At 32.9% G+C, this 57671-nt stretch carries 45 protein-coding genes and 2 tRNA genes (2 of these 47 cut by a window edge); 28 read left to right on the top strand and 19 right to left on the bottom strand.

The features are described 5' to 3' along the window. The 5 genes from AC2D8I_RS01910 to AC2D8I_RS01890 all read left to right on the top strand — a co-directional run. Positions 1-1800 carry the 3' portion of an endonuclease gene (locus AC2D8I_RS01910; RefSeq protein ID WP_484704298.1) on the top strand. It extends 225 nt beyond the left edge of the window, so the window shows 1800 of its 2025 coding nt (coding positions 226-2025); its start codon lies beyond the left edge, outside the window; its stop codon occupies positions 1798-1800. A gap of 101 nt (positions 1801-1901) precedes the next feature. Further along, positions 1902-3122 (top strand): peroxiredoxin family protein, encoded by a 1221-nt coding sequence (locus tag AC2D8I_RS01905; protein WP_484704297.1) that lies wholly within the window; start codon positions 1902-1904, stop codon positions 3120-3122. Between the two features lie 293 nt (positions 3123-3415). After that, complete coding sequence (locus AC2D8I_RS01900; protein ID WP_484704296.1) at positions 3416-3808, top strand: hypothetical protein; 393 nt, start codon at positions 3416-3418, stop codon at positions 3806-3808. A 69-nt stretch (positions 3809-3877) separates the two neighbouring features. Beyond that, complete coding sequence (locus tag AC2D8I_RS01895; protein ID WP_484704295.1) at positions 3878-4528, top strand: hypothetical protein; 651 nt, start codon at positions 3878-3880, stop codon at positions 4526-4528. Further along, positions 4521-5339 carry a sensor histidine kinase gene (locus AC2D8I_RS01890; protein ID WP_484704294.1) on the top strand — a complete coding sequence of 273 codons (819 nt, stop codon included), beginning with the start codon at positions 4521-4523 and terminating at the stop codon, positions 5337-5339. Before AC2D8I_RS01895 ends, AC2D8I_RS01890 begins: the two co-directional genes overlap by 8 nt. Positions 5340-5355: 16 nt before the next feature. Here AC2D8I_RS01890 and AC2D8I_RS01885 read toward each other — a convergent pair whose 3' ends face one another. The 3 genes from AC2D8I_RS01885 to panB all read right to left on the bottom strand — a co-directional run bounded on the left by AC2D8I_RS01885 (position 5356) and on the right by panB (position 8593). Continuing rightward, positions 5356-6729, bottom strand: a complete 1374-nt coding sequence (locus AC2D8I_RS01885; RefSeq protein WP_484704293.1) for an aldehyde dehydrogenase — start codon at positions 6727-6729, stop codon at positions 5356-5358. Between the two features lie 192 nt (positions 6730-6921). Beyond that, the gene (locus AC2D8I_RS01880; protein WP_484704292.1) at positions 6922-7620 is read right to left on the bottom strand and encodes an RluA family pseudouridine synthase; all 699 of its coding nucleotides are present in this window, start codon (positions 7618-7620) and stop codon (positions 6922-6924) included. 154 nt (positions 7621-7774) lie between these two features. Further along, positions 7775-8593: a 3-methyl-2-oxobutanoate hydroxymethyltransferase gene (gene panB, locus AC2D8I_RS01875; protein ID WP_484704291.1), complete on the bottom strand. Its 819-nt coding sequence runs from the start codon at positions 8591-8593 to the stop codon at positions 7775-7777. Between the two features lie 116 nt (positions 8594-8709). Between panB and AC2D8I_RS01870 the strand changes: the two genes are divergently transcribed. Then, positions 8710-9177 carry a nuclear transport factor 2 family protein gene (locus AC2D8I_RS01870; RefSeq protein ID WP_484704290.1) on the top strand — a complete coding sequence of 156 codons (468 nt, stop codon included), beginning with the start codon at positions 8710-8712 and terminating at the stop codon, positions 9175-9177. 5 nt (positions 9178-9182) lie between these two features. On the opposite strand, the gene AC2D8I_RS01865 is transcribed toward AC2D8I_RS01870, so the two are convergent. Continuing rightward, positions 9183-10613 carry an L-serine ammonia-lyase gene (locus AC2D8I_RS01865; RefSeq protein WP_484704289.1) on the bottom strand — a complete coding sequence of 477 codons (1431 nt, stop codon included), beginning with the start codon at positions 10611-10613 and terminating at the stop codon, positions 9183-9185. A 218-nt stretch (positions 10614-10831) separates the two neighbouring features. Here AC2D8I_RS01865 and AC2D8I_RS01860 point away from each other — a divergent pair, with 218 nt between their 5' ends. From AC2D8I_RS01860 to AC2D8I_RS01835, 6 genes are all read left to right on the top strand, one after another. Then, on the top strand, positions 10832-12169 hold the full coding sequence (locus AC2D8I_RS01860; protein WP_484704288.1) for a hypothetical protein: 1338 nt from the start codon (positions 10832-10834) through the stop codon (positions 12167-12169). 173 nt (positions 12170-12342) lie between these two features. After that, on the top strand, positions 12343-14247 hold the full coding sequence (gene dnaK, locus AC2D8I_RS01855; RefSeq protein ID WP_484704287.1) for a molecular chaperone DnaK: 1905 nt from the start codon (positions 12343-12345) through the stop codon (positions 14245-14247). A gap of 190 nt (positions 14248-14437) precedes the next feature. Further along, positions 14438-15400: an NAD(P)H-dependent flavin oxidoreductase gene (locus AC2D8I_RS01850; RefSeq protein ID WP_484704406.1), complete on the top strand. Its 963-nt coding sequence runs from the start codon at positions 14438-14440 to the stop codon at positions 15398-15400. 420 nt (positions 15401-15820) lie between these two features. Further along, complete coding sequence (locus AC2D8I_RS01845) at positions 15821-18181, top strand: hypothetical protein (RefSeq protein WP_484704286.1); 2361 nt, start codon at positions 15821-15823, stop codon at positions 18179-18181. A gap of 73 nt (positions 18182-18254) precedes the next feature. Beyond that, positions 18255-18707, top strand: a complete 453-nt coding sequence (gene parS / locus AC2D8I_RS01840; protein WP_484704285.1) for a type II RES/Xre toxin-antitoxin system antitoxin — start codon at positions 18255-18257, stop codon at positions 18705-18707. Next, the gene (locus AC2D8I_RS01835; RefSeq protein ID WP_484704284.1) at positions 18708-19160 is read left to right on the top strand and encodes an RES family NAD+ phosphorylase; all 453 of its coding nucleotides are present in this window, start codon (positions 18708-18710) and stop codon (positions 19158-19160) included. A 22-nt stretch (positions 19161-19182) separates the two neighbouring features. Here the strand turns inward: AC2D8I_RS01835 and AC2D8I_RS01830 are convergent, their stop codons facing one another. The 7 genes from AC2D8I_RS01830 to AC2D8I_RS01800 form a co-directional block, all read right to left on the bottom strand. Beyond that, positions 19183-20886, bottom strand: coding sequence for a sodium:solute symporter family protein (locus AC2D8I_RS01830; protein ID WP_484704283.1), 1704 nt, complete (start codon positions 20884-20886; stop codon positions 19183-19185). A 149-nt stretch (positions 20887-21035) separates the two neighbouring features. Continuing rightward, positions 21036-23564: a PIG-L family deacetylase gene (locus AC2D8I_RS01825; RefSeq protein WP_484704282.1), complete on the bottom strand. Its 2529-nt coding sequence runs from the start codon at positions 23562-23564 to the stop codon at positions 21036-21038. A 185-nt stretch (positions 23565-23749) separates the two neighbouring features. Then, a complete protein-coding gene (locus AC2D8I_RS01820; protein WP_484704281.1) occupies positions 23750-24676 on the bottom strand; it encodes a septum formation inhibitor Maf in 927 nt (308 codons plus the stop codon). Positions 24677-24713: 37 nt separating this feature from the next. Then, complete coding sequence (locus AC2D8I_RS01815) at positions 24714-25307, bottom strand: Maf-like protein (protein ID WP_484704280.1); 594 nt, start codon at positions 25305-25307, stop codon at positions 24714-24716. Between the two features lie 2 nt (positions 25308-25309). Beyond that, the gene (locus AC2D8I_RS01810) at positions 25310-26221 is read right to left on the bottom strand and encodes a geranylgeranylglycerol-phosphate geranylgeranyltransferase (RefSeq protein ID WP_484704279.1); all 912 of its coding nucleotides are present in this window, start codon (positions 26219-26221) and stop codon (positions 25310-25312) included. Between the two features lie 118 nt (positions 26222-26339). Further along, positions 26340-26870 (bottom strand): KdsC family phosphatase, encoded by a 531-nt coding sequence (locus AC2D8I_RS01805; protein WP_484704278.1) that lies wholly within the window; start codon positions 26868-26870, stop codon positions 26340-26342. Continuing rightward, complete coding sequence (locus tag AC2D8I_RS01800; RefSeq protein ID WP_484704277.1) at positions 26860-27618, bottom strand: Rossmann-like and DUF2520 domain-containing protein; 759 nt, start codon at positions 27616-27618, stop codon at positions 26860-26862. The genes AC2D8I_RS01805 and AC2D8I_RS01800 overlap by 11 nt, the downstream gene beginning before the upstream one ends. A gap of 545 nt (positions 27619-28163) precedes the next feature. On the opposite strand from AC2D8I_RS01800, the gene AC2D8I_RS01795 reads away from it, so the two are divergent. The 8 genes from AC2D8I_RS01795 (at position 28164) to AC2D8I_RS01760 (ending at position 36739) form a co-directional block, all read left to right on the top strand. Continuing rightward, on the top strand, positions 28164-28574 hold the full coding sequence (locus AC2D8I_RS01795; protein ID WP_484704276.1) for a group III truncated hemoglobin: 411 nt from the start codon (positions 28164-28166) through the stop codon (positions 28572-28574). Positions 28575-28666: 92 nt separating this feature from the next. Next, positions 28667-31897 carry a cytochrome c biogenesis protein gene (locus AC2D8I_RS01790; protein WP_484704275.1) on the top strand — a complete coding sequence of 1077 codons (3231 nt, stop codon included), beginning with the start codon at positions 28667-28669 and terminating at the stop codon, positions 31895-31897. A 191-nt stretch (positions 31898-32088) separates the two neighbouring features. Next, positions 32089-33495: an MATE family efflux transporter gene (locus AC2D8I_RS01785; RefSeq protein ID WP_484704274.1), complete on the top strand. Its 1407-nt coding sequence runs from the start codon at positions 32089-32091 to the stop codon at positions 33493-33495. A gap of 60 nt (positions 33496-33555) precedes the next feature. Beyond that, complete coding sequence (locus AC2D8I_RS01780; RefSeq protein ID WP_484704273.1) at positions 33556-34740, top strand: trans-sulfuration enzyme family protein; 1185 nt, start codon at positions 33556-33558, stop codon at positions 34738-34740. A 17-nt stretch (positions 34741-34757) separates the two neighbouring features. Then, positions 34758-35654: a 23S rRNA (adenine(1618)-N(6))-methyltransferase RlmF gene (gene rlmF / locus AC2D8I_RS01775; protein ID WP_484704272.1), complete on the top strand. Its 897-nt coding sequence runs from the start codon at positions 34758-34760 to the stop codon at positions 35652-35654. A gap of 40 nt (positions 35655-35694) precedes the next feature. Beyond that, entirely contained in the window at positions 35695-36411 is a 717-nt protein-coding gene (bshB1, locus tag AC2D8I_RS01770) for a bacillithiol biosynthesis deacetylase BshB1 (RefSeq protein WP_484704271.1), read from the top strand. Between the two features lie 100 nt (positions 36412-36511). Beyond that, a tRNA-His gene (locus AC2D8I_RS01765) sits at positions 36512-36587 on the top strand. A gap of 78 nt (positions 36588-36665) precedes the next feature. Further along, positions 36666-36739, top strand: a tRNA-Asp gene (locus tag AC2D8I_RS01760). Between the two features lie 222 nt (positions 36740-36961). Here the strand turns inward: AC2D8I_RS01760 and AC2D8I_RS01755 are convergent. From AC2D8I_RS01755 to AC2D8I_RS01735, 5 genes are all read right to left on the bottom strand, one after another. Then, positions 36962-38263 carry a TolC family protein gene (locus AC2D8I_RS01755; protein ID WP_484704270.1) on the bottom strand — a complete coding sequence of 434 codons (1302 nt, stop codon included), beginning with the start codon at positions 38261-38263 and terminating at the stop codon, positions 36962-36964. Positions 38264-38267: 4 nt separating this feature from the next. Then, on the bottom strand, positions 38268-41450 hold the full coding sequence (locus AC2D8I_RS01750) for an efflux RND transporter permease subunit (protein WP_484704269.1): 3183 nt from the start codon (positions 41448-41450) through the stop codon (positions 38268-38270). 3 nt (positions 41451-41453) lie between these two features. Next, positions 41454-42569, bottom strand: coding sequence for an efflux RND transporter periplasmic adaptor subunit (locus AC2D8I_RS01745; protein WP_484704268.1), 1116 nt, complete (start codon positions 42567-42569; stop codon positions 41454-41456). An 8-nt stretch (positions 42570-42577) separates the two neighbouring features. After that, positions 42578-42709 (bottom strand): hypothetical protein, encoded by a 132-nt coding sequence (locus tag AC2D8I_RS01740; protein ID WP_484704267.1) that lies wholly within the window; start codon positions 42707-42709, stop codon positions 42578-42580. A gap of 70 nt (positions 42710-42779) precedes the next feature. Next, positions 42780-43037 carry a hypothetical protein gene (locus tag AC2D8I_RS01735; protein WP_484704266.1) on the bottom strand — a complete coding sequence of 86 codons (258 nt, stop codon included), beginning with the start codon at positions 43035-43037 and terminating at the stop codon, positions 42780-42782. Positions 43038-43566: 529 nt separating this feature from the next. Between AC2D8I_RS01735 and AC2D8I_RS01730 the strand changes: the two genes are divergently transcribed. Both AC2D8I_RS01730 and AC2D8I_RS01725 read left to right on the top strand, forming a co-directional pair. After that, positions 43567-44508, top strand: coding sequence for a T9SS type A sorting domain-containing protein (locus AC2D8I_RS01730; RefSeq protein ID WP_484704265.1), 942 nt, complete (start codon positions 43567-43569; stop codon positions 44506-44508). Between the two features lie 4 nt (positions 44509-44512). Further along, positions 44513-45118, top strand: a complete 606-nt coding sequence (locus AC2D8I_RS01725; RefSeq protein ID WP_484704264.1) for a hypothetical protein — start codon at positions 44513-44515, stop codon at positions 45116-45118. Positions 45119-46374: 1256 nt separating this feature from the next. On the opposite strand, the gene AC2D8I_RS01720 is transcribed toward AC2D8I_RS01725, so the two are convergent. After that, positions 46375-47070: a LytR/AlgR family response regulator transcription factor gene (locus AC2D8I_RS01720; RefSeq protein WP_484704263.1), complete on the bottom strand. Its 696-nt coding sequence runs from the start codon at positions 47068-47070 to the stop codon at positions 46375-46377. Positions 47071-47267: 197 nt separating this feature from the next. Here AC2D8I_RS01720 and rpsF point away from each other — a divergent pair, with 197 nt between their 5' ends. The 6 genes from rpsF (at position 47268) to hisS (ending at position 51494) form a co-directional block, all read left to right on the top strand. After that, on the top strand, positions 47268-47606 hold the full coding sequence (gene rpsF, locus AC2D8I_RS01715) for a 30S ribosomal protein S6 (protein WP_484704262.1): 339 nt from the start codon (positions 47268-47270) through the stop codon (positions 47604-47606). A 2-nt stretch (positions 47607-47608) separates the two neighbouring features. After that, complete coding sequence (gene rpsR, locus AC2D8I_RS01710) at positions 47609-47905, top strand: 30S ribosomal protein S18 (RefSeq protein ID WP_452600286.1); 297 nt, start codon at positions 47609-47611, stop codon at positions 47903-47905. Between the two features lie 13 nt (positions 47906-47918). Then, positions 47919-48368, top strand: coding sequence for a 50S ribosomal protein L9 (gene rplI / locus AC2D8I_RS01705; RefSeq protein ID WP_484704261.1), 450 nt, complete (start codon positions 47919-47921; stop codon positions 48366-48368). Between the two features lie 88 nt (positions 48369-48456). After that, on the top strand, positions 48457-49341 hold the full coding sequence (locus AC2D8I_RS01700) for a glycerophosphodiester phosphodiesterase family protein (protein ID WP_484704260.1): 885 nt from the start codon (positions 48457-48459) through the stop codon (positions 49339-49341). Between the two features lie 48 nt (positions 49342-49389). Next, positions 49390-49857, top strand: coding sequence for a DUF6495 family protein (locus AC2D8I_RS01695; RefSeq protein ID WP_484704259.1), 468 nt, complete (start codon positions 49390-49392; stop codon positions 49855-49857). 194 nt (positions 49858-50051) lie between these two features. Next, a complete protein-coding gene (hisS, locus tag AC2D8I_RS01690; RefSeq protein ID WP_484704258.1) occupies positions 50052-51494 on the top strand; it encodes a histidine--tRNA ligase in 1443 nt (480 codons plus the stop codon). A gap of 61 nt (positions 51495-51555) precedes the next feature. Here the strand turns inward: hisS and AC2D8I_RS01685 are convergent, their stop codons facing one another. Both AC2D8I_RS01685 and AC2D8I_RS01680 read right to left on the bottom strand, forming a co-directional pair. Beyond that, positions 51556-55761 carry a LamG-like jellyroll fold domain-containing protein gene (locus AC2D8I_RS01685; RefSeq protein ID WP_484704257.1) on the bottom strand — a complete coding sequence of 1402 codons (4206 nt, stop codon included), beginning with the start codon at positions 55759-55761 and terminating at the stop codon, positions 51556-51558. A 158-nt stretch (positions 55762-55919) separates the two neighbouring features. Continuing rightward, positions 55920-57671, bottom strand: the 3' portion of a protein-coding gene (locus tag AC2D8I_RS01680) for a tetratricopeptide repeat protein (protein ID WP_484704256.1). It continues 141 nt past the right edge of the window; only the last 1752 of its 1893 coding nucleotides appear in the window; its start codon lies beyond the right edge, outside the window; its stop codon occupies positions 55920-55922.

Here is a 57671-nt window from a genome sequence, read left to right as displayed (position 1 = left end):
TTACTTATTTATGGGAGTAATGATACCGATGGTATTGCTAAAACAGATAGAACAAGAGAAAAGTATGACTATGGCGGTAATGTGGGGCTTTGGAATAGGGAGCATGTTTATGCGCGTTCTCTTGGGATGCCTAATTTAGGAAGCTCAGGTCCAGGAAGTGATGCGCACCATATGCGCGCTGCAGACGGCCAAATGAATGGCACAAGAAGCAATCGGAAATTTGCCGATGGTAGTGGAGATTCTGGTATTACATCGCAAGGGTATTTTTATCCAGGAGATGAATGGAAAGGAGATGTTGCTCGTATGATGATGTTTATGTACTTACGTTACGGCGAACGTTGTTTACCGCGAAATGTGGGCGTAGGAAATACTATGGTTAGCGATGCTAATATGATAGATTTATTTTTACAATGGAATGTGGATGACCCTGTAAATGCATTTGAAGATCAAAGGAATGCTGTGATAGTCGAAATTCAAGGCAATAGAAATCCTTTTATTGATAACCCTGCCTTAGCTACCAATATTTGGGGTGGACCACAAGCCGAAGATCGCTTTGGAACAGAAACAGGAGGCAATACAGGAGTAAGCTCAGAGTTATTTATATCTGAGTATATTGAAGGAACGTCTAATAATAAAGCGATAGAAATAGCGAATTACACAGGCGCAGCAGTTAACCTTTCTGAATATGTGATTAAAAGACAAACTAATGGTGCTGGAAGTTGGAGTACAGGGTATGCATTAAGCGGTAGTTTAACAAATGGAAAGGTGTACGTAGTAGCGAATAGTAACGCAACGTCTGCAATAACCTCTAATGCCAATGCAACAACGAGTAACAGTGCCTTAGCTTTTAATGGAAATGATGCTGTTGGATTATTTAAAAATAATGTTTTGATTGATATTGTAGGGACTTATAATGGTGGGAGTTCGAATTTTGCCAAAGACAAAACATTAAGACGAAAAGCTAATATTAGTGTCCCAAATATAACATATATAGCTACCAATTGGGATGTTTTTAATGTTAATACCTTTAGTGGTTTGGGAACACATGTTGTTGAAAATTCCGAAAGTGATTCTACATCAGAATCAATACCTATAAGCTATTGTGAATCTGAAGGCGAAAATTCTAGCTTTGAATATATAGACTTTGTTGGAATAGGAGGCATTTCTAATGAAACAACAACGAACTCAGGCTATGGAAATTTTACTAACCAAATAGGCCATTTACCGTATGGGGCAAATACCATTGTGTTAAGCGTTGGTTTTTCGGGAACACCGTATACAGAGTTTTTAAAAGTATGGATAGATTTTAATAAAAATGGAATATTTGAAACTTTAGAAGAAGTGGTTACAACCAGTACAACAAATACGAGTAATTTATCTTATAATTTCAATGTGCCAAGTACAGCTTTGTCTGGCCATACAAGAATGCGCGTTTCTATGAAATGGGAGCGTGCGCAAACGGCTTGCGAAACTATTTCTTATGGAGAAGTAGAAGATTACACGGTGAATATTGGTGGAGCAGCAAGGCTAATGCTTAATGATTTTAAGTCTGCTGAAAATAGATTGAAGGCAACGCCTTTAGGTTTTGATGCTGCAGTATATACTAAGCGGTCTGATTTAGTTGTAGAAATGCAAGATGATAGAGTTGTAGATTATACGATCTATACTATTACAGGGCTATTTATAACAAATGGCACTTTTAACAAAGTAATGACTATTGATGGTTTGAAATCGGGAGTTTATATTATACATATTAATGATGGGCAACATACGATTCAAAAAAAGATTATTAAGGAATAAAAGAACAGATAATCTCATATTTAAAGCGCAACTTTATGGTTGCGCTTTTTTATTTGTAAGTAATTTGTTGTTTATTCGATTACTCTTAAAAATGTATTATTATGTATAAATTATTATTGTCATTTCTTTTACTAGCTTTAGTCTCTTGTAAAACAGAGACGAAGGCTGAAAATACAACTGAAAAGTTAACTAAAGGGCTTTATAGAGCTGAATTGAAGATCGGTGAAAAGGAACGAATGCCCTTTGTGTTTGAGGTAGAAAACGAAAATAAACTAAAAGTATATAATGCCGAGGAAATAATTGATGTAGATGAAATAACTTATAAAAAGGATTCTGTATTTATAAAAATGCCTGTTTTTGAAGGGTATTTAGTTGCCAAGATTGAAAATGAAGTTTTAAATGGAAATTTTGTAAAAGCAGGATTAAATAGAACAGTTCCTTTTTCTGCCGAAAAAAAAGAGAGTCGTTTTGATATTTCTGGAAAAGCAAAAGCAAATCTTACTGGGCAATGGGAAACTGTTTTTAGTCCAGAAACAGACGATAAATATATTGCTAAAGGTATTTTTACGCAGAAGGGAAATACAGTAACTGGGACATTTAGAACAGAAACAGGCGATTATCGTTTTCTTGAAGGTGTTGTTAATGGAGATAAAATGCAAATGTCTACTTTTGATGGAGCACATGCTTTTCTTTTTACAGCTACGGTTACCGATTCTACTATGAATGGTGTTTTTTATTCCGGAAATCATTGGAAAGAGCCCTTTGTAGCAAAACGAAACCCGACTTACGAATTACCAGATTCAAATGACTTAACATATTTAAAAGAAGGTTACGATAGTTTAGCTTTTACTTTTCCAGATGCCAATGGTAAAGATGTCTCTTTAACAGATGAGCGTTTTAAAAATAAAGTGGTTTTAGTTCAAATTATGGGAACATGGTGTCCTAACTGTTTAGATGAAAGCAAATACTATGCAGAATATTATAAAAATAATAAAGCGAAAGATATAGAAATAGTAGCTTTAGCTTTTGAATATGCAAAAACAGATGAGGCCGCGTTTTCTAAAATTAAACGCTTAGCAGATAGAGTCGGTATTGAATATCCAATATTACTTGCGCAAAAGGGGTCAACGAGTAAAGTTAAAGCGCAAGAGAAATTACCAATGTTAAATCACGTGTTGAGTTATCCTACAACAGTATTTGTGGATAAAACAGGAAAAGTACGTAAAATACATACCGGATTTAATGGTCCAGCAACGGGAGATAAATTTACGGTGTTTAAAACGGAATTCGAAAGTTTTGTTAATAAGCTATTGAATGAATAATACGAAGGGAGCTTCATTTTGTTGATAAAAGTGAATAATTTTTTTTAAACATAATAAAGATATAATATTGAATACTAACCCATAGAAGTGGTAGGATACTTCTTACTTTAAGTTTCGTAAGGTTAAAAATAGCATTTTAACATCTTTTTTCCTACATTTAGATTTTTAATATGCTATTATTAACAAAAAATACTAATCATTAAATTTTAAAAAGTTAAAATGAATGCGCTATATGGTAGATTCTAAATCTATTAATTTTTAATGTATTGATATTTTATAATCCCTAAATAAAAATGATGTCAAAAGAAATTATCAAACCAAGTGGAGTAATATCTTCAGAAGAAGCAAAACAATTAGATGCTGCTTTTGATGAAAGATATAAAGCCGTGTGCAATTGTGTAAAAAAAGAAGACAATCGTTCCTCTTGGTGGTCATTAGAAGATATGCGTAACTTTTTGAATTACGCAGAATATCAAGCTGATAAATTAGGTTACACTATGGATGGTGTGCGTGTATATCAAGGTGTACATGTAAAAGAAGGTTCTACGTCTTTATTTATAGCGCCTACAGGTTATTCTAATGAGGCTGGAGCAGCTAAAACTGCAGGGAAAGGAGATATTCCAAACGGAGATGTTTTAAATGCAGGTAGTGCAGGAAACCCGCCTAGTGCTAAATATCCACAGTAAATTTAGTTTTAATAATTGGAAGAATTTTTAAAACAGAATTATAGTTTTATAACATATAGTGTTGAGGTTATGGCAGCTGTCACGGGTTTGTTTCTTTATAAGAAGTATAAGCTTACAGCGGCCAAATTTTTTGTTTGGTTTCTTGTGTATCTTGTTTTTTGTGATGTATTTGGATTATATGCTAAATATACAACAGGAGATGGTTTTTTAGCTTTTTTAAATGGTACTTGTTTTGAAAAAAACCATTGGTGGTTTACATTGACTTGGTTTGTTGGAGCTATTCTTTTTTTTGTATTCTATTATTATAAGATTTTGAATAATAATAGAGATAAGTTTATTGTAAAATATAGTGGGATTGTTTTTTTAGTAACTTCTGTATTATACATTCTATTTCATTTTCAAGACTTCTTTATCAAGTTTTTTCCTATTATAAGTGTCTTAGGTGCTATTGTGATTTTTATTTGCACCGTCCTTTATTTTATTCAAATTTTACAAAGTGAAGAGATTCTAAGCTTTTATAAATCGTTGAATTTTTATATTAGTGCTGCAATATTAATATGGTGGTTAATAATTACCCCTTTGGTATTTTACGATATTTATTTTGGGAAGTGGGATTTGAATTTTGTGCTTTTAAAATGGCAAATCTATTTGTTTTCTAATGTATTTATGTATTCCGTATTCACTTTTGGTTTAATTTTTTCTACCCCTAATAATGACTAATCTTTTCTTTTTTTTACAACACTTAAAAAGGCCAGTATCCTCTGCCGCCGAACGGTATTTGTTAACTTATATGATTTGCGTATTGTTGATTGTTTGTACGTTAATTATTCTCTTTTTTATTGTGTTTCAAAAACGAAAAAATAAATTAATTCTAGAAAAGATAAGGCAACAGCAAATATTTGAAGAAGCGTTATCGCAAACACAGTTAGAAATACAAGAACAAACCCTTAAAAATATTGGTCAAGAATTACATGATAATGTCGGTCAAATTTTATCTGTAGCTAATATGAATTTGAGTATTCTTAGTATGCAGGTACCTGAGGATATTAAAGAATCTTTTGTAGAAACTAAAGCAGCTGTAAAGGAGGGCTTAAGTGAGTTAAGAGCGCTTTCAAAATCATTAAATAGCGATGTTATAGCTAATAAAGGGGTAAAAGAATCTATCGAAAATGAAGTTAAACGCTTAAATAAGTTGAAGTTATTACCAACAGAGTTTAGTGTTGAAGGGAATGAGCAAGCGTTCAATAAAAATAAAGACAGTATTATCTTATTTCGGATTATTCAAGAGTTTATTTCGAATACAGTAAAGTATGCCGAAGCAACACGATTAGTGATAAAACTAAGCTATCACGAAAAGGGATTAAAGATTATAGCGTCAGACAATGGCAAAGGCTTTGATATCGCGAGTGCTGAAAAAGGATCTGGCCTTATAAATATGCAAAATAGAGCCGCCTTAATAAATACTAGTTATAATTTAAGCTCTAAAAAAGACGAAGGAGTTACGCTAGAATTAAATTACTTATATAAATAAAGGGAGTGCAGTGTTTTTATTGCAACCATTTTAAAATAAGTTTAATGAGTTTTAGTTTGCCTTTGTATGGGGCATATCTAAATGGTAAATCTAGCCAATTTCCTTTTTTTACCACAGCTTTTCTATGTGAGAAGGTATCGAAAGAGAATTTACCATGGTAAGCACCTATACCACTGTTACCAACACCTCCAAATGGTAATTTATGATTAACAAAATGAATGACCGTGTCATTAATTGCACCTCCTCCAAAAGAAAATGTTTGCACTAATTTTTTAGATTTTGAAGCTTGTGTGCTAAATACATATAAAGACAATGGCTTATCGTAAGTTGTGATAATAGTTTCTATTTCAGAATCATTTTCATAAGAAATAACAGGAAGGATAGGACCAAAAATTTCATCTTTCATAACCTCGCTATCCAGTTTAGGCTCATCAATTACAGTAGGAGAGATGTATAAGGTGTTAACATCTGTTTCACCGCCTAGTACACAGTGTTCATCGTGTAACATTTTTTCTAGGCGTTCAAAGTTTTTGCGATTTATAATTCTTGCAAAGTCTTCAGATTGTTTAGGAGTATTGGAATATGCTAATTCAATTTCAGATTTAAAAGCATCGTAAAACTGTTGCTTTACACGCTTATGAATTAAGATATAATCTGGAGCAATACACGTTTGTCCTGCATTTAAAAATTTCCCCCATACAATACGTTTTGCACTTAATTTTATGTTGGCTGTTTCATCAATTATACAAGGGTTTTTACCTCCCAATTCTAAAGTAGTAGGCGTTAAGTGTTCTGCAGCTGCTTTAGCTACTATTTTACCAACAGAAACACTTCCAGTAAAAAAAATATAATCCCAGCGTAGAGAAAGTAATTCTGTAGCAGTAGACACTCCTCCCATGACTACACAGGCGTGTTCGGGTTTAAAAACCGTTTTTATAATTGCATCTATAACTTTAGACGTGTTTGGCGTTAATTCACTTGGTTTTATTACAACCGTGTTTCCCGCTGCAATTGCGGCAATTAAAGGGGTAAGTGCTAACTGGTATGGGTAATTCCATGGTGCAATAGAAAGAACCGTACCATAGGGTTCTGAATATATTTTATCTGAAGAAGGAAAATTTAAAAGCGAAGGCGTAACCCGCTTGGGCTTGGCCCATTTGCCTAATTTATTTATAGTTAAATCTAACTCCGCAATAACTGTTGTTGTTTCGCTAACCACAGATTCAAAAGCAGGCTTTTTGAAATCATTATACAATGCTGAAATAATCTCAGTTTCACGTTTTATTAACTCGGCTTTTAAACGTTTTAAGATCTGTTTTCTAAAGGAAATAGATTTAGTTTCTCCGGTTTTAAAATACGCTTTTTGTGATTTTATTAATTGGGGGATCATATGTCTTAATTGTATATAGCTAGGTGCCTAGTTAGTCTTAATTTATTTCTTTCCTGTAGAAAGATGGGGTATAAATTTAAGAATATATTTAAAATTAATAAGAAAATAAATAAATTGTTATAGCACGTTTTCCTTTGTTTAATTTTTTAGCCACCAAAACCCAATATTCCTAATAAATAAAGTGCTAGGATATTAACTTAAACATGCATCCCAAATGGCGTCACTTGGAAGAGGAGCCGTAATATGTAATTCTATTTTTGAAACAGGATGAATAAAAGTAATATGCCTTGCGTGTAAGTTAATACTGGCGTCTTTGTTACTTCTATTAAAACCGTATTTTAAATCACCTTTTATAGGACTTCCTATGCTGGAGAGTTGTGAGCGTATTTGATGGTGACGCCCCGTTTCTAGGTTTATCTCTAAAAGCGAATAATTGTCTAATGTTTTTAGTGTTTTATAATGAAGAATAGCTTTTTTACTATCAGAAACTTCTTTGATATAAGCTGTAGATTTATTGTTTTTTGGATTCTTTTTTAGCCAATGAATTAACGTGTTAGCCTTTTTAGAAGGTTTATTTTTAACAATTGCCCAATAGGTCTTTGAAATGGCTTTAGATGCAAATAGTTTATTTAAGCGTGGTAAAGCCTTACTCGTTTTTGCAAAAATAACTAAGCCTGTTGTGGGTCTGTCTAATCTATGTACAGTGCCTAAGTAAACATTTCCAGGTTTGTTGTATTTTTCTGCAATATATTCCTTTACAATATCACTAAGTGGTTTATCTCCCGTTTTATCACCTTGAACAATGTCTCCTGCACGTTTGTTAACGACTATAATATGATTGTCTTCATAGATAACCTGTAAATTTGATTTATTAGATAATATTTTTGGCATTTCTTCTATTAAATATATAAAGACAATCTTTTAATGTAAGCGGTATTATTATTCAAAGTAAAAACCTTAATTATAAGTGAATTGTAGTCTTAAAATAAAGAATAGAAATAACTTTTTTAAATGTTTATACTAAAGGTTTTGGCTTAAGTTAAAATCAATATTGTTCAGATTCATTAGGGAAATCACCGTTTTTTATGTCTGTAGAATATTGACTAAAGGCATTTGTCATATCTTCGTACAGGTTCATATATCGACGTAAAAAACGCGGATTGAATTCATGAGTCATTCCAAGCATATCATGAGTTACTAGTACTTGACCATCAACACCTGCACCTGCGCCAATACCAATTACAGGAATGGAAACACTGGCCGCTACTTCTTGTGCTAATTTTGCGGGAATTTTTTCTAGAACGATAGCAAAACACCCTGCTTTTTCTAACATTAAGGCATCTTCTTTAAGTTTAATAGCTTCTTGTTCTTCTTTCGCACGAACAGTATAAGTGCCAAATTTATATATAGATTGTGGAGTTAACCCTAGATGCCCCATTACAGGAATACCTGCATTGAGAATGCGTTTTATAGATTCTTTTACTTCTTTACCGCCTTCCATTTTTACGGCATGACCGCCAGATTCTTTCATAATTCTAATCGCAGAACGCAATGCTTCTTTAGGATCGCTTTGGTAACTTCCAAAAGGAAGATCAACAACAACTAAAGCGCGATCAATAGCTCTTATAACTGATGACGCGTGATATATCATCTGATCTAAAGTAATGGGTAAGGTTGTTTCATGACCAGCCATTACATTACTTGCCGAATCACCAACGAGAATAACATCGATTCCTGCGCCATCAACAATTTTGGCCATTGTATAATCATAAGCCGTTAACATCGATATTTTTTCCTTGTTGGCTTTCATATCAATTAATGACTTTACTGTAACTCTCTTATATTCCTTTTTTGCAACTGACATTTATTGTAATTTAATATAGATTGTAAAAATAGTAAATTAAGTAGATACTGTTAAACTTTTCTTTAAGGCTTAATGCTTGTCTATTTATATTTTAAATTAGTCTAAAAATTAAAGTTATGGTACGTATTGCAGTCTTATTAGTTTTATTGATAACAGGCACAGTTAAAGCTCAGGTTAATATAGATGAGCAAGCAGCTGTTAAAGAAAGAATAGAAACGTTTTTTGATGGTTTTCATAAAGGAGATACAACCCTAATAAAAACAGTGATGATGGGAGCGTTTACAACACAAACTGCTTTCAAAAATGAACAAGGAAAAGATGTTTTGATAACAGAAAACGTGTCAAAACTAATTAAAGCGATTGCAGAAAGGCCTAGCGATCAAAAATGGGATGAGCGTTTATTAGATTTTAAAATACAAGTAGATGGTAATATGGCGCATGTTTGGACGCCTTACGAATTTTGGTTTAATGGTAAATTTAGCCATTGTGGTGTAAATTCATTTCAATTGTTTAAAGACAATGGCTCTTGGAAAATTATTTATTTAATGGATACTAGAAGAAGGGCAGGATGCAATCCTAAATAAAGAGTTTAGCAATCGGCTAAATTTACGCGAATAGCTAAACCACCTTCACTGGTTTCTTTGTATTTTGTATTCATGTCTTTAGCTGTTTCCCACATGGTATCAACCACTTTATCTAAAGGAACTTTTACATTTTTAGGATCTGTTTCTAGTGCTAACTCAGCAGCGTTAATCGCTTTTATAGCTCCCATAGAATTGCGTTCTATGCAAGGAATTTGAACCAAACCTCCAATAGGATCGCAGGTTAAGCCTAAATGATGCTCCATCGCAATTTCAGCAGCAATCAAAACCTGTTCTGGAGAGCCTCCTAATAGTTCGCATAATGCTCCAGCGGCCATTGCCGATGAAACTCCAATTTCTGCTTGGCAGCCCCCCATAGCAGCACTAATAGTAGCTCCTTTTTTAAAGATACTTCCTATTTCTCCAGCGACTAATAAGAACTGTTTGATTTGATTAAAGTTTGCATTATGGTTTTCAATAACTAAATAATACATTAAAACAGAAGGTATAACGCCAGCACTCCCATTAGTAGGAGCAGTAACCACTCTTCCTAGTGAGGCATTTACTTCGTTTACACTAAGTGCAAAACAACTTACCCACTTAAGGATTTGTCGAAATTTAACCTCACTTTGTCTAATGGCTTGCATCCACTCTTGTGGAGTGTTGTAAGGCACTTCTATGGATAAAGAATTGTGCATCATATCATATGCTCTACGACGTACGTTTAACCCTCCAGGTAAGTTTCCTTCTGTATGGCAACCTATGTACATGCATTCAAGCATTGTATCCCAAACACGTTGTAATTCGGAATCGATATCTGTTTCAGGGCGTAGTGATTTTTCATTCTCAAAAACAATTTCTGATATTGATTTGTCTTCGGCCTTACAATAGGCTAATAACTCAGAAGCTTTGTCAATAGGAAAAGGAAAAGCTTGCTTTAACGTTGTTTTTTCTACATTAGTAGTACGGTCTTCTTTAACAACAAAACCACCTCCAATTGAATAAAAGGTTGCGCTGTGTATTTTTTTATTTTCAATATTAAAAGCGTTAAATGTGAGTCCATTGGCATGAAATGGAAGAAAAGAACGGTTGAATATAATATCTTCTTTAAAATTAAAGCTAATGTTTTTTTCTCCGTTTAAAAGCAGCGTATTATGTTCCTTTATATAAGTAATTGTACTGTCAATCGTATCTACAGGAACGGTTTCTGGATCAGCACCAGTTAATCCTAATAGTACAGCAAGGTCAGTTGCATGGCCTTTTCCTGTTAAAGATAGAGAACCATATAGGTCTATTTGTATACGAGAAATAGTATTAAAAACAGCACTAGCTTTTAATTCAAGTAACCAACGCTCGGCAGCTCGCCAAGGCCCTAATGTGTGTGAGCTAGATGGTCCAACACCTATTTTTAACATATCGAAAACTGAGATACATTCCATAAATACAAAACATTTTAGTGCGCCAAATATAGTTTATATTACTAATAGTTTAAATGCTTTTTAGACGAATTAACATCTAATAGTACGTAAAATCATTTTACTTTGCAATATATTTATTGAAATAAAAATAAGTGTTTAAAATGTTAATTTTTAATGATTTTAATGTGTTTTTATGTTAAAAAACGATAGATTTATGATAATAAAACTTATCGTATATAATGAAAACTAACCTATTATTTGTATTTATGGTTTTTCCAGCACTACTGTTAGCTCAAGTAGGAGTGGGAACCACAACACCAGACACCAGTGCGGCGCTAGATGTAACATCTACTTCGGCAGGAATTTTGATTCCCAGACTAACACAAGCTCAAAAAGAAGCTATAGGAACACCTGCAACGGGATTGTTGATTTATCAAACCGACAATATTGCGGGGTTCTATTATTATAATGGGAGTATATGGAAACCATTAAGCGGAGGCGTAGATAATGATTGGACCTTAAATGGGGACGATATGTATAATGCCAATTCTGGAAATATCGGGATTGGAACCATTAGTCCATCTGCCAAAATACACATTGAAAATACAAGTACCTCCGCAACGATACTAAACCAAGATTTTGAAGCAACTTTAAACCCGTTTAGTATGAGTGGAGATGCAGGATGGTTTATACAAGGGACCGCGGTTAATTCAGGAGGGGCTGCTGCAGAATCAGGGAATATAGGAAATAATCAGGAATCAGTTATGGAATATGTTGTAACGGTGCCTACAGGAGAAACAATGCTTAGCTTTTTCTATTCGGTAGATTCGGAATCAACTTTCGATTTTTTTGAGTTTTCTGTAAATGGTAGTGTAGAAGGACAATGGTCTGGTACTGTACCATGGACAAATTTTACATATGATTTTCCAGCAGCAGGAACCTATATGTTACGCTGGCGCTATTTTAAAGATATAACACAAGCTGTGGGAGATGATGCAGCTAGAGTAGATGATATTGTGATAAGGGCAGAAGGCGATGCTGTTATACGAATTGTAGATGGTAATCAAGCAGCAGGAAAGGTTTTAGTAAGTGATGCAAATGGTAACGGGAAATGGGAAACATTAACCACTAATGCGATTGCAGATATTCCTAGTATAGCAACAATAAGTGGAATGGAAATACCAGCATGTAATAGTGTTTCTGTTGGTTCTACAGGAGGCTTTAATGTCGATATAAAAGGAGTAGATACTACGGTGTTTTGGGAGGTAATCGATCTTCAAAACACCGCAGGGCAGATAGCGAATATAGGCGGCCAAAATGTTTTAAAGGCTCCTTTTAGTCCAGAGCGCTTGCAGGTTAGATACAATTTTAATCCGCAGTTACCTTTCGAACCAGAAGGAATGATTTTTTCTGCTAATAACAACAGTGCTTTTCCAGATACTTTTAGTTTAAATTACGCAAACAAATCTGTAAATTCTATAACAATGAATATTACCAGAACAGACAAATTAGGCGATATTTCTGCAAATTGTTGGCAAGGACAATTCTATTTTGATGTGTTTATGACAGTAAATTAAGATTTAAGTAAACCATAGCAATATATAAAGAAAAGGGGGCTGTTAAACAGAAACCCTTTTTTTTAGTTTATGACATCGTGTCAGTTGTTTTTCATTGGCATAATCATTGACTTTAACAAAGAGAGTTTAAAAATAATATTCAACACAAAATAAAAAATAAATTATATACAATTATGAGTAAGATTATTGGAATCGATTTAGGTACAACAAATTCTTGTGTTTCTGTAATGGAAGGTAACGAGCCAGTTGTGATCCCGAACGCAGAAGGTAAACGTACAACACCTTCGGTTATCGCTTTTGTAGAAGGCGGAGAAATTAAAGTTGGAGACCCAGCGAAGAGACAAGCGGTAACTAATCCAACTAAAACTGTGTACTCTATTAAACGTTTTATGGGGAATAAGTACTCTGAGTCTAAAAAAGAAGCAGAACGTGTACCTTATAAAGTAGTAAAAGGAGATAATGATACTCCTCGTGTAGATATCGATGGTCGTTTATATACACCACAAGAATTGTCTGCAATGATCCTTCAAAAAATGAAGAAAACCGCTGAAGATTATTTAGGAACTTCAGTAGCTGAAGCTGTAATTACAGTGCCAGCATATTTTAACGATGCACAACGTCAGGCTACTAAAGAGGCTGGAGAAATTGCAGGTTTAAAAGTACGTCGTATTATCAATGAGCCTACAGCAGCAGCTTTAGCTTATGGAATGGACAAAAAAGGAACAGACCAAAAAATAGTAGTATTCGATTTTGGTGGTGGTACGCATGATGTATCTATCTTAGAATTAGGAGATGGTGTATTTGAAGTATTGGCAACAGATGGAGATACGCATTTAGGAGGAGATGATGTTGATGAGAAAATCATTAACTGGTTAGCAGACGAGTTTAACGCTGAAGAAAGTATGGATTTACGTAAAGATCCAATGTCTTTACAACGTTTAAAAGAAGCTGCCGAAAAAGCTAAAATTGAATTATCAGCTTCAGAACAAACAGAAATTAACTTGCCGTATATTACAGCTACAGCAAGTGGACCAAAACACTTAGTGCGTACACTAACTAGAGCTAAATTTGAACAATTAATAGACGATTTAGTAAAAAGAACAATAGAGCCATGTATGTCTGCTTTAAAAGCAGCAGGTTTATCTAAAAGTGATATTGACGAAGTAATATTAGTTGGAGGATCTACACGTATTCCAGTAGTACAAAAAGCCGTTGAGCAATTTTTTGGAAAAACACCAAGTAAAGGGGTTAATCCAGATGAGGTTGTTTCTTTAGGAGCAGGGATTCAAGGAGGTGTTTTAACAGGAGATGTTAAAGATGTATTGTTATTAGATGTTACGCCTTTATCATTAGGAATCGAAACAATGGGTAACGTGATGACGAAACTTATTGAAGCAAATACAACTATTCCAACGAAAAAATCTCAAGTATTCTCTACAGCAGCTGATAATCAACCATCGGTAGAAATTCACGTGTTACAAGGTGAACGTACTATGGCTGGAGATAACAAAACGATTGGTCGTTTCCATTTAGATGGTATTCCACCAGCACAAAGAGGAACGCCTCAAATTGAAGTCACTTTTGATATTGATGCAAACGGAATAATTAAAGTATCGGCTACCGATAAAGCGACTAATAAAACACAAGATATTCGTATTGAAGCATCTTCTGGTTTAACTGAAGATGAAATTCAGAAAATGAAAGCAGATGCAGAAGCAAATGCAGAAGCAGATGCAAAAGCCGCAGAAAATGCTAAGAAGTTAAATGAAGCAGATTCAATGATTTTCCAAACGGAAAAACAATTGAAAGAATTTGGAGATAAATTATCAGACGATAAAAAACAACCAATAGAAGCAGCTTTAGAAGAGCTTAAAAAAGCATTTGAAGCAAAAGATTTAGCTTTAATCGATCCTGCTTTAGAGAAGATAAACGAAGCTTGGAAAGTGGCTAGTGAAGAAATGTACAAAGCACAACAAGAAGCGCAAGGCGGTGCTCCAGGACCAGATGCTAACGCAGGTGAGCCAGCACAAGCTGAAGGTGACAATGTTGAAGATGTAGATTTCGAAGAAGTGAAGTAAATAATTTGATGTTTTCATAATGAAAAACGCAATCATTAATTTGATTGCGTTTTTTTGTTTAAATTTATTTCAAACAGAATAAATAAATAAGACTTGATTATTATAGTATTTCTGTTATGCATGCATAGTAAATTATTAACTATATTTGTTGGAGAGCTTCTTAAGCGGTAAATCTTTGTTTAATTTATACATTACTAAAATAAATATGACGACTAAACTCACTAACCTTTTAGAGATAAAATATCCCATAATACAAGCACCAATGTTTCTAGTCTCTAATGTTGCGATGGTGACAGAGGCTATGAAAGGAGGTATTGCAGGCTGTATTCCTGCTTTGAATTATAGAACGTTAGACGAATTGCGAACTGCCATACAAGAATTAAAAAAAAATAAAATAGCAGGAGGTGCATTTGGGTTTAATCTAATAGTGAATAAATCTAATTTAAAATATAAAGGACAATTAGATGTGTTATGTGAAGAAGGCTGCGATTTTATAATTACTTCTTTAGGTAGCCCTGAAGAGACTATTAATAAAGCACATAAAGTAGGAATTAAAGTGTTTTGTGATGTTACAGATTTACGATTTGCTCAAAAAGTAGAGCTGTTAGGGGCAGATGCAGCCATTGCGGTAAATAATGAAGCAGGAGGTCATCGTGGCAATTTATCTCCAGAAGAATTAACAACCCTGTTAAAAAGGCATTTAGATATCCCTGTTATTACTGCAGGAGGCGTTGGACGTAAAGCCGATATTGATAGAATGTTAAGTTACGGAGCAGCAGGGGTTTCGGTAGGGAGTCCATTTATAGCATCAATTGAAGCAGGTGTAACAAATGAATATAAGCAAGCTTGCGTAGATTATGGCGCAAAAGATATAGTGATGACAGAGCGTATTTCTGGTACACCTTGTACCGTTATTAACACGCCCTATGTTCAAAAAATAGGGACAAAACAAACTTGGATTGAGCGTGTGTTAAATAAAAACCGAAAATTGAAGAAATGGGTGAAAATGATTCGTTTTTCAATGGGGATGAAAGCTACAGAGAAAGCTGCTAAAAAAGCAACCTACAAAACGGTTTGGGTCGCAGGCCCAAGCATTGAGCATACTAAAGCAATATTATCGGTTAAAGAGATTGTTGCCAAATTGGTGCATTAAACTTTTTTACCTTCATTATAAAAATAAATTACTTTTTGTTTGTAGAATGACCTTTTATTGCTCACTAATCCTTTATTTAAATTAATAAGGATTTTAGTGTAAGCAAATAATCTGCTCCATTTTTTTTGTATATATTGGGATTAGCAATGGTTAAGTGTGATGTATTAAGATGAAATTTGATATAAGTGAAGTGAAATAGGAACCAATAAATAAAGTCGGATTTTACAGCGTAAACTTAAAAAGAGTTATTCTAAATTTAATTATTTGCCAGTAAGTGTTTATTAGGGAATCTATTTACGGGATTGCTTTTTTTGTTATAATAAGATGTCGTAAGTCTTTAATATTTTATTAAAAGTTTAGAAATTTAACTTTAATAAAAGAATTTTAATACCCAAAAATTTAAATATAATACAAGAATAAATGAATGAAATAATGGCTTTTATTAGAGGATTTGGGATTTGGTTTAAGGTTTTAATTTCTGAGTTAGCTAATAATATCATTAGTGTGATATTGGTCACATTGCTCTATTTTATGTTGTGGCATTTTCCACAGACTTTAGATTTATTATTAGTATTAAATCAAAACAGCGCAGAGAGTTTTTGGCAAATATTTACTTTAGAAGTACCTTTGTATTTTTCGTTATTACTTATTATTTCGTTTTTTATATGGAATGCTCCAAAGTACTATTATAGAGATAATTATTCTAAAGTAAAATTTAAGAATGTAATAGGGTTTGTTCCAACGAAGCACTATTCAAAAATTGTAGAAAGTAATCGCTATGCATATAATTGTAAACACCATATACGAAAAGTGCTTCCTCGTATTTTAGGATGTTTAGTGCTTTTTATGTCGGCCTTTGCGATTTTAAATGCCATGGAACTCTTTGGTATTAAAAATAGTTTAGAGAAATCTTTGAATCCATTTAATTCTTTTGCTGTTATAGTTGTAGTTCTAGTTTTATTATTAGAATATAATATTTATCGTTTTGTAAGGAAATGGACTGCTAAAATACCTAATAGAGGTCATGTGTTAGGAGGAATTTTATTCTTGTTGTTTATCTTAATTTTGGGGTTAGGAGCGACAAATAATCAAGCAGAAGATGATTTGGCCTTATTGTTCGTGTCTAATTTATCGTTAGCATTTATTTTCTTTATTATTTCTTTTAATACAAAGGACTTATTTACCGATAATATGAAGCCTTTTTTTTATGGAGGTGTTATTGTATCTAGTTTACTGGTTTTATTGGTTTATATTGTTTTTAATTTTAATCCCAATATAGCAAGAGCTTTAAACCCCTTATCAGTTTTGTTAATTTGTTTAATTGCGTTATATACTATTTCTTTCATATTTGTATTTGGTGGAAAAAAAATGAGGTTTCCCTTGTTCACGTTTGTAACTTTTTTAGGAATTATTATGGCCGAATACAATGCTAAAAATGCTAATTTCGATCATTATTCATTAGATGATGAGGTCTATGGAGAGAATGATAGAATTGCACTAAAAAAATATATTTATAATTGGATTGTAAATCGTAAAAAGGAGATAGCGTTAGCTCAAGAAGGAAGTTATCCTGTTGTTTTCGTTTCTTCAGAAGGCGGAGGATCAAGAGCAGGGTTGTGGGCTTTTTTAATACATAGTTATTTGTCTGAAAAATCAAATAATGCCTATTATAAAAATCATTTATTTTCACTCACTGGAGCTTCAGGTGGAGGTGTTGGTAATGCTTTGTTTTTTGCTACAGCACAACACGCAGCAGCGAATGCTATAAATGTAAGTTACAAAAGTGATCATACTTTTAGTTATAAAGCCAGTAATATCTATTCACAAAACTACCTCTCTTCTTCTATTGTTGGGTTGTTAGGAAGAGATTTTTTTAAAAGCATATTAACATTATTTCCTTTTGATAATAGAGGAGAGCTTTTACAAAATGAATGGCAAATAGCACACCGGGAAGCCTTTCAATTGGAAGAGGGTGAATTGGAAAAAGAAATCTTATCTTATTATTCTAAGAGCGATACTTTAGGATTTGTACCGCCATTGTTATTTATGAACTCATCACATGCTCAAACAGGAAAATATAGTGTTATTAGTCCTGTTGATTTTGGTGATTCTAAGTTGTTTGCTGGGTATTACGATTTCATGAAAAACCTAAGAAAAGTAAAAGGAGAAAACCATTCTGTAAAATTAGTTGAAGCGATGCGTATTAATGCTGCATTTCCTTATTTAACACCAGCAGGAGAAGTGAAAGGTATGGGGTTATTTGGTGATGCAGGCTATTATGATAATATAGGAGGAACAGTAACTAATGGGGTCATTTATACCTTTAGAGAAGTTTTAAATGAAACTCCAGAGTTTAAATCTATTAAAGACAAAATAAATTTAAAAAGTGTCTTAATATATAGTGATTTAGATAGGGAAGAAGGCGACGAACATTTTGTGGCCCCGATTTCACAACTAGGGGCGCCTTTAAAAACGATGATGAATGTAAGGTCTGGACATACTATGGAGCAAATTGCCAAGTTAAATGATATCCCTTTGGCATTACAGCGCACCTATATCGTTCCAAGTACTAAAACGAGTACGATTATACAAAAAAAATTGAGGAGCTTTAAAACTGAACAAAACGATAGTATTAAACCTATTTTACCGTTAGGGCGGTATTTGTCGAGTACGGCAATACAAGCTATTGAAAAGAGTTTAGAATTGAAAGATGTTAAGTATCAATTAGATAATTTATTGTGTTATACAACAATCCCTATGGTTAAAGACAGTATAGAATAGTTAACGAATACGTTAAAGTTTAGACAGCTGTCGCTTTATTTTGTATATTTGTCTTAGTTTAAAAATTAAAGTTATGACTACAGCTGTTAAACATACATTACCTGAGGATAAATCGAAAGGGATATTACGTTATTTAAACTTAGACATTCCATTACATAATGTATATGATTTTATAGAATTATCTAGAAATGGTATTAATAAAAAGAATCTTCTGTTTTTGGCTAAAAAAATAGATTTTGATTTAAAAGAATTAGTTGCAGTGCTTCATATTTCCGAACGCACTTTACAGCGGTATCCTTTATCAAAAATATTAAGCCCCGATATAAGTGAGCGCACGATACAATTAGCACGGTTGTATTGTAGGGGAGAAGAGGTTTTTGGAGACCTGGAGCAATTTAAAAAGTGGATGCAATACCCTAGTTCTGCTTTAGGAATGAAGCAGCCTAAAGAGTTATTGGATACAACATTCGGTTTTCAATTATTAAATGAGGAATTAACAAAGATTGAATACGGTATTTTTTCATAGATGTTAGTATATAGAATAACTAAAGCCGCTTACATAGATGATTTAACCGGTATTGGAGCCAAAGCAGTTGGAGGTAGGTGGAATTTTAAAGGTGTTTCTGTACTTTATACAAGCGGTTCTATCGCATTAAGTATGTTAGAGTGTTTAGCGCATTTCCCTGTCGCTTTTGCACCAAAGGATATGGCTATGACGACAATTGATATTCCAAAACATTCGATAACTGAAATTTATCAAAAAGATCTCCCTGATAATTGGAGAAATGTGCCTTCTCCAAGGGAATTAAAACAATTATCATCAGATTGGATTAAAAAACAAGAAACTTTAGTTTTAAAAGTACCAAGTATAATCGTTCCTCAGGAATCTAACTATATTATAAATCCACTTCATAAGGACTTTAAAAAAGTAAAAATACAAGAAAAAGTCCCTTTTACTTTCGATAACAGAGTTCTATAAAAAGGACTTTTTCAAGTTTAGCTTATTTTACTATTATTTTATTATTAGAGTTTATACCTTGTATTAAGGAAGCTATAAATATTACAATAATGCAACCTACAAAGTTTAACCATAAAAAAGGTAAGTTAATATAGTCGTATTGGTTTAGAAAAAATAAAGCGATAACTACAGCTTGAGTAATTAAAGCTGCAACAAAAACCGCATTCGATTTTACAAATTTGAAGAAAAAGGCTAATAAAAAAATACCTAAAACATTTCCATAAAAAATAGAGCCTATTATATTTACTAACTGAATTAAGTTTTCTGCCAAATTGGCCACGCAGGCCACGCCTATAGCAATAATACCCCAAGCTAATGTAAACCATCTAGATACTTTTACCATTTCTAATTCTGTTTTTTCACCAGTATTACGTTTGTATAAATCTATTGTAGTTGTACTGGCTAAAGCATTTAGTTCGCTAGAAGTACTAGACATAGCAGCACTTAAAATAACGGCAAGTAATAAGCCTATTAAACCACGTGGTAAGTTGTTAAGAATAAAATGTATAAAAACATAGTCTTTATCATTAGATTCTACTTTTATATTTTGCTCCTTAGACGCTTTTTCTATTAATGCTTTAGCTTCTGTCCTTAAGGCATCACTATTCTTATTTGCTAACGCAACAGTGTTTGCTAATTTTGAATCTCCTGTTGTAATATAGTGGTCTATGGTTTTTTTCTTATCATTAAAAAGTTGAGTTTGCTCTTTTTTCAATGTCTTATAATCTTCTGCATAACTAGAATTTAAAACCAATTTTTCAGCAGTTGGATTAAAATTTACTGGTGCTTGGTTAAATTGATAGAATACAAATACCATAACGCCAACTAATAAGATGAAAAATTGCATAGGCACCTTTAATAGGCCATTAAAAATAAGCCCTAATTGCATTTCTTTAAGAGATTTCCCAGAGAGGTAACGTTGTACTTGACTTTGATCGGTTCCAAAATAAGAAAGCATTAAAAAAGTACCACCAATAATACCACTCCAAAACGTATAGCGATTGTTTAAATCAAAAGAAAAATCTAATATTTCCATTTTACCGCTAGCCCCAGCAATACTTAATGCTTTGGTGAAGGTAATGTCTTCAGGAAGTTTATTCATAATGAGAACAAATGCGATAACCATTCCTGTGAAAATAACAATCATTTGATGTTTTTGTGTCACATTTACAGCCCTTGTTCCTCCAGAAACTGTATATATAATCACTAAAATCCCAATAATTATATTAAGTAATAGTAAGTTCCATCCTAAGACAGCAGATAAAATTATGGCAGGAGCAAAAATGGTAATTCCTGCTGCTAATCCGCGTTGAATTAAAAATAAAATGGCGGCCAAAGTTCTCGTTTTTAAATCAAAACGACTTTCTAAATATTCATAGGCAGTATATACTTTTAAACGGTGGTATAAAGGGATAAAAACCATACAAATTACCACCATAGCTATAGGGAGCCCAAAATAAAATTGGACAAAGCCCATTCCCGAATGAAAAGCTTGGCCAGGAGTAGATAAAAAAGTAATGGCGCTAGCCTGAGTTGCCATAACAGACAAACCAATAGTCCACCATTTTGAAGTGTTACCACCTCTTAAGTAGTCGGTTACATTTTTACTTCCACGTGTTTGCCAAGTACCATAACCTACTATTGTAAAAAGCGTTCCTATAAGGACAATCCAATCTAATGTTTGCATAATTTAAAAAGCTTGCATTATTAGGTGAAAAATAATAAAGTATACTGCATTGGCTACTAAAACCAAAGTGTATAATTTGTTCCATTTGTATTTGGGTTGCTTCATAGGGGCGTTTTTCTATTGTATCGTGTATTTATTTTAAACGGGATTTATTTTTTTATATCCTTGGGTAATGAAATGTTTTCTTTTCCTATGGATAACATATTAGCAAATAGCCTGTAGGCTCCAGGGACTCCAGCAGGAAATTCTCTAAAAAAGCTTAAACCGGTATAAATATAATGTCCTTTTCCATATTTGGCCACGAGTAAACTTCCTGATTTTGGGGACTCTCCTTTATCATGCATCGATAGGAGTGGTGTAAATTCGGTTCCCCATTCGTTAGGAAAGTATAAGCCGCGTTCTTGTGTCCAGCCTTCAAAATCTTTTGAGGTTATTTTATTTGGTGTATTTAATAACTCGTGATTTGGGGCTAAGAAGGTGACTTTAGCTAGCTCATCGGTTACTCTGTCTCTCGATAATTTAAGTTCATAAGGCGCTAAAGCATCAACTTTTACTCTATGTTTGGTATTGTATTGTACTATCATATTTCCGCCTTCAGCAACATAATTAAATAGTATTTGTTGTTTAAAATTTAAGGCTTCAACAGTATTGTACGCACGAATACCAACAACGATGGCATCAAATCGGCTTAATACTTCTGGAGTTATATCTTCTGGTTTAATCGTTATAACGTTGTAGCCTATTTGTTTCAAGCTTTCGGGAACAACATCTCCTGCACCTTCTATATAACCAATATTGTCGCCTCTTTTTTGAATGTCTAAGCGCACAACTTTACTTTCACTTGGCAATAAAACGGTTTGAAGTGGAATATGATCATAATCGATTTCAATTAATTCTTTAGTATATGTTTTACTGCCAACAGTAATCATTGGACTTATTAGGCCTTCGCTTTGGTTTTTTGGAGGGATTACAGTAAAAATAAGCGTTTGCTCTTGGCCTTTATTTGTAATGGAAACCTTTTGTTGTTTTGGGTAAATGTTCCATGCTTTAGGGTGGTTTATTTCTACGTAACCTTCTAAATTATCTCGACCCGCTTTAATGATTACAGGAATTTCTTTTTGTTGGTCATTTTCAAAAATGATTACTTTTTCAGAAATTTTAACCGCAGCTTCTGGGATAATCTCAAAAGGTTTGTAGATTTCGCCTTTTACAGGATCATTGGTTTTATACACAACATCTTCATAGAAATTTAGTGTAACATTATTAATTTTAAACTGAAATTTCACTCTAGGTTTTCTGGTTTCTGGGTCTCCAATTAAATTTAAATCTTCTACTTTATACATCCCCAAAGTTCCTTTTTCATCTAGCCAGTACGGTGCCGTATAATCTGGATTAGGAGCTATTTTTATGTTTTTAGAGGTTGTGAATTTTTTGTTCTGATTTAAAGTGCCATCTTTAACTAAATGATTGGTGAATGCATTGATAAAATTTACCTCAAGAAGTTTTACAGGAATAGCACTTCTGTTAATCGCTTCAATATTTGCGGTGTAAGTTCCGTTTGGTGTGATTTGATTGGTGTTAGCAACAGCTTCAAAATACAAGCCTAAACAAGATTTAATAATTTGTTTAATCTCTTTCGATTTAATTTTTCTCCAATGTAGATCTTCAAGTGTACTTATTAATTGATAGGCCTCTAATAGCTCGGGCACAGAAGCAGCAGGGTTTGTAAAATTAAAATCAGACTGTACTTTGGTTAAAATTCTTTCAATTGCTTTACCACCTTTTACACGATGCCACGAAGTATCGATGCCGTCAAAAAGATCTGATTTATCTTTTGGTAATTGGCCTTTTATAATTTCTATATATTCGATTTGTTCGCCTCTTGTTCCTGTGCTACCAAAACCTTGTGATTTATGTTGACTACGACTTAACGCAGCAATCTCAGTATTACTTAATCCGCTAGAAGGGAAGTAAGTCCCAACATCAAAACTTAAGAGGTTACTTTTATCTGCCTCATTAAATTTTTTTTGACTTCCATAAAACCACCACGAAGTATTAAAAAATAAGCGTTTGGGTTGCCATAAGCTCGTTTCTTGTAATTGACTAGGATAAGCAGATTTGTTATTAGCCAGATCGAAAGCTTCAACACTTAACATTGCAGAACTGGTATGGTGGCCATGTGTAGTTCCTGGACTTCTATGGTCAAAACGGTTAATAATAACATCAGGTTTAAATTGACGAATGGCTAAAACAACATCACTTAATACGTCTTTCTTATTCCAAATAGTTAGTGTTTCGTCTGGATGCTTGGAGTAGCCAAAATCATTTGCTCTTGTAAAACGTTGTTCACCACCATCTGTTCGTCTAGCGGCCAATAATTCTTGTGTACGTATAACACCCAAAAGTTCTCTTATTTCTGGGCCAATAAGATTTTGTCCCCCATCACCACGTGTAAGCGATAGGTAGGCAGTACGAGCCTTAATATGGTTTGCCATATATGAAATAAGACGAGTGTTTTCATCGTCGGGGTGAGCTGCTACATATAAAACAGAGCCTAGGAAATTGAGCTTTTGGAGCGATTCATAGATTTCTGAAGCATTAGGTTTTTGTGGTTTTTGAGCACTTAATGTTGTTAGATTAACTAGTGCTACTATTAAAAAAGCAAGATATTTTTGCATTATATTTAAAAAGTTAGATCGGTCTCAAATATAAAAATAAAACAGCCACGACTTCTAGTTTTAGTGTTTCTTTAACGTATTCTTAAAAAGCGAACAAGATCCTTAAATATTTTAAGTTAAAGGACTAAAAGAATTTATATTCTAGGAATAATAAGGAGGTGTCTATAGATTGTGCGTATTCTATTTTAGTCTAATTGAAGGCTTTTGCGCAACACTTCATCTTTATTACTATTCTTATTCCAATAAGGTGATTTTATAGTGTTTAATAGAGTCGCTTTGGTTGTTAATGCGTTTATTGTTTCTTCCCAGCTTTCAATATTATGCGGGAATTCAGGATTAAAGTTTATACTTAAGGTTCGCTTTAATTCTGGAAATGAGATGGTGTAGTTTCCAGATGTTAATTTAGCGGAAGCACTATAAGCTTTTAGTGGCTTATGTTTTAATCGTACGAATTCTAAGGATGGAATGGCATCGAATGTTCCAACGGGTAACGTTTTTGGAGCGATACGCAATTGAGTCCAAATATCGTTCTCTAAATATGTTTTTTCTAGATTAAAATTTTGATCTCCTTCCTTTTCAAAATAGGAATGCGAGGTCACTTCAAATTGTGTTCTATTATTAAGCTGTGTATAAACATGGCCACACCATTCTTGTATAGAGCAGCTAAGTTTTAAAGCCTGTTGGTTATTAGATACCGGGTAGAAAACACTTTGCATTATTGAATAAGGGTAAATGCCTGTATTGAATCTTTTGGTACTATTTAGTTTTAAAACAGGAATGTTGCTTGTGTTGTTATGATCTGCCTTTACCTGTCTGTCTTTAAGAAAGGGTTCTGTAACATATATTAATACGGCATTTCCTTGTCTAATCTCTCCATAACGCACCTGTTCTAATTGGTAAGATGAAATTTCGGCCTCTCCAGCATACCAATACGATTTAAAGTTGTCGGTTATTGGGTGGGCTGGCTTTTGTATTGTTGTTTTACTCGCGGTTTCTACAGTAGCATATTCGAAATTTGAAGACGCTTTTTTACTGTCGCAAGCACTTGTGAAGGCTAGTAATCCCATAAGGCCCCAAGAGAAGCGTTTGGTGATGTGTAATAGGCGTTTCATTGTCTATATTTAAGATTTGAAATATAAAGTTACAAATCTAATGTGTTCCTGCAATATTATTTAACGTTTCGTAAACAAGATGTGTTGGTAAGCCCATTACATTGAAGTAAGAGCCTTCTAATTTAGTTACCCCAATAAGGCCTATCCATTCTTGAATACCGTAAGCACCAGCCTTGTCGAAAGGGGCGAAAGTATTTATGTAATACCAGATTTCAGCCTCAGTAAAGGATTTAAAGGAAACCTTAGTGACGTTACTTACTGTTTTTTGATAGCTTTTTGTGCGAATGCAAACAGAGGTAATTACCTCATGTGTTTTTCCACTCATTGCGGAAAGCATATTAAAGGCTTCTTCATTACTTCTAGGCTTGCCTAATGCTGTTTCATTATGCCAAACAATAGTGTCACTTGTAATTAAAATGTCTTTGTCTTGTAATTCATTTAGAAAAGGGATAGATTTTAGCTGCGCCAGGTAATCTGTAATTTCAAAATGACGTAATGTTTTAGGATATTCTTCTTTTATAGGTTTTAATCGTATTTCAAAATCAAGCCCTAAATCCTTAAAAAATTGTTGCCGTCTAGGGGAGCCAGAGGCCAGAATAATAGAGTAATCTTTAAGCGATTCTTTTAGCATAATTAAAAAATTAGTCTGTATAATATCATAACAAGCATGCCGGTAAGCATAATAATCTTCAATATAAGGCTTATATGTGAGAATTCATTGTTGTTTTTTGCTCCAAATAATTTGAGTGTTACATATATTAAAGGACCAATAACAGCTAATAGAAAATAGATAACGACCTCTGTATGCATATACAGATAGGAAGCTACATAATATATTATGATAAGTGTTGTAATTATACTTATTGAAAAAGCGATTTTCGAGGTTCTTTCTTTACCTAAAATGATAGGGAGTGTTTGCATTCCAGATTTATAATCCCCATCCACATCTTGGATGTCTTTTACTATTTCTCTAATAAGATTAATAAGAAAGGCAAAGATTCCAAAATCGGTTAAAACTTCAAACATTGTAGATTGAATTTCTTGATTTTGTTCATTAATGGCAGGTAATAATTCAAAAATACCTACAATTAAAATACTAGAGGCCACTAGAAGGGAAACAATAATATTACCTACTACGGCTATTTGCTTTAAGGACATTGCATAGACATAGAGTAGTGCTGCAATGATAACAAAAAAGCTAAAGAATTGAGGTCGTCCAATGGTATATGCTAGGTAGAATCCTATTACAACACCAATAAAAGTAAACCCCATATATAAAGTGTTGGCTGTATTTTCTGTAATAGATTTGCCTACAATAACTAAATTAGGTTTGTTTATATTGTCTGTGTCTATATCGTAAATATCATTTATAATGTACCCTCCAGCGGCGATACATAATGTAGATAAAACAAGTAATGCAAAAATACCTGTGCTTAAAGCGGTGTCTACTCCAAAAGCAGGAAATAGAGCATACTTTATTAATAATTGCACAAAGGCTATCATTAGTAGGTTTTTCCAACGAATAAGATTAAAGGTACTTTGCATTTATTTGTATTATAAGATTTTGGTTTAATAAAAGGAACCAGTTATATTAAAATGAGTTTAAAATAATTTATTAACCTTTTAATTTGTTTTATAGTTTCTTTTTTTTTGATATTTAAATTTAGTGTGCATTAGCATCAAAAACAAAATCCCATTTGTCTTGAGCTTTCATAACTTGTTCTATAACATCTCTAGCGCAACCTTTTCCGCCTTTTTTATGAGAAATGTATTTGGAGTTAGCCTTAACTTCAGCAACAGCATCTACTGGGCAAGTAGGTAAACCAACTTTTGTCATTACGGGGATATCAGGAATATCATCACCCATATATAAAACATGCTCTGGCTTAATATTCTTTTTGGATATGTATTCGGTAAACGCTCCTGTTTTATGGTGTGCCCCTAAATAAATATCTGTAACCCCGAGGTTACTTAATCTGTGTTTTACTCCTTCATTAGTTCCCCCAGAAATAATACAAAAATGAAATCCTTTGTTTAGGGCTTGTTTTATAGCATAACCGTCTTTAACATTCATTGTTCTTAGCATGTCCCCGTCGTTTGTAATGGCTAAAGAACCGTCTGTTAATACACCGTCAACATCAAAAATGAATGTTGTGATATCTGCTAGGTATTCTTTGTAATTTTTATCGTCCATGTGTTTTTTTTATAGATTCTGTTAGGAGACTGTAAATGTCTTTATGATGTTTGTTTTCTAGTTGCTTTAAGTGTCTTTTTAGCGTTTTTTTATCACGACGCAATGCTGGTCCTGTTTGTGCTAAATAGGGGGATAAGGTTTCAATTTTATTTGCCGTTTCTTTTATTAAGGGTTTTAAAATGTCAAACTCAGCACCTTGAGATTCTGTAATTTCATGGGCAACTCTATAGAGTTGATTCGTGAAGTTGTTAACAAATACAGCAGCCAAATGTAAGGCCTGACGTTGATCACTATTCACTTTGTGAGATTTACTACCTATAGCTTCTGCTAACTGTTTTAAAATAGGGAGGTCTTCTTTTTTTAAAGCCTCAATGCATATTGGAACGTTTTTAAAATTTATATCTGTAGCTTTCGAAAACGTTTGTAATGGATAGAAAACACCCCGTTTTTGTCTCTTGTCTACGGCGTACAAACTGGAGCTTCCAGAGGTGTGTACTACCAGCCGATTTTTAAAAGGAAGTTGCTCAGAAAGAGGTGTAATTGCATCATCACTTATCGCAAGTATATAGAGGTCTGCGTCCTTAAGTGAGGTTAAATCATCTGTAATATCAACACTGTTTTTGTAACGAGAAATAGTGTTTAAGCTTCTGTTGTACCATTGTATAACAGAAACGGTTTCTGAAGCGTTAAAAGCCTTAAATAAATGTGTAGCTACATTTCCAGCACCTAAAATGACGGTTTTTATCATAGGGCTAAAATACACATATATTGTTTTTTTTAATAATTAAAAAAACAAAAATGTTTACACGTCTGATAATGTATTTGTTAGTGCTGTGTTTTACAATAATAGCCGTTATCTAATGAATGTTATATGTTGTTTTTAGAACGCATTAGTTTAATCGTATTTACTAGGTAATGTATTGGTATTGCTTTGTGATTTGGATCATAAAATAATAAATGATAGACGTTTAAATTTGTAGTATTAATTTAAATACTTAATAAATTATGAATTATTATAATTATGCATTGTCAGATTTTAAGAAAAACTATATACTCTATATTCCATTAAGCATTATATTACAAAGTTGCATAGGTTCTATAGCGGCTATGTATATTTTGATGACTAGTACTTCAGATTACTTTCCTTTTTTTGAGTTAACAATTTGTGTTGTGTTATGTATGTTGTATAATGCGTCTGTATTAGCCCAATTAAATATTAAATTTGTGTTTAATCTATTAATATTGTCTATGTTTAGTAATATTGTGTTATTTGTTATAAATATTTGATGCTAAATGGAGTTACAAAAAAAAGATATAAAAAGCAGAGAAGATGTTTTTAAACTCGTTTCTGCTTTTTATAAAAAAGTAAGAGAAGAAGAAACATTAGGCCCTATTTTTAATGAAAGTATAAAGGATTGGGATAAGCATTTAGAGTTATTAACAACTTTTTGGGAAACCAGCTTGTTTTTTACCAAAACATTGAAAAAAAAGTACAAAGGCAACCCTTTAGAGGCGCATGTGAAAGTTGATAATGCTAATAATAATGAAATTACGGAGCATCATTTTGGAATTTGGCTAAACTTATGGTTGCAAACTATTGATGCTAATTTTGAAGGGGAATGTGCCGAAAATGCAAAACGACGAGCTCGTAAAATGGGATCTTTTATATATTTAAAAATATTCGAGGCAAGAAAACAAGTTTAAAAAAATAAATTTAACACAATATTACACGCCTTTCCTTCTTAGGAAACAAACTAAAAGGATTATATTTGCACGAGCTAAAAAAGGCTATTATTATGCAAAATAAACTCGCCAAAATCCTATTTTCTACAAGACTTACTGCTATTTTATTCCTTGCTTTTGCAGCTGCAATGGCAATCGGAACCTTTTTAGATAGTGACATGGGGGCCTCTCCAACACCGTATACAAGAACGCTTATTTATAATGCTTGGTGGTTTGAAGCAATAATGGTGTTTTTTGTTATAAATTTTATAGGCAACATCTTTAGATACCGCTTATATAAAAAAGAAAAATGGGCTACTTTTTTATTGCACTTTGCATTTATATTCATTCTTTTTGGAGCTTTTATTACAAGGTATCACAGTTTTGAAGGCATGATGCCTATTAGAGAAGGGGTTACGGAAAACTCTTTTTTATCTCAAAAAACCTATGTTATGGGGTTTGTTAACGGAGATTATAAGATTAATGGAGTCGCACAGCGTTTACGAATAGAAGAAGAGGTAGATTTTTCACCACGATTGGATAATGATTTTGAGATTAAAGGTAAATATGACGAGCAGCCATTCAGCATTAAATTAGAAAAATTTGTTACTGGTGCAGAAGAGGATATTGTGCCAGATGATTCTGGACAAGAATACCTTAAAATAGTAGAGGCAGGTAATGGGAGACCGCACAATCATTTTTTAAAAATAGGAGCTGTAGAAAATATTCATAACACTTTAATAAGTTTGAATAAACCTACAAAAGGAGCTATAAATATAACTTATAAAGCAGGGAACCTTACTATAGAATCACCATTTGAAGGAGAGTACTTACAGATGGCAACAATGAAGGAAGGATTGTTAATTAAAGATAGTGTTCAGCCATTAATGTTGCGATCGCGTTATTTGATAGGCGATATGCAAATGGTATTTCCAAAGCCAGTTATAAAAGGGGTGTTTGAGATTGTTAAAAAATCGAAAATGTTTAAAACAGACGAAGATGGTGTTGCTTTAAATGTAACCAGTAATGGCGAAACAAAAACAGTAAATCTTCTAGGCGGAAAAGGAAGTAGTAATCCATGGGCTCGTGTTGAAGTAGGAGGTCTTGAGTTTGATTTTAAATACGGCTCTAAAGTTTTAGAACTGCCTTTTAGTGTGAAGTTGAATGATTTTAATGCCGAACGACAGCCAGGAACAGAAAAGGTCTATTCTGCATTCTCAAGTAAGGTAACAGTCTTCGATGAAGCATCTGAAGATTTTGATTATAAAATATATATGAACAATATCTTAGATCATAGAGGATATCGCTTTTTTCAATCTGGGTTTGATCCAGACGAAAAAGGAACCATCTTATCTGTAAATCACGATTACTGGGGAACTTGGTTTACTTATTTGGGATATTTCCTGTTGTATATAGGTTTAATGGCTATATTCTTCGACAAGAATACACGTTTTACAGACTTGGGAAGACGGTTGAATAAACTAAAATCTAAGAAGTCTAAACTTTCTGCTATTTTAGTGTTATGTTTTGCGTTAAGTGGTTTTGCTCAAGAACATAAGCATACTGAAGGTGATGGGCATGATCATGAGCGACATGGAAGAGGACCTGTTGAAGAAAGGCAGCGACCTACAAAAACGCAAATTGATTCGGTATTGTTGGAAAACGTAACGCCTAAGGCTCATGCAGAAGTTTTTGGTCATATGGTTATTCAAGACATAGGAGGTAGGATGAAGCCTGTAAATACATATGCCTCTGAATTATTAAGAAAACTAAGTAAAAAAGATACCTATGAAGGTCTTGATGCTAATCAAGTATTCTTATCTATTCAAGAAAGCCCAATGCTTTGGTATAATGTGCCTATTATTTACTTAAAACCTAAAAAAGGCGATTCGATACGTAAAATAATAGGCGTTCCTAAAACTCAAGAATTCGCTACGCTTTTAGATTTCTTTACTGCAGATTTCCGTTATAAGTTAGATCCCTATTTAGAAGACGCTTCTAAGGCGCAAGTAAAAAGTGGTTTTGAAAAAGAATTCTTAGAAACAAACCAGCGAGTGACTCTGCTTTCTAATGCAATAGAAGGGCGTTCGCTTAAAATATTTCCTATTCCTAACGACGATAATAATAAATGGATCTCTCCATTTGAATACCGTAATGAAGGTTTTAATGAAAAAATTAAGGATTCTTCTTATGCTAGTTTTATAAACTTAGGATTCAATTGGTATTTACAAACACTAGATAAAGCTAAGAAAGAGAATGACTTTAAAGAAGCTGATAAGCTTTTAGAATCTTTTAAAAAAGTGCAAAACAACATTGGTAGTGCTGTTATGTTAAGTGATGATAAGATAAATGCCGAGATAACATACAATAAATACGATATTTTTAAAAAACTATTTAGTTGGTATATGTATGTAGGAACTTTACTTTTTATAGTGCTAATTGTGCAAATATTTAAAGATAAAAGTAAAGCTATAAGCAAAACGATAACGTTATTTAAGATTATCATTTTAGGATTATTTATTTTACACACTTTAGGTTTAATAACGCGTTGGTATGTTTCTGGCCACGCCCCGTGGAGTGATGCCTACGAATCTATGATTTATGTTGCTTGGGCAACAATGTTATTTGGGTTAATTTTTGGACGTAAGAGTGATTTAACGATTGCGGCAACTGCTTTTGTAACGTCAATGATTTTAATGATTGCACATTGGAATTGGATGGATCCGGCTATTGCCAATCTACAACCTGTACTAGATAGCTATTGGTTAATGATTCACGTGGCAGTAATAGTGGCTAGTTATGGTCCATTCACATTGGGAGCTATAATAGGGGTTGTTACTTTATTACTTATGATTTTGACTAATGAGAAGAATAAATCGAAAATGTTATTGAATATTAAGGAACTTACTATTATAAATGAAATGGCTTTAACTGTAGGTTTGGTTATGCTAACTATAGGGAACTTTCTAGGCGGACAATGGGCTAATGAAAGTTGGGGACGCTACTGGGGCTGGGACCCTAAAGAAACTTGGGCCTTAATAAGTATCATGATCTATGCCTTTGTAATACATATGCGTTTAGTCCCAGGTTTACGAGGACGATGGGGGTTTAACTTAGGTTCAATTATAGCATATGCTAGTATCTTAATGACCTATTTTGGAGTTAATTTTTACTTGTCAGGTTTACATTCTTATGCTAGCGGGGATCAAATATTAAGTTTTAAAATTATAGGGATTTCACTTACATTTGTTGCGCTTTTAGGTGTTTTATCATATATTAAATATGCAAAATATTACAAGAAATAGAACAGATGAAATTACTCATTTTAGTTATAAATCTGTGTAAATAAAAATTGTAATTTTAAGAGTAAGGAGTTATATTTGTTGCTTATGATTGTTTAATTTATGTTCTCGATTATGTCGAATCCTTTTCGACACTTTAAAGATTAGGTGTTTACAACTCTTGATCCTGTCTTCTAATATAACATAAATAACAGATGCAATCTAAGCAAAAAACCTTAAATCAATTTTTTAAACTTTTTAAAGAAGCCTTGAGTGGCAAAGATCAAGAATTTACCTCTGGGAGTATAAGGCGGGCTGTTTTTATGCTGGCAGTACCTATGATTTTAGAGATGTTAATGGAGTCTATTTTTGCTATTGTAGATATTCTTTATGTCTCACAAGTAAGCGTAAATGCGGTAGCAACAATAGGATTAACAGAATCCGTAATTACTTTAGTTTATGCAGTAGCCATAGGTTTGAGTATGGCCGCCACAGCAGTGGTTGCAAGACGAGTGGGTGAAAAAGACTTAATTGGAGCTTCCCAAGCTACAGTGCAAGTCTTGTTTTTAGGGGTATTAATCTCCTTAATAATAAGTTTTGTGGGGATCATCTATCCTAAGGAGATTCTAGCGCTAATGGGAGCTGAGCCAGACCTTATAGCAGAAGGTTATGGTTATACAAAAGTATTATTGGGAGGGAATATGACTATAATGTTATTATTTCTTATAAATGCCGTTTTTAGAGGAGCAGGAAATGCTTCAATGGCTATGTGGACTTTAATTCTTTCTAATGGTTTAAATATTATTTTAGATCCTATGTTTATTTTTGGGTTTGGTCCCATTCCCGCTTATGGAGTTGAAGGTGCAGCTATAGCAACAACTATAGGTAGAGGGGCAGCAGTAGTCTTTCAATTAACAGTTTTATTTTACGGCTATAGTAAGATAAAAATTAAACTCAGGGATTTAGTATTAAATTTTCAGGTGATGCTTAATCTAATTAAAGTCTCATTGGGTGGAATAGGACAGTTTTTAATAGGGACATCTAGTTGGGTGTTTCTTATGCGAATTATGAGTGAGTTTGGAAGTGAAGTTTTAGCGGGATATACCATAGCAATTAGAGTAATGATGTTTACAATAATGCCGGCCTGGGGCTTGAGTAATGCTGCAGCCACATTGGTTGGTCAAAATTTAGGCGCTAAGCAAGCAGATAGAGCAGAAGCTTCGGTCTGGAAAACAGGAAAGTATAACGCTTGGTTTATGGGAGGCGTTTCTGTTATTTATTTAGTATTTGCACCACAAATAATAAGTCTTTTTAATAAAACTCCAAACGTTGTTGAATATGGAAGTTTATGTTTGCGAATTATTGCTGTAGGCTATGTGTTTTATGGGTATGGAATGACAGTAATACAATCTTTTAATGGCGCAGGAGATACTAAAACACCAACGTATATTAATTTTATATGTTTTTGGCTTATTCAATTACCTTTTGCTTATGTGATGGCTGTACTGTTAGATTATGGCCCCATAGGTGTCTTTTGGGCGATAACTATAGCCGAAGTACTCATTGCGGTTATGGGGTTATGGTGGTTTAGGCAAGGAAAATGGAAAGCAGTTAAAGTTTAACAAATCTTTAAATTAATGAATTTAATCGTTTAATTAAGTTACTGTTTTTATCTTTACGATATGAGTAAAAAAAAATTAGGATTAAATACCATTTGTACCCATGTAGGGGAAATTAAGGACACGCAATTTAACGGGGCCATTTCACCAATCTATTTGGCTTCATCTTATGCCTTTTTAGATGTGGATGAAAAACGTTACCCAAGATATTTTAATACCCCAAATCAAGAACATTTGGTAAAAAAAATAGCTGCTTTAGAAGCTACTGAATCCGCTATGATCTTTAGTTCAGGAATGGCAGCCATAAGTCACATGTTCTTAGCTTTTTTGAAATCTGGCGATCACATCGTTTTACAGAATGCAATATATGGTGGTGTAAGCCATTTTATTCGCGAGGAATTTCCTAAGTTGAATATAGAATTTACATTTACTAATGGTTATGATATTAAGGCTTTTGAAGCGGCGTTAAGGCCTAATACCAAGTTAATACATATTGAGACACCATCCAATCCATTATTAACAATTACAGATATAAAAGCTGTTGCAGATTTAGCGCGGTCTAAAGCTATTTTAACAAGTATAGATAATACGTTTGCTAGTCCAGTAAACCAAAACCCCGTAAATTTTGGTATAGATCTTATTATGCATTCTGCAACTAAATATTTTGGAGGGCATAGTGATCTTTGCGCAGGAGTTGTGGCTGGATCTGAAGTGCATATAAAACGTATTCTGAAGGTTTCCAAAAACCTAGGCGGAAGCCTTAGTGACTTTACGGTTTGGATGCTAGAGCGTAGTATGAAAACAATGGGATTACGTGTTAAAGCGCAAACGCGATCTGCACGAAAAATGGCAAAATGGTTGGAAGGACACCGTGCTATAAAAAAAGTATACTATCCAGGGTTAAAGAGTCATCCACAATATGAATTGGCAAAATCACAGATGAAAGGTTATGGCGCAATGTTGTCTTTTGAGTTGGTAAATGGTTTGGATTCTGAAGCATTTCAAAAAGCATTACGACTTATAAAACCTTCAATGAGTTTAGCAGGAGTAGAAAGCACGATGCTAAACCCCGCAAAAACAACCCATGCTTTATTAAGTGTAGCGGAACGGGAAGTTATAGGTATAAAAGAAGGCTTAATTCGTTTTTCTGTAGGAATAGAAGCTGTTAGTGACTTAAAAGCAGATATTGAACAGGCGATAGAAAACATAGAATCTGTGATTGAAAAACAATTCGCAACTCATCATTAAAATTGATTATTTAAATTTTGCATAAAAACAATATTCATTCAACAGGTTATGATTTAGATCTATTAGCCCAGGTTATGCCAGAATTGAGGCCTTATGTGTTTGTAAATAAATATGAAAAAAAAACCATAGACTTTACAAAACCAAAGGCTGTGAAAATTTTAAATGCAGCCTTACTAAAACAATATTATAAGGTTGATTTTTGGGAATTCCCCGAAACAAACTTATGCCCAGCCGTACCCGGTCGTGTCGATTATATACATTGTCTCAATGATTTATTAAAAGAATCTAAGCTCACAAATAATATTAAAGTAATGGATATTGGTACAGGAGCTAATTGTATTTATCCTTTATTAGGAAATGCAGTATATAATTGGAAGTTTACGGGGGCCGATGTAAATGCAGAGGCATTGCAAATAGCGAAGCGTATTGTTGTTAAAAATAGATTAGAAAACGTTATAACATTTAGACAGCAAAATAACGAAGCTCATATTTTTAAAAATGTTTTTACTCAAAACGATATATTTTCATTAACGATGTGTAATCCTCCTTTCTATAAAAATGAAGCAGAAGCATTAGAAGCTACGACACGAAAACTGAAAGGATTAGGAAAAGCAACAGACAAAGTGGTGAGAAATTTTGCTGGACAATCCCAAGAATTATGGTATAAGGGCGGGGAAAAAGCTTTTTTGCACACTTATTTGTATGAGAGTTCTTTATTTAAAACTAATAGTTTTTGGTATACAAGTTTGGTTGCTAATAAGGAACATGTAAAAACAATGGAACGGTCACTCAAAAAATTAGGCGCCACTACAGTAAAAATTTTGAGAATAACATTAGGAAACAAAAAGAGTAGAATAGTCGCTTGGACGTTTTTAAACAAAACAGAACAAGCAGAATGGATAAATAAATATTAACAGAGTTTCCATTTCTAGGAAAACTAAAAAGTTATTTTTAATGAAATTAGATATATTAGCCTTTGGGGCACATCCCGATGACATAGAATTGGGAGCAGGAGGCACGTTAGCCAAGGCCGTTTGCGAAGGAAAAAGAGTAGGAATGGTAGATTTAACACGAGGAGAATTAGGAACTCGTGGGACAATACAAACTCGTGATGAAGAAGCCACAAATGCAGCGAAGATCTTGGGAGTCTCAGTAAGAGAGAATTTAGGGTTTGCAGATGGGTTTTTTACAAATGATAGCAAGCACCAATTAGAAGTTATAAAAATGATACGTAAGTATCAACCAGAGATTGTGATATGTAATGCTATAGATGATAGACATATCGATCATGGGAAAGGAAGTAAATTGGTTAGTGATGCTTGTTTTTTAAGTGGATTGGTGAAAATAGAAACAGTGTTAGATGGTAAAACCCAAGAAAAATGGAGGCCTAAGCATGTATATCATTACATACAATGGAAAAATTTAGAACCGGATTTTGTTGTAGATATTTCTGGATATATGGATTTAAAGATGAAATCTGTACTAGCCTATAAAACTCAATTCTTCGATCCTGATAGTAAAGAACCAGAAACCCCTATTTCGAGTCAAAATTTTACAGATAGTATTGCGTATAGAGGGAGAGATTTAGGCCGATTAATAGGAGTTGAACACGCAGAAGGCTATACTGTAGAACGTTACGTTGCAGTAGACAGTTTGTTTGATTTGAAATAACAAAATATTTTAAAAAAATATTTAAAATTTTAGAAAAAGGCTTTGCAGAAACCATTAAACGCTTTATATTTGCACTCGCATTAGCAATAGTGCTGAAAATGGTGGTTGTAGCTCAGTTGGTTAGAGCATCGGTTTGTGGTACCGAGGGTCGCCGGTTCGAATCCGGTCTTCCACCCAAAAAAAAAGCTTTTCTTCTTTAGAAGAGCTTTTTTTGTGAAAATCCTGATAATGTATTTTACATTAGGATACACAACGGTCTGGTAGTTCAGTTGGTTAGAATATCTGCCTGTCACGCAGGGGGTCGCGGGTTCGAGTCCCGTCCAGACCGCATAAGCTCATCGAAAGATGGGCTTTTTTTATGCCTTTTTATTAGAGATCAAGAGATCATGCTTAAAAAGGATCCATCTCAAAAGTTGTGTGTGAATAGAAATAAAATTAGAATCTTTGAGTCAAAAAATAAGCTTGGATCCATCTCAAAATTAAAAAAACCTTAAAACAATAGGGGTATTAAGGCTTTTTTATAGGTGAATGGTTTATAAAAAGATAACTGTTAAAAAGCAACATTTAATAAATCTCCTGTTAATTGTAGCAGTTCTAGCTCGACTAACTTCGCATCGTATTTCGCATTGTTTAGCGCTGTTTGTGTGTTTAGTAAGTTAATTTGCGCCTGTCTAAACTCTATAGACGTAACCTGCCCTAGCTTATACCGTTCCATTGTACGATCAAAATTGTTTTGACTGGTGATTACATTTTGGTTTTGCGCTTCAAGAACAAATAATAAATTTTTATACAATTCGAAGGTGTTTTTTGTCGTGTTTACAATAATATCTTCTTGTTGTTGTTTTAGTATTTTCTGATTTTCTAAATCAATTTTAGCATTGGCAATGCGTGTTTTAGTGCTACCACCATCAAACAGGTTCCAGGTTAAATTAATACCTGCGTTTAAGCCTACAGCATTTGTACCGGCCGAAAATGAGGTGGCAGGGTTAACATTTTTGTTCCATCCATAGGAGCTAGAAACACCAATTGTTGGCAAATAGCCTGCTTTGCTTGTTTTAATATTAAATTCGCTAATAACAATGTTTTTGTCGTTTTGTAATAGGTTTATATTATTTTCTTTAGCCTTTTGTAATAACTCTTCAAAGGACATTAGCGTAATAAAATTAACTTCAGTTTTCACATCATAATTACTGTCTTTAGCAATTCCCATTACAATATTAAGATTCCGTTTGGAATTGGAAAATAGCTGCCTTACATTAATTAAGTTAATACTGTCGTTATTAACATCGACCTGTGCGTTTAATAGTTCTAATTGTGTTGTTTGCCCATATTCGTATTGGTATTGAGCACGTTTTAAACGTTGTTTGGAAACGTCTAGGGTTTTTTGGGAATTTTTAGTGTTTTCAAATAGTCTTGCGATTTGAAAATATTCATTAAACAGTCGTAAATACATATCTTCAATGGTTGCTCTAACTTGTAATTCGGATACATTATAAACTTCCTTAAGTTGTTTATAATTATATTTTCTTCCTAGGCCATCAAAAAGAACATAATTTAAATTTAGGGACGCATTATACGTTTTAGTTTCTGCCCCATTTATTTTAGTAATTTGACCGTCTTGAGTTTCTAATTCTTGATCGTTTATACTATAATTAGCTCCAGCATTGGTGGTTAATGTTGGCAAAAAACCAGAATTATAAATACTAGCATTATTTTTAGCAACCTCTAGATTATTGGTTGCTATTTTAACACCGTAATTATTTTCAAGAGCCACTGCTAAGGCTTCTTTTTTTGTTAAGACTTCTTGAGCATTAACTAGCATAACCATTAAGGTAGCTATTAGTATTCCCATTTTTTTAATGTAGATCATCGTCTTCATATTTTGATTCAATAATAGCTCTTTCAACTTCTTCGTTTGTTACCTTTTTACCTGTTATCATCCATTTAATAAAGACTTTAATAGTATTTGAAGCCGATAGTAGTAATGGCAATAAGACTAATGTTAGTATGGTAGCCACGCTAATACCGTAAGAAATTGCAATAGCCATTGGTTTTAAAAACTGAGCTTGTCTACTGGTTTCTAGTAGTAAAGGTGCTAAACCTGCTACAGTCGTTAGCGAGGTTAAAAAGATGGCTCTAAAACGAGATTTTCCAGCTTGTATTAAGGCTTCGTTGTACGGAAGCCCTTCTTTTAGATAACTATTAAATTTACCAATAAGTACCAGTCCGTCGTTAACCATAATTCCTATAAGAGCAATAATACCTAACCAGGATAAAATATTAATTGGAAAACCATGTAAATAGTGCCCTAATGCAACACCGATTAGACTAAAAGGAATCATTATCATTAATAATAACGGTTGACTATAGGTTCTAAAAGTGAAGGCAATAACCATATAAATAAGCATTAATATGATTGGGGCAATAAGTTCCACCGAATTAATAGTTTTATTAGCTTCTCTATTTTGTCCTTCATATAAAGCAGAAACTGTTGGGTATTTTGAAGATATTTCTGGCATAATTCTAGTTTTAATATCGGCCAAAACTTCTGTAGGAGTGTCATCTACAGATTTTAAATCGGCAGTGACTTGAATTTCTCTCTTACCTTCTAAATGATTAATAAGTACATCTCCACGTTCTATTTTATAGTTTGCAATTTCAGAAAAAGGGACTCTACTACCAGATGGAGTGGTAATCCACATGTCGTCAAGATCTTTTATAGACGAGCGATCTTCTTTTTTATACCGTACCCAAACTTTAATTTCGTCCTGTCCGCGTTGAAAACGTTGCGCTTGAAAACCAAAGAACCCTGAGCGTACTTGACTCATTATGGATTGAAGGTTTAAGCCTAATATATTCGCTTTATCCTTTAATTGAATTTGTATTTCCTTTATTCCAGCAGGATCATTATCGGAGACATCTTTTAAAATAGGGTTAATGCTTAATTCTGCTTTAAGCTCTGCTTTGGCAGCTTTTAATTCAGCTATATTATTGCCTAATAAGGAAACAGCAACAGGGCTTCCTCCAAAGTTACCTCCAGAACCAAAAATTAAACTTTCTATACCATAGATTTTTCCCGAAAGGTCACGGATTTTATTTGTAACTTCTTGAGAGCTTAATTCGCCTCTTAATTCTCCTGGTAACAAATTAACGGTTAAACTGGCATTAGATGCTCCAGGTCCAATACGTTTAATTACATTTTGAACTACAGACTCATTATTAAATAAGGATTTATCGTATTGCTTATTTATTTCCCAAACCTTTTTTTCGATACTCGTTATAATGGAATCGGTAATCATTTCATTAGTCCCCTGTGGCATTTTTAAAGTAATAGAAACTTTATCGCTAGCAATTCTAGGGAAAAATGATGTTCCGACAATGCCGCCTCCAATAGCGCCAATGCTAAAAATAAGTAATGCTATAGGAATGGCAAAACCTAAAAATTTATGTTTTAAAAAGAAGCGTAAATAAGGGACATAAAAAAGGTCTCTAATTTTTATAAGCATCTTGTCTGCGCCTTGGTTTAACTTTCTAAAAAAGGCATCAATTTTACTTATTTTTCGTCCCTTGCGTTGTAATGCCTTAGAATGCGCTACGTGTGCGGGGAGAATGATTAATGCTTCAATCATAGAAACCAATAAGGTTAAAGTCACAATTGTAGAGACTTCACTAAAAAACTCACCTATTCTTCCATCTAAAAAGAAAAAGGTAGCAAAAGCAATCATTGTTGTTAATAGTGCAGAAACAACAGGAGGAAGAACTTCTATAGTTCCATCTATAGCGGCTCTAATAGGGGATTTTCCTTTTTCATAGTGATGATAAATGTTTTCACCAATAACAATACCATCATCTACAAGAATACCAATAACTATAATCATTCCGAAGAGGGATAATACATTTATGGTAACTCCCATTTGTGCAGCAAAGATAAACATGCCAAAAAAGGATACAGGAATACCCATAGCAACCCAAAAGGCTAAGCGAGCATTTAAAAAAACAGCTAAAAACAGTAAGACGAGAAGTATGCCTACAACTACATTTTCTATGAGTAAGTCTGTTCGTTGATTTAAGGTTATAGAGGAATCTCGAGAGACTGCTAATTGTACATTGTCATATAATTGATTAAATTTATGGATGTAGGCTTTAACTTCTTCAGCAGAAACAATTAAATCTTCATTATTAGTATTGCTCACAGAAATCGTTATGGCTTTTTTACCATTAAAATAAATCCTATCTGGTGTTTCCGACCAAGTATCTTGTACATCTGCAACGTCTTTTAATCTAATAATGTTACCGTTAGGTTCTGCTCTTACAATAAGATTATAAAGCTCGTCTCCATAGTAAGACCTGTTTTTTGCTCTAATTAAATAATCTTCTTCGGTTGTTTTTATATTTCCTCCTGTAATTAGAATATTATTTCTACTTACAGCATTTGCAACATCTTGAAAGGATAGGTTATACGCTCTTAAATCGTTTTCACGAATAGAAATTGCAATTTCTTCAGCAGGAAATCCAGAAAGTGAAACCTGAGAAATCCCTTCAATACCACGTAAATCATTTTCAATTTCTCTAGCGTATTGTTTTAAGGTGGCTAATGGAACATTATCTCCACTTAAGGCAAAATTAATGGTAGACCTTATACTTTCAACTTTAGAGATTATAGGCGGTTCCATTCCGCTAGGGAAGGAGGGCACACGATCTACAGCATTTTTTACATCGGCTAAAATAACATCTATATTTTTGCCTTTTATTGTTTCTATATTAATAGAAGCCGCATTTTCTTGTGAAATAGAAGTCACGCGATCGACTCCAAGAATACCTTTAAGATTGTCTTCAATTTTAAGTACAATACCTTCTTCCATTTCAGCAGGAGATGCTCCAGGATAGGTTAGGGTAATAGTAATTAATTTTGAGTCTGATAAAGGGAAATAAGAGGATTTTATGGTTTTTACTCCAAGGAATCCAAAAAGTACAAATCCTAAAATTAAAACATTAACGGCAACAGGGAATTTTATAAAATAACTTATTATTTTTTTCATAACCTAGTTCTTGTTTTCATAAATTTTAACCTGCATTCCTTGGTAGGCACCAGGTGTAGGTTTTGAAAGTATGAGTGTCCCGTTTTCTATATTTTTTATAACAGCTGTTTCTGCTGAAAAATACACGGGAGCGACATCAATTAGATCTAAAACAGAGTCTTTTACAATAAACAATTGCTTATTATCTATTAATAATTTTCTAGAGATTTCGATAGCATTAGTTTCATTTTTAGCCGATAGATTTGCTTCTAAATAAGTGCCTTCACGCAAATCGTTATGTGCTACTTGTATGTATGCTTTTATTGTTTGAGATGTGGCATCTACTTTTCCGTTTATTCTAATAACTTGTCCAGAATATGTTTTTGTTTTTTCAAGGTTGTGAAGCTGTACAGTACTTCCTGTTTTTAATAAATTAGCATATTCTGCATTAACAGAAACTTCCATTTCATATACACTAGGGTCTATAAATTCACCTAATTTTTGCCCTGCTCTAACTAATGATCCTGGAGTGACAAGAGCTTCTGTTAAAATGCCTTTGTAGGGTGCGTTTAAGTGGTATTTCCCTAATTTAACTTCTAAATTTTTAATAGTATAATACAAGGTGTTTATGTCTCGCCCAGAGATAAAATACCGCTCTTTATCGGTAGTCATTTCTGGTAATTTAGGCGTAGTTTTGTTGATGTCAAAATGTGAAATATAGTGTTCCCATTTTTGAAATTCGTTAGGGTAATCTAAACGTATATCAGGCATTATTGCAGTAATACTATTATAGAAATTACTTTTTTGAGACTGTAAGTTTGCATAAAATTCGTCACTATTAATTCTAATAATGCTTTCTCCTTTAGTGTAATGGGTTCCTGCTTTAAAATCTTTTGAAGCGGGTTTTAAAACCCCTTGTACTTCAGCATATAAGTCTATTTTATTTTTAGCGGTTAGATTCCCACTGGCGGTTATAATTATGGGAATATTTTTATTGACTACTTCTTCAACAAAAACAGTTTTCACAATCTTATCAAATTTTGGTTTTGCTTTCTTTTTATTATTAATTAGCATAAGGGCGATGTACCCAGCTCCTGCTAATAATATAATACCTAATATAATAGATAGTCCTTTTCTCATTTTGCTCGTTATATGAATTCTGTTTTAGAATTAAAATTATGTTGAATTTTTTTTAAAGTGCTAATCATTTGTCGTTTTTCCTCTTCAGTAACATCTTGTTCAATGGTGGCTAATATTTTTTTTAAAGCAGGTTTAATCATTTTAAAAACCTCTTTACCAGCCTGGGCCAAATACACATGTTTAATGCGTTTATCTGTTTTAGATTGTTTTCTATAGATTATTTTTCTCCATGTTGGACAATAACCGAGCTAAAGATGATTTATTACGAAGTGTTATAAATGCTAATTCATTTTGATTCATTCCATCTTGATCGCTTAGTCTTTTTAAAACAATCATTTGTTCTTTTGTAAATCCAAAATAGAGGTTGTTTAAAGATTCTTGCATAAAGTAATCTATTAGTTTAGATGTTCTGCCTAGCCAAGGGCCTATGGCATTTTCAAAATCTATATCTTTTTTTTCGGATGTCATATGACGAAAATAATTATAATTTAAGTAGTTGCATATGCAACTACTTAAATTAAAGAAAAGTTTAACATTATAGAACCATAGCCTATTGGACATACAACAAAAGGTTGGATTTTAAGTTGAGGGACTAAGTTGCTAGTTCCTGATTAAACATATATGTCTCAAGAATTTTAATTTTTCCGAAGCGATAATTAAACAAATAAATATAATTGCGCGCCATTTTTACTCATCGATAGATTAATTTAGTATTCGCTTTAATAAGCCCCTTGGTTATATTTTAAATGTTATTATTGTTTAGAAAGTTATTAGACAAAAAATGTGACCTAATTTCTTGTGACATAGAATATTTGATATAAAAGGAGTTTTTTTTATATAATGATATGTTATTAGTTCGTGTTGTTATTGTGTTGCGTATTCTATTTTAAATCGTGTGATATACTATGAACTCTGATTTTTTTTAACAGTATTAATTAAAAAAAGAGGATTCTTAACTGAGAAATAAAAGTATATTTGCCGGACTAAATAAACTTACATGAAAAAAAAATACACATTTTTATTATTAGGACTGCTTTTATTCAGTCTATCTAACGCTCAAAATGAAGAGATTATTTGGAGCGAAAATTTTAATAATTATCCCCACCTTTTTGGGATCGAGGGAAGCGGAGCTGGAGTCGTTAATATTGGGGGGTATGATCCCGCTACTTTTACTAAATGGCAGCTTCTAGATAACGGTGCAGATCTGGTTAATTTTTCGGATTATGTAGCCGTATTCAGCTCTTCGGCCTACCTAGATAAGCACTTAAGAGCGCAAGATACAGATGCAGGGGTCGATTGGGTAACAGAAAATATAGATATTTCTAATTACAGAGATGTATCTGTTAGTTTGTATGTTGAAGAAATAGGAAATCATGAAGATTCTGAAATATCTGGAGGTGATTGGTTTGATGTCTATTATAGTTTTGATAATGGGGCTAGTTACACATTATTATCTAGTTGGAATAATTTAGGAAATGCAACGCACACTATTACAGGAGATACTGCACATGGGGCATCATGTACAGCCGATAGTGACTTTGGAAGTACAAAAATATTTTTTAATATTCCAGATATTCAAGACAGTTTACGATTAAAGGTTACATTAAAAAACGACTCTACAACTGAAAATTTTATTCTTGATGATGTAAATGTTATTGGAGTTGATAAATCAAATCTTTCTACACCTGATAATTCGTTAACACAAGGAGTGTTAATTTATCCTAACCCGTCTAAAGGAAACGTAAACGTAGTATTGCAAGGCGAGAAAATGGAATTTATACAGATATACGATATTAATCAACGTTTAATTAAGACATATAATTTAGCCTCTTCAGAACGATTTAATATAGAAACAACGCATTTTAGTAAAGGGATATATTTTATAAAAATACAGGATAATAAAAAGAACATAAGCAATCATAAACTAATTATTAAATAATCTTATGAGAACAGTATTAATACTTATTATATGTTGCGTAACCTTTAGTAGTTATGCGCAATTAACAACAATATGGGAAGAGAATTTTATTGGTTATGCTAATAATACAGGCATTGAAGTTAGTAATGGAGCTCTTGTAGATACAGGGGATTATAATACTTCTCCTACAAGATGGACCATAGATGCTAATAATATAAATTTAAATAACGAAGGTGCAGGAGGAACTATTGTTAATTCAACAAACAATGTGTTTAACCCTAGGTTTGTAGCAAATAATACAGGAGGAGAATTAATATGGGAATCAGAACCAATTGATGTCAGTAATTTTGCAACGTCTTATTTATCTGTAACTTTATCTCGTATTGGGGATTTGGCTGAAGACGATTATATTGATGTATATTGGAAACTAGGCGATTTTGCTTTTATTTTAATAGATACTAATGGAGAGCATACTTTTCAAGGAAGTGCTGATAATGAATGCTGGGAAACTGAAAAAATCATGAAGGATTTAACAACTAGTCTGCCAACAATAACAATACGAGTGGTTATGAACACAAGTTCTACAGTAGGGGCTGTGGCTTTAGATGCAGTGCATCTTTTTGGGGAGTAATTTTAATTACTATCATCTCTATAAAAAAAATGCTTTGATAATTTTTTTATCAAAGCATTTTTTTATATAAATACTTGTTTTAGTGTGGTCTAAGTTCATGAAATAGATATAATACGACTCTTTAATAGTTTTTTATTTAATATGGAGGCATTTCGAAATTAATAGGAGTAAGAGTAATAACTTTGGTTAAAGCGTCTATGAATTCTGTGAATACATAGTAAAAAAATAAGCTTTAATGGCGTAAAAATGCTATATAAGGTCTGTAAGATATAAAATAAAAAAGCCATAAGAGTTCTCTTACGGCTAATTTTAACTAATAATAATTTTGGGAGAATTATTAATCTTATTATAATAGACGAAAACAAAAAATCACCTTACATAATTAAATGAAATGTTATGAAAAAAAAACACCCTACTATTGTTCGGGTGTTTTCTTTCAAGTATTAGAATAAATTCCCTAAAATTTATTCACTACAATTATTTAGAATTAAATCTTTACAAAGAAATAGATTTATAATATAAAAAGAATAAGGAGTTTCATTACTCTTTATAAGGCGAAAAATAAAATAGTTTGTAAAAAATAACAGGTATTAAAAAAGGGTGCTATCTTATCATGAAAAAGAGGAATTAATGCATTATACTAGAGGCAAAATAGTGAAATTTAAAGTTGTATAAATTAATTTTAAATTCTGAAAAAACAGAATAGAAATTACAGTTAGGTTGTTTCATTGTGAGAGTTTGAATTTAAAGTTAGTAAATTCGATTTTGTAACGGTCCTACTTTTTAGGGAAGCCTACAATTGACTCTCTAATAATTGAACTCAAGTTTAAAGGTTAAACAGGTAATGCCATTAACTTTGTCATGGCTGCAGCAGGGGTTAACTTTAGCAAACTAATAAATAAACTAAAACAAACTATTTATTGGATTCTATTTAGAGTAATAGAAATAAGGTGTTGGAAAATAAACATCGTTTCTAAAAATTAATAGGTACTAAATTGAATTGATTTAGACTTTTTCAAGGCGACTAAATAAATTGTTTAAACGGTATGGTCGCGGTTGTAAACTCTATAATAAAACAACTTAAATTTTATTCCATTAAATGATAGGAAGGATGGAAAAATAGAGTCTTAAAAATATTTTTTAGTTAACGGTGAGACCACGTTTTAGAGTAAGTAAATGTTTCAAAGAGGTTTAAAAAATACCAATAATTTAGATGTGATTAAAAAAACCTGCCAATAGACAGGTTTTTCAAAATATTATATATTATTTAAGGCGTCAACCAGTAAAGTCTTTTTGTTCCTACTTAACGGGATTTCATAAGATCCTACTTCAACATTTTTACTATTAAAGCGGTCAACTTTATCTAGATTTACAATATACGATTTATGTATCCTTAAAAATTTTCCTTCAGGGAGTTCGTGCTCAAAAGCTTTCATTGTAGATAATACAACAAGACTTGTTTCTTCGGTAACCAGTTTTACATAGTCTCCTAAAGCTTCAATCCACTTAATATCTTTAATATAAACCTTACGTTTTTTTAGATTACTTTTTACAAAAATGTGCTCCCCTTCGGTTTCGTTAAAATCTAACTTTAATTTATGCTGCTCTAAAGCTTTATCAACAGCTTGATTAAAACGTTCTTTTGTTATAGGCTTTTGCAAATAATCTGTGGCATCATAATTAAATGCTTTAAATGCATATTCTGTTTTCCCTGTAACAAAAATAATTTGAGGCTTGTTGTTGAGTACATCCAATAGCTCGAAGCCATTTAAAACAGGCATTTCAATATCTAAAAATATAAGATCTACCTTTTGGGTATTTAATCCATTTTTAGTTTCAAGTGCACTGCTGTACTCTGCAATAAGATTAAGCGCTGGGTGATTTTCTATAAGCTTTACAATAGATAATCTCTGTATTGCCGAATCATCTACTACTACACAATTTAGAGTCATTTGGGATTTTTATTTGGGTTTACACATCGACAATGTTACAAAAAATTCGGTTAAAAACCAAAAAACATCGGCAAGGTGTTTTTTTTTGACCTATCTTGAACCCTAAATTTACACACTTAAATAAGTGGAAATAATGTTGTGTTGTATTATATAAATGACTATTTTTGCAGCCATTTTTAACAATAAAATAGATTTTTATGAATCATTATGAAACTGTTTTCATCTTAAATCCCGTTTTATCTGAGACACAGATAAAGGAAACAGTAAAGAAATACGAAGACTTTCTTGTTTCTAAAGGAGCTAAGATGATATCCAAAGAAGATTGGGGACTTAAAAAATTAGCATACCCAATTCAAAACAAAAAAAGTGGGTTCTACCATTTGTTCGAATACCAAGTGGATGGCGATGTAATTAATCCTTTAGAAGTAGAGTTTAGACGTGATGAGCGTTTTATGCGTTACTTAACAGTTACTTTAGACAAACATGCCATTTCTTGGGCTGAAAGAAGAAGAGCTAAACTAAAACAAAAAGCGTAACTATGTCAAGTATAGAACAACAATCAAAAGGAAAAAAAGAAGGAGAAATTAGATATTTAACTCCTTTGAATATTGAAACTAACAAGACAAAAAAGTATTGTCGTTTCAAAAAATCAGGTATCAAGTATGTAGATTACAAAGATGCAGATTGGTTATTGAGATTTGTTAACGAACAAGGTAAAATTTTACCAAGACGTTTAACAGGAACTTCATTAAAATATCAAAGAAAAGTATCTGTAGCTGTAAAAAGAGCACGTCACTTGGCTTTATTGCCATACGTAACAGATTTATTAAAATAAAATACCAGTAACTATGGAACTTATATTAAAACAAGACGTTGACAATTTAGGATTTAAAGACGATATTGTAACAGTAAAGAACGGTTATGGTAGAAACTTTTTAATTCCTACAGGACACGCTATTTTGGCAACAACTTCAGCAAAGAAGGTGTTAGCTGAAAACTTAAAGCAACGTGCTTTTAAAGAGCAAAAAATGGTTGATGATGCTAATAAAATTGCAGAAGCAATGAAAGCATTAGAAATAAAAATAGCATCTAAAGTTGGATCAGGAGACAAATTATTTGGTTCTGTAAATAACATAGATATCGCTGAAGCTTTAGAAAAAGCAGGACAAACAATCGATAAGAAATTCATCACAGTAGCTGGTGGAAGTATTAAACGTTTGGGTAAATATACAGCTGTTGTACGTTTACACAGATTAGTATCTGTTGATTTAGCATTTGAAATTATTGCACAAGCATAATTTTAAATTAAACTATAATAAAAAAACCGTTTAGATACTATCTAAACGGTTTTTTTTGATTTATCTATTAATAATTTAGATTTGTAAAATGAATAAATATCTATTAATTTTCTTATTTGTATTTAGTTTTTCCTGCAAAAAAGAAAGTGCAGTACCTGTTTCTGCAAACGAAACTAAAGATAGCATAAAGCCATCTGCTTTAATTAATACTTTTAAATATACACCAGGAGCAAAGCCTATAGTTAGTGTACATCGTGGAGGAAAGGCAATTAAAGACTATCCCGAAAATTGTTTAGAAACCTTAATGTATATTAATGATAGTATAAAAGCTATTTACGAAATAGATATCGCAAAAACCAAAGATGATGTTCTGGTATTAATGCACGACAATACACTAAATAGAACCACTACAGGTGAAGGGAAAATAGAAAATTTCACGTATGATGAATTAAAAGCCTTTAATTTGGTCGATGACTTTGGTAATGAAACCAAGTTTAAAATCCCACTATTTAAAGAGGTGCTAAAATGGGCAAAAGAGAATGATGTTGTTTTAACTATAGATATAAAAAGAGGTGTCGCGGTTAAAAATATTATTAGTTTAATTAGAGAAACTAAAGCAGAAGATGTGTCCATTATTATTACATACGATATGCAACAAGCAAAAGCAGCTTATGCAGTAGCGCCAGATTTATTACTGTCTGTATCTGCAAGAAATGATAAGGAATTAGATCGGTTGCTAAAATCAGAAATACCAACAGAAAATATGTTGGCTTTTACAGGAACTCGTTTTTCACCAGATGCTTTTTATAAACGAGTACATTCTTATGGGATAAGTACAATGTTGGGAACTCTTGGGAATTTAGATAAACAAGCTAAAGCTAAGGGAGAGGCTTTATATAAAAGATGGATAGATAAGGGAATAGACGTGTTAGCAACAGATCGTCCTTTTGAAGCCGCAAATGCAATTAAATAAAAATAAATACAAGATTCCCAGAAAAAAGGGAATGAAATAATATTTCCGATGAAGTACGCAAGATTAACAAAAGAACAATTTGAAGAACTACACCAAGAGTTTATCAATTTTTTAGCAACACAATCTATAACAGCAGAGGAGTGGACAAATTTGAAAGCTAATAAACCAGAAATGGCAGAAATGGAGTTAGATGTGTTCAGTGATTTAATATGGGAAGGTGTTTTAGGGCAAGCAAAATTCTTGGAACATATATCACCACAAAGCATTCACTTGTTTGCTTTAAATGAAGATTATATGCATCTTATTGGGATTAAAATAAATAACGATATCGATGTCACAACAAAAGATGGATTTAATTGGTTGCGAGAGAATTTAATGAATGATGCTGTAGAATTTGTTAAAGCCAAAAAAAATTATACTGAAGATAAACTCTTAGATAAATTCACCTTAATACAACAAGGAGCCGTTATTACTAAAGGAGAATTGTATAATTATATGTACAAATTGGTAAATTAAATTTATAGAATTTTTACATTTACCCTTGATCCATTGATGCATAATGAATAACTATTTGCACTTTTTTTAATGAAAAGCTTTTAATCAAGAATTCATTAATTATTTTTGTTTCTAGCAATGATTTGAAAGGCTTACTTCCAAATAATGTTAAAGAAAATTATTAATAAAAGGGCCTGTTTTTACAGGAAACAAATATGGCACAAAAACCAAGTACACCAAAAGGAACTAGAGATTTTAATCCAAAAGAAGTCGCAAAGCGTAATTATATTTTTAATACCATAAAATCACAATTTCAAAGTTTTGGTTTCCAACCTATAGAAACACCTAGTTTTGAGAATTCTGAAACATTATTAGGGAAATATGGAGAAGAAGGCGATCGTTTGATTTTTAAAATTTTGAATTCTGGTAACTTTTTTTACAATAAGAGTAATACAATCGAATTGCCTAAGGCTATTGAAGATTTAAAGGTATTGTCTGCTGAAAATATAACTACAGAACAAAGAATAGCATTAAATAAATTTACAAATCGTATTTCGGAAAAAGCACTGCGTTACGATTTAACGGTGCCGTTTGCTAGATATGTTGTACAACACCAAAATGATATAGCTTTTCCTTTTAAGCGTTATCAAATACAACCTGTTTGGAGAGCAGATAGACCGCAAAAAGGAAGATTTAGAGAGTTTTTTCAATGTGATGCAGATGTTGTGGGATCAAAATCTTTATGGCAAGAAGTAGAATTTATACAGCTATACGATAATGTGTTTTCTGCTTTAAAATTATCGGGAACAACAATTAAAATTAATAATCGTAAAATACTGTCTGGTATTGCAGAAGTTATTGGTGCAAGCGATAAGCTTATTGATTTTACTGTAGCCTTAGATAAATTAGATAAAATAGGAGAGGAGAAGGTCAAAGAAGAAATGATTAATAAAGGTATTTCACAAACTGGTATAGATAAACTACAACCTTTATTTAGTATTTCAGGGACATTTCAATCACAAATAGAAAGTCTAAAGACCATTTTAAGTGCTTCTGAAGAAGGAAAAAAAGGGATTGAAGAATTGACTTTTATTAATGATGCGATATCTACATTAGGATTAAAAACAGCGGTTTTAAAATTAGATGTTACTTTAGCTCGTGGATTAAACTATTACACAGGGGCCATTTTTGAAGTTGCAGCTCCAGAAGGTGTAAAAATGGGATCTATAGGTGGCGGTGGACGCTATGATGATCTTACAGGAATCTTTGGACTTAAAGATGTTAGTGGAATAGGTATTAGCTTTGGGTTAGATCGCATCTGTTTAGTATTGGAAGAATTAGAGTTATTTCCAGAAACCATTACTAAAAGTACAGAGGTATTATTTCTTAATTATGGAAATAATGAAGCTTTATTTAGTTTAAAAGCTATAAAAACGCTGCGTGAATCAGGAATTAATGCAGAATTATATCCAGATGCAGGATTGTCTGGAAAGCAAAAGAAAAAACAAATGAATTATGCTAGCAAACGAAAGATTCCTTTTGTTGTTATAGTTGGAGAAGAAGAAATGGAACGTAATACTTATACTCTAAAGGATATGACATCTCGCGATCAAACAAAAGTATCGCTTAATGATTTGATAGCCTCTGTTAAAGGATAAAAACTTAAATAAGCAATAGAATAAAAAATCCCATAATATCTTATGGGATTTTTTTATGCATTTAATTAACTCTTACTTTTTTAGCAAGTTTACCTTTGCGAGTTATAATTTCTAAGACATAGTTGCCCTGGCTAATATTGCCCGTATTATATTGGAATCGTTTATGGTTTTTAAACACTTCAGCCATAAATATATTTTGTCCAAGAATAGTATAGAGTGCTATAGATTCAATAGCAATAGCGTTTGGGTTTTTCACAATTATGGTTTCATTATTGTTTGCAAAATGAAACTGTATGTTATCATTAGTATTAAAATCATCATTACTTAAAACACTAGGGATTTCAAATCTTAATTGAAAGCGCTCGAGATATTCTCCAGCCGGAAGTGTTATTGAAAATTGATGGTCTCTAATATCATGGTACAATTGCGTAACCGTATCGTAGAGGTATATTTCTAAATCTGAAGGCACATTAATAAGCTCATCAATGCTAAAAGTATTAATACCACTAGTGCTAGTGTGTAGCCCTAAAGGGAGTACCGACTGCGCTAGAATATTATCTATACCTTGACTAGAATATTTCTTGTTTTCAATAATCCAATACATATCATCTATTTGATTTTCGGTGAGTTCTCCATCATAACCGTAATCAAAACCTGCACTAGCATTTTCATCTACCGTAGCTAATAATTGTCTATGTATAGATCCAACCGAATAAAACCCTAATCTAATTTTCATTCTGCTATCTTGGGATTCCAATGTATTTTCGGTTAGCGTATTGCTTGTTGTTTGATTTCTAATAAAGACAGAATTTTGATTTTCTTTATAAAAAACACGTTGTCTGTTGCTAAAGCGAATATTACCATTCGTTTCACCGGTAACAAAAAATCCTTGAGCTACAGGGATGTAACGTCCAGGGCGTTTTGTAGGCACTCCACCATTAGCAAGGACGTTATTTCCGTAAGAAGCTGCGGGCACAGCCCCTGAAAGATTGTAAGTTGCATAGCCTCCTTGATATTGTGTTGTAATGTGTGAGCCTCCGCCCCAATGTTCCCAAAAATATAAAGTTCCAGTAGTCGATCCAGAGCCACCAATAACAGGGGCATTGTCTATAATAAACTGGTGGGCATCTAAAGCAGAAGGATAGGGATTTCCAACTAAGTAATCATTACCACTAATTAAAGGGAGTGTAATGTCTCCATTGTTAGGCTTGCCTTCGAAGGTATAATTTTGTTGTAACGAAACATTCCCCGCAGTATCATTTATGCCTTTCATAGAAAAGCCTTCTCCAGAGTTTAAGAGTCCTGTACTGCGTATTTGCTGCCAATTGTAATAATTGTTAGCATCGTTACTAAATTTCCATATCCAATAATCGGCAATACTAATAGGAGTTCCCAAAGCACCATCATACGTATTGTTTATAAAATTGATATTTGTAGGTGCGTTAGGATTTGTACCATCTCTAAGTACGTCGCTAACGGAATAAGTGTTGTTATTTGTTGTTGTATTTTGTTTTCCAACAGGAGAAGCCCAATAATTATAAGTGTAGCGGTCTCTTGTGCCTTGTTGATCGCGTTGCAAGGAACCAGCACTGTTTGCGGCTAAGCGACTACTACTTGTTTGTATTAGCTGAGACTCACCTTGCAGGTCTAAAGTCCCATCAAGTTTTAGGTAACCCGTATTGTATATACCAGAATCGTTATTTACAGTTAGTGAGCTGCCAGAATCTATAATAAGCCCCATATGTTTGTGGTTTTGAGAAGTGCTCACCTGGGCATTGTTAGCAATACGAACGATGGCCCAATCCTTATTAGGAAGGCTTACCATATCCCAATATGCACCAAATTCCCATGTGGTTTGATTAGTCCATGCGCCATTAATATTAGCGACGTAGGGCATGGGGGCATTTTGTTCTTCTACTGTAGTAATGTTGTATAATGCTCCATCTCTACCATGAATAGATTGATCGATGACCTTTCCTAAATTTACAGGAGCCATTTTATAATATAATTGTAAACTAGCGGCATTTAAACCTGTAATGGCTTTAGGGACAGTTACGCCTTCTATGGTTGTTGCATTGATTTCTATTTCTTGATAGACTTGTTCTTGAAGTTGGATTTCTGTTAAGGCAACATTGTAGACTCTAACATCATCAATAAAAGCATGTATAAAATTTTCATTTATAGATGGATTTCGTCCAATAAAATACTGACTGGAAGTTGTAGTTAAGTTTCCAGAAGCGATAATCGAGGCGATCTGTTCTCCGTTAATGTATAGTTTTAGATTGGCACCATCGTATATGCTAGCCACGTGTGCCCAGATATTATTGGTAAGCGTGTTTGTACTGCTAATATTGTAAGTTCCGTTTGTTGTACTTACCGATGCGCTTAGTCTGCCATTTGCTTCTACCCATAATTTAAAGTTATCTTGCCCCATAATATAGCCTTTGTCTCCAAAAGTTGTATTTAGGCGTACCCAAGCCATTTGACTTACAGCTGTATTATTTCCTATAAAAGAGGTCACAGAAATAAAATCATCGATACCATCGAAATCGATTGTAGAGGGCGGCAATGTTTCACGATAGGCAACTTCGGAGGTATCGCCTATTTCATTAGGAAGATTTACCATAGGGTTGTTTACATTTCCATTAGGGTCCAGGTAAGATATTCCTATTACGTTAAGTCCTCCTTCAGTATTATCAGTGACTCCATCGTTATCACTATCGAGGTCTAAATAATCGAAAATACCATCTAAATCAGTGTCTTGTGGTGTGTTAAAGCTTGCTCCAAAACCTACAGTTGTATCAAATATATCAATCACACCATCCCCATCAGAATCATCATTACTTACATCGCCATCATTAGCATAATTAGTAGCATAACTTACCGTTAATTGTGCTTCTATAGTATCGGGAATCCCATCTGCATCGCTATCTAAATCAATATAGTCATCTTCTGCATCTCCATCAAAATTGCCTGGAGTAATCCCCGTATTTTGGCCATATAAAGCTTCTATAGCATCCGCAAGACCATCATTATCGGTGTCTATAAATTGCGATCCATCTATTATGCCGTTACTATCTGGATCAAAGGCGATTGGGTTTAATCCGCTTTCTAATAAATCACTAATGCCATCGTTATCGCTGTCTAGGTCTTGAGCATCTGTAATGCCATCGTTATCTGTATCTGCTGCTGTATAACAAATCATGCTTGATTGCCAGTCTTTAACAATAAAGTCATCGGCACCAGCATCAAAAGTAGCGCTAATGGTTGAAATAGGAGTGGGGATGTTAAAAACAAGAGTCGCATACTCTTGTTCTTTTAGAAATAGGTTGCCTTGAGGTGATGGATTAGCATTATTAACTGTAGCTCCATTAGAAAGAAAGATGCGAGCATCACCACCATAACTTCCGCCACTAGAGGTTCTTATTTCAGAATAAAGGACCCCGTTAATAAAAAGCCTGTAAGTGTGTGTTGTATTCCCTGGGCAAGAGAAGAATCCTGTGCAATTTTTCCAATAAATATCAAATGAAATTGTAGAATTTGTTGTAGAATCTGTTAAATCACAGTCTAAGGTTTCTGAAAATGTGGTTGGTCCAGATAAATCAAAAGCAACAACATTTAGATTCAATAAAGGGACGTTTACAGGCAAAAATGTTGTGTCACTATCTAAAATCCCATCGTTATCACTGTCTAAGTCTAAACAATCGGTAACCCCGTCATTATCAGTGTCTCTAGAGGTAACTACTATAACTTCCGCTAGGGAGAGAATTTTATTGTTGCCTTCAACGCTTATTCGAATGTAACGGCCAGTGGTATTTATGTTTGGTATAAGTACATTGTTTGTGACAGTTCCTGGATGGGAATAGGTATATACAATGACCGAATTCTCGTCTAGAATTTCCAGAATAAAGTTATCTAATCGATTTGTCCATCCATCTGTTCTGTTGTAAATATTAACAGAAGACAATGTGTAAGAATTTTCCATATCTAAAAGCCACCAAGGATTGGTTTCAATATTAGTATGGGTAACACTTCCGGACGAATAGTTGCCATTAGTATTTCCGTCTCTAGCGCGATTAGGAATACCACCATAATCAATTGAACTTTGAGAGGCAATGCCGCCTATAAAAACATCATCACAAGGGATGGCTGGAATTTTTACAGCCATCCTTTCATTAGTTTGTTTGCTTGTTTGTTGTTGGGAAAAGGTTTGGGTGCTAATAAAACATGAGAGTAAATAGCAGACTAGGAGTAATCTTTTTTTCATATAGGTTAAGTTAAAATTTTTAGGTGGGAGAAATATATATAATAATGAGAAAGCAAACATTTATATAGATATCATAAAATATCACAAGGCCCAGTTTTAAAGTGATAAAACTGCTTTTTATATTATAATAGCTGCGAAATGAGTGCAGATTTTTGATTTCAAATATGTAAAATAAATTCCTTGAGACTTTCGTTTTGAATGGCTAATTTTTTTTTCAAACGACTTCTTGTGTTGTTAATACTAAGGTGTGATAATTTCATTACTCGACCAATGTCTTTAGAACTCATCCCAGATTTTATGTATACAATAATCTGTTTTTCATTTTCATTTAAATTAGGAGCTATGACTTTTAATCTTTGAAGAAATTTATTAGTTCTTGTTACAGCTTCGCTATGTAATGACGAATAACGACTTTCTGATGATAATTCATCATTTATAATATTTAAAAGCGCTAAAATTTCCGTATTTTGAATGCTATTTTTTTTAAGTTCTAGCGTGGCTTTTTTTAATTTTTCTAAGGTTTTGTTTTTATCCTCTGCAGCTAATAGGAATGTTTCTAGGAGATTGTTTTTGTGTTCTATGTCTTTTACTAGGCTTTGATTTCGTGTATTTACAATTTGTTTTTCAGATTCCCAGAGTTCTCTTTTTGTTTTTCTTATTTTTATTTGTTTGGCACTTATAATAGAGAATGTCGCAATTATTGTTAATGCAAGTACTATTATAAAAAAGGTGAAAGCGACTACTTTCTCTTTTTTTATTTTTTCAGTCTCTAATTCCATAAATTGAGTGTTTAATTTATTGTTTAGTTCCTGAAAATTAAACTTAACCATTAGTAACGATCGTTGACCGTTTAATATATTTTTTATATTTTCTTCTTTGAGGGTTGTATATTTTTTGTAATCTGTAATAGCCGAATTAAAATCTCCTAAGGCTTTTTTTATTGCTATCTTTAATTTAAAAATCTTAATTTGAAGATCTATAAAAAAATCAGAATCGGATAATAATGCCGCTTTATTTAGAGTATCTAGCGCTTGTTTTGACTTCTTTAATTTAAACCAAATCTTGGCTTTTTCAATTAAACTTTTAATTACAATATCATTATTTTTATGGGCTAAAGCATTTTTGTAAGCTAGATTTAATGCTTCAAGTGCTAGTGTGCTTTTATTTTCTAAAAAAAAAGCTTTGCCTTTGAGTAAGTGAATAAATTCTAGTCCTTTTTTGTAGTTTGCTTCTTTAAAAATTTGTTTAGATTCTTCTAATTCTTTTAAAGCTTGCTTTGGCTTATTTAATAAAATTAAAATTTCAGCTAAATTCGATTTAGCAATCCCATTATTTATTTTTGCATTAGGTTGGGAAGTTACGATTTCAATACACTTTTCTCCGTATTCAAGGGCTAGATTATAATCTTGTTGTTGTATATATATAGACGCTAATTGTGCATAGGTTGCAGCTATAGTAAGATTAGGAGCTTTGGATTTGATTATTGAATTTAGAATTTCTAAGGCGTCAATAAAGTTGTGACTATTTGAATAGATCATAGAAATGTATAAATCTACTTTAAGAATTTCATCTTTATTATTAGTCCTTTTAAAGTGTTTCCTAGATTGTAAAAAGTCTTTTAGTGAATTTTCGAACTTTCCTTTTTTAAAATAAAGCAATCCTCTTGTATAAAAACTTTCTCCAAGTTGGTTATAGGTATCAATATTTTTATGACTGTTTTTGTTTGTGTTGCGCTTTTCTAAATTGGCAATGGCTTGTGCTAAATGATTAAAAGCTTTTGTATTGTCTTCTGTGATAGAATAGACTTTGCCTAGTGTTATTAACGCCGCTATTTTACCTTTAGGATAGTTAATACTATCGGCTAAAAAAGAAGCCTCTAAGGCCTTTTTTTTTGAAGCAGATGGGATTGA

It is taken from the genome of Lacinutrix sp. YIN62, assembly GCF_057219185.1.
This window is presented reverse-complemented; position numbering and strand designations above follow the sequence as displayed.

Excerpts from the sequence above, each read along its gene's own strand:
- AC2D8I_RS01905 (WP_484704297.1), top strand. The coding sequence starts at position 1,902 with ATGTATAAATTATTATTGTCATTTCTTTTACTAGCTTTAGTCTCTTGT.
- AC2D8I_RS01900 (WP_484704296.1), top strand. The coding sequence starts at position 3,416 with ATGATGTCAAAAGAAATTATCAAACCAAGTGGAGTAATATCTTCAGAA.
- AC2D8I_RS01895 (WP_484704295.1), top strand. The coding sequence starts at position 3,878 with ATGGCAGCTGTCACGGGTTTGTTTCTTTATAAGAAGTATAAGCTTACA.
- AC2D8I_RS01890 (WP_484704294.1), top strand. The coding sequence starts at position 4,521 with ATGACTAATCTTTTCTTTTTTTTACAACACTTAAAAAGGCCAGTATCC.
- AC2D8I_RS01885 (WP_484704293.1), bottom strand. The coding sequence starts at position 6,729 with ATGATCCCCCAATTAATAAAATCACAAAAAGCGTATTTTAAAACCGGA.
- AC2D8I_RS01880 (WP_484704292.1), bottom strand. The coding sequence starts at position 7,620 with ATGCCAAAAATATTATCTAATAAATCAAATTTACAGGTTATCTATGAA.
- panB (WP_484704291.1), bottom strand. The coding sequence starts at position 8,593 with ATGTCAGTTGCAAAAAAGGAATATAAGAGAGTTACAGTAAAGTCATTA.
- AC2D8I_RS01870 (WP_484704290.1), top strand. The coding sequence starts at position 8,710 with ATGGTACGTATTGCAGTCTTATTAGTTTTATTGATAACAGGCACAGTT.
- AC2D8I_RS01865 (WP_484704289.1), bottom strand. The coding sequence starts at position 10,613 with ATGGAATGTATCTCAGTTTTCGATATGTTAAAAATAGGTGTTGGACCA.
- AC2D8I_RS01860 (WP_484704288.1), top strand. The coding sequence starts at position 10,832 with ATGAAAACTAACCTATTATTTGTATTTATGGTTTTTCCAGCACTACTG.
- dnaK (WP_484704287.1), top strand. The coding sequence starts at position 12,343 with ATGAGTAAGATTATTGGAATCGATTTAGGTACAACAAATTCTTGTGTT.
- AC2D8I_RS01845 (WP_484704286.1), top strand. The coding sequence starts at position 15,821 with ATGAATGAAATAATGGCTTTTATTAGAGGATTTGGGATTTGGTTTAAG.
- parS (WP_484704285.1), top strand. The coding sequence starts at position 18,255 with ATGACTACAGCTGTTAAACATACATTACCTGAGGATAAATCGAAAGGG.
- AC2D8I_RS01835 (WP_484704284.1), top strand. The coding sequence starts at position 18,708 with ATGTTAGTATATAGAATAACTAAAGCCGCTTACATAGATGATTTAACC.
- AC2D8I_RS01830 (WP_484704283.1), bottom strand. The coding sequence starts at position 20,886 with ATGCAAACATTAGATTGGATTGTCCTTATAGGAACGCTTTTTACAATA.
- AC2D8I_RS01825 (WP_484704282.1), bottom strand. The coding sequence starts at position 23,564 with ATGCAAAAATATCTTGCTTTTTTAATAGTAGCACTAGTTAATCTAACA.
- AC2D8I_RS01820 (WP_484704281.1), bottom strand. The coding sequence starts at position 24,676 with ATGAAACGCCTATTACACATCACCAAACGCTTCTCTTGGGGCCTTATG.
- AC2D8I_RS01815 (WP_484704280.1), bottom strand. The coding sequence starts at position 25,307 with ATGCTAAAAGAATCGCTTAAAGATTACTCTATTATTCTGGCCTCTGGC.
- AC2D8I_RS01810 (WP_484704279.1), bottom strand. The coding sequence starts at position 26,221 with ATGCAAAGTACCTTTAATCTTATTCGTTGGAAAAACCTACTAATGATA.
- AC2D8I_RS01805 (WP_484704278.1), bottom strand. The coding sequence starts at position 26,870 with ATGGACGATAAAAATTACAAAGAATACCTAGCAGATATCACAACATTC.
- AC2D8I_RS01800 (WP_484704277.1), bottom strand. The coding sequence starts at position 27,618 with ATGATAAAAACCGTCATTTTAGGTGCTGGAAATGTAGCTACACATTTA.
- AC2D8I_RS01795 (WP_484704276.1), top strand. The coding sequence starts at position 28,164 with ATGGAGTTACAAAAAAAAGATATAAAAAGCAGAGAAGATGTTTTTAAA.
- AC2D8I_RS01790 (WP_484704275.1), top strand. The coding sequence starts at position 28,667 with ATGCAAAATAAACTCGCCAAAATCCTATTTTCTACAAGACTTACTGCT.
- AC2D8I_RS01785 (WP_484704274.1), top strand. The coding sequence starts at position 32,089 with ATGCAATCTAAGCAAAAAACCTTAAATCAATTTTTTAAACTTTTTAAA.
- AC2D8I_RS01780 (WP_484704273.1), top strand. The coding sequence starts at position 33,556 with ATGAGTAAAAAAAAATTAGGATTAAATACCATTTGTACCCATGTAGGG.
- bshB1 (WP_484704271.1), top strand. The coding sequence starts at position 35,695 with ATGAAATTAGATATATTAGCCTTTGGGGCACATCCCGATGACATAGAA.
- AC2D8I_RS01755 (WP_484704270.1), bottom strand. The coding sequence starts at position 38,263 with ATGGGAATACTAATAGCTACCTTAATGGTTATGCTAGTTAATGCTCAA.
- AC2D8I_RS01750 (WP_484704269.1), bottom strand. The coding sequence starts at position 41,450 with ATGAAAAAAATAATAAGTTATTTTATAAAATTCCCTGTTGCCGTTAAT.
- AC2D8I_RS01745 (WP_484704268.1), bottom strand. The coding sequence starts at position 42,569 with ATGAGAAAAGGACTATCTATTATATTAGGTATTATATTATTAGCAGGA.
- AC2D8I_RS01740 (WP_484704267.1), bottom strand. The coding sequence starts at position 42,709 with ATGATTAAACCTGCTTTAAAAAAAATATTAGCCACCATTGAACAAGAT.
- AC2D8I_RS01735 (WP_484704266.1), bottom strand. The coding sequence starts at position 43,037 with ATGACATCCGAAAAAAAAGATATAGATTTTGAAAATGCCATAGGCCCT.
- AC2D8I_RS01730 (WP_484704265.1), top strand. The coding sequence starts at position 43,567 with ATGAAAAAAAAATACACATTTTTATTATTAGGACTGCTTTTATTCAGT.
- AC2D8I_RS01725 (WP_484704264.1), top strand. The coding sequence starts at position 44,513 with ATGAGAACAGTATTAATACTTATTATATGTTGCGTAACCTTTAGTAGT.
- AC2D8I_RS01720 (WP_484704263.1), bottom strand. The coding sequence starts at position 47,070 with ATGACTCTAAATTGTGTAGTAGTAGATGATTCGGCAATACAGAGATTA.
- rpsF (WP_484704262.1), top strand. The coding sequence starts at position 47,268 with ATGAATCATTATGAAACTGTTTTCATCTTAAATCCCGTTTTATCTGAG.
- rpsR (WP_452600286.1), top strand. The coding sequence starts at position 47,609 with ATGTCAAGTATAGAACAACAATCAAAAGGAAAAAAAGAAGGAGAAATT.
- rplI (WP_484704261.1), top strand. The coding sequence starts at position 47,919 with ATGGAACTTATATTAAAACAAGACGTTGACAATTTAGGATTTAAAGAC.
- AC2D8I_RS01700 (WP_484704260.1), top strand. The coding sequence starts at position 48,457 with ATGAATAAATATCTATTAATTTTCTTATTTGTATTTAGTTTTTCCTGC.
- AC2D8I_RS01695 (WP_484704259.1), top strand. The coding sequence starts at position 49,390 with ATGAAGTACGCAAGATTAACAAAAGAACAATTTGAAGAACTACACCAA.
- hisS (WP_484704258.1), top strand. The coding sequence starts at position 50,052 with ATGGCACAAAAACCAAGTACACCAAAAGGAACTAGAGATTTTAATCCA.
- AC2D8I_RS01685 (WP_484704257.1), bottom strand. The coding sequence starts at position 55,761 with ATGAAAAAAAGATTACTCCTAGTCTGCTATTTACTCTCATGTTTTATT.